This is a genomic window from Pseudomonas sp. LAMO17WK12:I10 (assembly GCF_900215185.1).
Classification (GTDB): Bacteria; Pseudomonadota; Gammaproteobacteria; order Pseudomonadales; family Pseudomonadaceae; genus Aquipseudomonas; species Aquipseudomonas chlororaphis.
In genome coordinates this window covers 1-56,738 of sequence record NZ_OBDX01000035.1, presented here as the reverse complement: position 1 = coordinate 56,738, position 56,738 = coordinate 1, and the positions used below count along the sequence as shown (strand labels likewise).

Annotated in this window: 51 protein-coding genes and 3 pseudogenes (1 of these 54 running past the window's edge); 36 read left to right on the top strand and 18 right to left on the bottom strand. The window is 62.9% G+C overall.

The annotated features are described in order from the left end of the window. From CRO75_RS28165 to CRO75_RS28100, 14 genes are all read left to right on the top strand, one after another. On the top strand, positions 1–671 hold the 3' portion of the coding sequence (locus CRO75_RS28165) for an NADP(H)-dependent aldo-keto reductase (RefSeq protein WP_097139610.1). The gene continues 382 nt to the left of window position 1, outside the view; only the last 671 of its 1,053 coding nucleotides appear in the window; its start codon lies beyond the left edge, outside the window; its stop codon occupies positions 669–671. Positions 672–700: 29 nt separating this feature from the next. Next, positions 701–1,597 (top strand): ABC transporter permease, encoded by an 897-nt coding sequence (locus tag CRO75_RS28160; protein ID WP_097139607.1) that lies wholly within the window; start codon positions 701–703, stop codon positions 1,595–1,597. Then, the gene (locus CRO75_RS28155) at positions 1,594–3,264 is read left to right on the top strand and encodes an ABC transporter ATP-binding protein (RefSeq protein WP_097139605.1); all 1,671 of its coding nucleotides are present in this window, start codon (positions 1,594–1,596) and stop codon (positions 3,262–3,264) included. The genes CRO75_RS28160 and CRO75_RS28155 overlap by 4 nt, the downstream gene beginning before the upstream one ends. Positions 3,265–3,359: 95 nt before the next feature. Continuing rightward, positions 3,360–3,848, top strand: coding sequence for an AAA family ATPase (locus CRO75_RS28150; protein WP_097139603.1), 489 nt, complete (start codon positions 3,360–3,362; stop codon positions 3,846–3,848). Positions 3,849–4,144: 296 nt separating this feature from the next. Beyond that, positions 4,145–5,353, top strand: a complete 1,209-nt coding sequence (locus tag CRO75_RS28145; RefSeq protein ID WP_097139601.1) for an acyl-CoA dehydrogenase family protein — start codon at positions 4,145–4,147, stop codon at positions 5,351–5,353. Between the two features lie 252 nt (positions 5,354–5,605). Then, positions 5,606–6,970 (top strand): MFS transporter, encoded by a 1,365-nt coding sequence (locus CRO75_RS28140; RefSeq protein ID WP_097139639.1) that lies wholly within the window; start codon positions 5,606–5,608, stop codon positions 6,968–6,970. Next, entirely contained in the window at positions 6,967–7,497 is a 531-nt protein-coding gene (locus CRO75_RS33380; protein WP_239990652.1) for a hypothetical protein, read from the top strand. Before CRO75_RS28140 ends, CRO75_RS33380 begins: the two co-directional genes overlap by 4 nt. A 224-nt stretch (positions 7,498–7,721) precedes the next feature. After that, on the top strand, positions 7,722–8,390 hold the full coding sequence (locus CRO75_RS28130; RefSeq protein ID WP_085530874.1) for a GntR family transcriptional regulator: 669 nt from the start codon (positions 7,722–7,724) through the stop codon (positions 8,388–8,390). Between the two features lie 80 nt (positions 8,391–8,470). After that, the gene (locus CRO75_RS28125) at positions 8,471–9,280 is read left to right on the top strand and encodes an ABC transporter substrate-binding protein (protein WP_097139599.1); all 810 of its coding nucleotides are present in this window, start codon (positions 8,471–8,473) and stop codon (positions 9,278–9,280) included. Between the two features lie 11 nt (positions 9,281–9,291). After that, entirely contained in the window at positions 9,292–10,059 is a 768-nt protein-coding gene (locus CRO75_RS28120) for an amino acid ABC transporter permease (protein WP_085530872.1), read from the top strand. A 2-nt stretch (positions 10,060–10,061) separates the two neighbouring features. Continuing rightward, positions 10,062–10,841 carry an amino acid ABC transporter ATP-binding protein gene (locus CRO75_RS28115; protein WP_062825873.1) on the top strand — a complete coding sequence of 260 codons (780 nt, stop codon included), beginning with the start codon at positions 10,062–10,064 and terminating at the stop codon, positions 10,839–10,841. Positions 10,842–10,874: 33 nt separating this feature from the next. Continuing rightward, the gene (locus CRO75_RS28110) at positions 10,875–12,485 is read left to right on the top strand and encodes a gamma-glutamyltransferase family protein (protein ID WP_092418783.1); all 1,611 of its coding nucleotides are present in this window, start codon (positions 10,875–10,877) and stop codon (positions 12,483–12,485) included. Positions 12,486–12,609: 124 nt separating this feature from the next. Then, positions 12,610–13,431, top strand: coding sequence for a polyphosphate kinase 2 (gene ppk2 / locus CRO75_RS28105; RefSeq protein ID WP_097139597.1), 822 nt, complete (start codon positions 12,610–12,612; stop codon positions 13,429–13,431). 43 nt (positions 13,432–13,474) lie between these two features. Further along, positions 13,475–15,259, top strand: a complete 1,785-nt coding sequence (locus tag CRO75_RS28100; protein WP_097139595.1) for a SulP family inorganic anion transporter — start codon at positions 13,475–13,477, stop codon at positions 15,257–15,259. Between the two features lie 81 nt (positions 15,260–15,340). Here CRO75_RS28100 and CRO75_RS28095 read toward each other — a convergent pair whose 3' ends face one another. Continuing rightward, a complete protein-coding gene (locus tag CRO75_RS28095; protein ID WP_097139593.1) occupies positions 15,341–16,000 on the bottom strand; it encodes a class I SAM-dependent methyltransferase in 660 nt (219 codons plus the stop codon). 129 nt (positions 16,001–16,129) lie between these two features. Here CRO75_RS28095 and CRO75_RS28090 point away from each other — a divergent pair, with 129 nt between their 5' ends. Then, entirely contained in the window at positions 16,130–16,768 is a 639-nt protein-coding gene (locus tag CRO75_RS28090) for a TetR family transcriptional regulator (RefSeq protein WP_097139590.1), read from the top strand. 59 nt (positions 16,769–16,827) lie between these two features. Here CRO75_RS28090 and CRO75_RS28085 read toward each other — a convergent pair whose 3' ends face one another. From CRO75_RS28085 to CRO75_RS28070, 4 genes are all read right to left on the bottom strand, one after another. After that, positions 16,828–17,760 (bottom strand): universal stress protein, encoded by a 933-nt coding sequence (locus CRO75_RS28085; protein WP_097139588.1) that lies wholly within the window; start codon positions 17,758–17,760, stop codon positions 16,828–16,830. A gap of 76 nt (positions 17,761–17,836) precedes the next feature. Further along, the gene (locus CRO75_RS28080; RefSeq protein WP_097139586.1) at positions 17,837–18,400 is read right to left on the bottom strand and encodes a GNAT family N-acetyltransferase; all 564 of its coding nucleotides are present in this window, start codon (positions 18,398–18,400) and stop codon (positions 17,837–17,839) included. Positions 18,401–18,642: 242 nt separating this feature from the next. Continuing rightward, entirely contained in the window at positions 18,643–19,626 is a 984-nt protein-coding gene (locus CRO75_RS28075; protein WP_097139584.1) for a zinc-dependent alcohol dehydrogenase family protein, read from the bottom strand. Positions 19,627–19,651: 25 nt separating this feature from the next. Then, positions 19,652–20,398, bottom strand: a complete 747-nt coding sequence (locus CRO75_RS28070; protein WP_097139583.1) for a helix-turn-helix domain-containing protein — start codon at positions 20,396–20,398, stop codon at positions 19,652–19,654. A 321-nt stretch (positions 20,399–20,719) separates the two neighbouring features. Between CRO75_RS28070 and CRO75_RS28065 the strand changes: the two genes are divergently transcribed. Next, on the top strand, positions 20,720–21,610 hold the full coding sequence (locus tag CRO75_RS28065) for a universal stress protein (RefSeq protein WP_097139581.1): 891 nt from the start codon (positions 20,720–20,722) through the stop codon (positions 21,608–21,610). Positions 21,611–21,686: 76 nt separating this feature from the next. Continuing rightward, positions 21,687–22,610 (top strand): universal stress protein, encoded by a 924-nt coding sequence (locus tag CRO75_RS28060; RefSeq protein ID WP_097139579.1) that lies wholly within the window; start codon positions 21,687–21,689, stop codon positions 22,608–22,610. A gap of 87 nt (positions 22,611–22,697) precedes the next feature. Here CRO75_RS28060 and CRO75_RS28055 read toward each other — a convergent pair whose 3' ends face one another. From CRO75_RS28055 to CRO75_RS28035, 6 genes are all read right to left on the bottom strand, one after another. Continuing rightward, on the bottom strand, positions 22,698–23,720 hold the full coding sequence (locus tag CRO75_RS28055; RefSeq protein ID WP_097139576.1) for an XdhC family protein: 1,023 nt from the start codon (positions 23,718–23,720) through the stop codon (positions 22,698–22,700). Positions 23,721–23,801: 81 nt separating this feature from the next. Then, positions 23,802–25,154 carry a cytochrome c gene (locus CRO75_RS28050; RefSeq protein WP_097139574.1) on the bottom strand — a complete coding sequence of 451 codons (1,353 nt, stop codon included), beginning with the start codon at positions 25,152–25,154 and terminating at the stop codon, positions 23,802–23,804. A 16-nt stretch (positions 25,155–25,170) separates the two neighbouring features. Further along, positions 25,171–27,420, bottom strand: coding sequence for a molybdopterin cofactor-binding domain-containing protein (locus CRO75_RS28045; RefSeq protein ID WP_097139573.1), 2,250 nt, complete (start codon positions 27,418–27,420; stop codon positions 25,171–25,173). Continuing rightward, on the bottom strand, positions 27,420–27,887 hold the full coding sequence (locus CRO75_RS28040; RefSeq protein ID WP_009043866.1) for a (2Fe-2S)-binding protein: 468 nt from the start codon (positions 27,885–27,887) through the stop codon (positions 27,420–27,422). Before CRO75_RS28040 ends, CRO75_RS28045 begins: the two co-directional genes overlap by 1 nt. A 72-nt stretch (positions 27,888–27,959) precedes the next feature. Then, on the bottom strand, positions 27,960–28,127 hold the full coding sequence (locus CRO75_RS32910; protein WP_160147542.1) for a hypothetical protein: 168 nt from the start codon (positions 28,125–28,127) through the stop codon (positions 27,960–27,962). A gap of 264 nt (positions 28,128–28,391) precedes the next feature. Further along, positions 28,392–28,661 carry a hypothetical protein gene (locus CRO75_RS28035; RefSeq protein ID WP_097139571.1) on the bottom strand — a complete coding sequence of 90 codons (270 nt, stop codon included), beginning with the start codon at positions 28,659–28,661 and terminating at the stop codon, positions 28,392–28,394. 643 nt (positions 28,662–29,304) lie between these two features. Here CRO75_RS28035 and CRO75_RS28030 point away from each other — a divergent pair. Next, positions 29,305–30,021, top strand: coding sequence for a helix-turn-helix transcriptional regulator (locus tag CRO75_RS28030; RefSeq protein WP_097139569.1), 717 nt, complete (start codon positions 29,305–29,307; stop codon positions 30,019–30,021). A gap of 132 nt (positions 30,022–30,153) precedes the next feature. Continuing rightward, the gene (locus tag CRO75_RS28025; protein WP_097139567.1) at positions 30,154–31,092 is read left to right on the top strand and encodes a DMT family transporter; all 939 of its coding nucleotides are present in this window, start codon (positions 30,154–30,156) and stop codon (positions 31,090–31,092) included. A 71-nt stretch (positions 31,093–31,163) separates the two neighbouring features. Here the strand turns inward: CRO75_RS28025 and CRO75_RS28020 are convergent, their stop codons facing one another. After that, positions 31,164–32,090, bottom strand: coding sequence for a LysR family transcriptional regulator (locus tag CRO75_RS28020; protein ID WP_097139565.1), 927 nt, complete (start codon positions 32,088–32,090; stop codon positions 31,164–31,166). Positions 32,091–32,200: 110 nt separating this feature from the next. On the opposite strand from CRO75_RS28020, the pseudogene CRO75_RS33560 reads away from it, so the two are divergent. The 4 genes and pseudogenes from CRO75_RS33560 to CRO75_RS28000 form a co-directional block, all read left to right on the top strand. Beyond that, positions 32,201–32,437 (top strand): annotated as a pseudogene (locus tag CRO75_RS33560) (SDR family NAD(P)-dependent oxidoreductase); the annotation flags it as partial. Positions 32,438–32,486: 49 nt separating this feature from the next. Further along, positions 32,487–33,080, top strand: coding sequence for an NADPH-dependent F420 reductase (locus CRO75_RS28010; RefSeq protein WP_097139637.1), 594 nt, complete (start codon positions 32,487–32,489; stop codon positions 33,078–33,080). A 168-nt stretch (positions 33,081–33,248) separates the two neighbouring features. Further along, positions 33,249–33,869 carry a TetR/AcrR family transcriptional regulator gene (locus tag CRO75_RS28005; RefSeq protein WP_097139563.1) on the top strand — a complete coding sequence of 207 codons (621 nt, stop codon included), beginning with the start codon at positions 33,249–33,251 and terminating at the stop codon, positions 33,867–33,869. Positions 33,870–34,064: 195 nt separating this feature from the next. Then, the gene (locus tag CRO75_RS28000; protein ID WP_097139561.1) at positions 34,065–35,336 is read left to right on the top strand and encodes an outer membrane protein transport protein; all 1,272 of its coding nucleotides are present in this window, start codon (positions 34,065–34,067) and stop codon (positions 35,334–35,336) included. 100 nt (positions 35,337–35,436) lie between these two features. Here CRO75_RS28000 and CRO75_RS27995 read toward each other — a convergent pair whose 3' ends face one another. Both CRO75_RS27995 and CRO75_RS27990 read right to left on the bottom strand, forming a co-directional pair. Beyond that, on the bottom strand, positions 35,437–36,222 hold the full coding sequence (locus CRO75_RS27995) for an SDR family oxidoreductase (RefSeq protein ID WP_097139559.1): 786 nt from the start codon (positions 36,220–36,222) through the stop codon (positions 35,437–35,439). Positions 36,223–36,377: 155 nt separating this feature from the next. Beyond that, the gene (locus CRO75_RS27990; protein WP_097139557.1) at positions 36,378–37,838 is read right to left on the bottom strand and encodes an efflux transporter outer membrane subunit; all 1,461 of its coding nucleotides are present in this window, start codon (positions 37,836–37,838) and stop codon (positions 36,378–36,380) included. Between the two features lie 219 nt (positions 37,839–38,057). Between CRO75_RS27990 and CRO75_RS27985 the strand changes: the two genes are divergently transcribed. The 10 genes from CRO75_RS27985 to CRO75_RS27940 all read left to right on the top strand — a co-directional run bounded on the left by CRO75_RS27985 (position 38,058) and on the right by CRO75_RS27940 (position 50,841). Continuing rightward, positions 38,058–39,167: an efflux RND transporter periplasmic adaptor subunit gene (locus CRO75_RS27985; RefSeq protein WP_062825888.1), complete on the top strand. Its 1,110-nt coding sequence runs from the start codon at positions 38,058–38,060 to the stop codon at positions 39,165–39,167. Then, a complete protein-coding gene (locus CRO75_RS27980) occupies positions 39,164–42,253 on the top strand; it encodes an efflux RND transporter permease subunit (RefSeq protein ID WP_097139555.1) in 3,090 nt (1,029 codons plus the stop codon). The genes CRO75_RS27985 and CRO75_RS27980 overlap by 4 nt, the downstream gene beginning before the upstream one ends. A gap of 353 nt (positions 42,254–42,606) precedes the next feature. After that, positions 42,607–43,197: a hypothetical protein gene (locus CRO75_RS27975; protein WP_097139553.1), complete on the top strand. Its 591-nt coding sequence runs from the start codon at positions 42,607–42,609 to the stop codon at positions 43,195–43,197. 481 nt (positions 43,198–43,678) lie between these two features. Continuing rightward, the gene (locus CRO75_RS27970; RefSeq protein WP_097139551.1) at positions 43,679–44,539 is read left to right on the top strand and encodes a MurR/RpiR family transcriptional regulator; all 861 of its coding nucleotides are present in this window, start codon (positions 43,679–43,681) and stop codon (positions 44,537–44,539) included. 37 nt (positions 44,540–44,576) lie between these two features. Next, positions 44,577–45,116, top strand: a complete 540-nt coding sequence (ddpX, locus tag CRO75_RS27965; protein ID WP_097139549.1) for a D-alanyl-D-alanine dipeptidase — start codon at positions 44,577–44,579, stop codon at positions 45,114–45,116. Positions 45,117–45,322: 206 nt separating this feature from the next. Beyond that, positions 45,323–46,903 carry an ABC transporter substrate-binding protein gene (locus tag CRO75_RS27960; protein WP_097139547.1) on the top strand — a complete coding sequence of 527 codons (1,581 nt, stop codon included), beginning with the start codon at positions 45,323–45,325 and terminating at the stop codon, positions 46,901–46,903. Between the two features lie 75 nt (positions 46,904–46,978). Next, positions 46,979–47,995 carry an ABC transporter permease gene (locus CRO75_RS27955; protein ID WP_097139546.1) on the top strand — a complete coding sequence of 339 codons (1,017 nt, stop codon included), beginning with the start codon at positions 46,979–46,981 and terminating at the stop codon, positions 47,993–47,995. 1 nt (position 47,996) lies between these two features. Continuing rightward, positions 47,997–48,878 carry a D,D-dipeptide ABC transporter permease gene (ddpC, locus tag CRO75_RS27950; protein ID WP_053261166.1) on the top strand — a complete coding sequence of 294 codons (882 nt, stop codon included), beginning with the start codon at positions 47,997–47,999 and terminating at the stop codon, positions 48,876–48,878. A 2-nt stretch (positions 48,879–48,880) separates the two neighbouring features. Further along, entirely contained in the window at positions 48,881–49,870 is a 990-nt protein-coding gene (locus tag CRO75_RS27945; protein WP_097139543.1) for an ABC transporter ATP-binding protein, read from the top strand. Further along, positions 49,870–50,841 (top strand): oligopeptide/dipeptide ABC transporter ATP-binding protein, encoded by a 972-nt coding sequence (locus tag CRO75_RS27940; RefSeq protein WP_097139541.1) that lies wholly within the window; start codon positions 49,870–49,872, stop codon positions 50,839–50,841. Before CRO75_RS27945 ends, CRO75_RS27940 begins: the two co-directional genes overlap by 1 nt. 102 nt (positions 50,842–50,943) lie before the next feature. Here CRO75_RS27940 and CRO75_RS27935 read toward each other — a convergent pair whose 3' ends face one another. Further along, positions 50,944–51,666, bottom strand: coding sequence for an SDR family oxidoreductase (locus tag CRO75_RS27935; RefSeq protein WP_097139539.1), 723 nt, complete (start codon positions 51,664–51,666; stop codon positions 50,944–50,946). Positions 51,667–52,268: 602 nt separating this feature from the next. Beyond that, positions 52,269–53,598, bottom strand: a pseudogene (locus CRO75_RS27930) (sigma 54-interacting transcriptional regulator); the annotation flags it as partial. A 4-nt stretch (positions 53,599–53,602) separates the two neighbouring features. Between CRO75_RS27930 and CRO75_RS27925 the strand changes: the two are divergent. After that, positions 53,603–54,169: pseudogene (locus tag CRO75_RS27925) on the top strand (glycosyl hydrolase); the annotation flags it as partial. Positions 54,170–54,400: 231 nt separating this feature from the next. Continuing rightward, a complete protein-coding gene (locus CRO75_RS27920; protein WP_239990649.1) occupies positions 54,401–55,288 on the top strand; it encodes a helix-turn-helix domain-containing protein in 888 nt (295 codons plus the stop codon). A 217-nt stretch (positions 55,289–55,505) separates the two neighbouring features. Here CRO75_RS27920 and CRO75_RS27910 read toward each other — a convergent pair whose 3' ends face one another. Next, positions 55,506–55,730: a hypothetical protein gene (locus CRO75_RS27910; RefSeq protein WP_097139535.1), complete on the bottom strand. Its 225-nt coding sequence runs from the start codon at positions 55,728–55,730 to the stop codon at positions 55,506–55,508. A gap of 199 nt (positions 55,731–55,929) precedes the next feature. Next, positions 55,930–56,367, bottom strand: coding sequence for a hypothetical protein (locus CRO75_RS32905; RefSeq protein WP_158539510.1), 438 nt, complete (start codon positions 56,365–56,367; stop codon positions 55,930–55,932). 158 nt (positions 56,368–56,525) lie between these two features. On the opposite strand from CRO75_RS32905, the gene CRO75_RS27900 reads away from it, so the two are divergent. Further along, on the top strand, positions 56,526–56,738 hold a 213-nt coding region (locus tag CRO75_RS27900; RefSeq protein ID WP_143504101.1), incomplete at its 3' end, for a transposase.

Here is a 56,738-nt window from a genome sequence, read left to right as displayed (position 1 = left end):
ACCTGGACCTGTACCAGCTGCACTGGCCGGACCGCACCACCAATATCTTCGGCCAGCGCGAATACCCCTATGTCGACGACCCCGAGGCGATTGCCATCGGCGAGACGTTGGGCGTGCTCGCCGAACAGGTGGCGGCGGGCAAGATCCGCCATATTGGCGTGTCCAACGAAACCCCGTGGGGCGTCGCGCAGTTCCTGCGCCAGGCCGAGATCCTCGGCTTGCCGCGGATCGTCAGCATCCAGAATCCCTACAGCCTGCTCAATCGCCTGTACGAGGGCGGGCTCTCGGAGTTCAGCCACCGCGAAGGCGTCGGCCTGCTGGCCTATTCGCCGCTGGCGTTCGGCGCGCTGACCGGCAAGTACCTGGGCGGGGCGCGGCCAGAGGGTTCGCGCCTGTCGTCGGTGTACCGCAGCTTCAACCGCTACGACAGCCCGAGCGCGCAACAGGCGATCGCAGCCTATGTCGAGCTGGCCAAGGAGCTGGCGGTGAGCCCGGCGCAACTGGCCCTGGCCTATGTGCTGGGCAAGCCCTTTGTCAGCAGCGCGCTGACCGGGCAGACCTCGCTGACCCAGTTGCGGGAAAACCTCGGGGCCCTGGCACTGCGCCTGGATGCCCAGGCGCTGGCGCGCATTGAGCAGATCCACGCGGCAATCCCCAACCCGGCGCCCTGAGCGCCCACTTTCAGCCTGTGGAGGTGCCTATGGCGCCCATCAATCAAAGCACGCCGGCGCCGGTCGGCCTGATCCAGGCCGTGCCCTTGTTCGCCGCCCGGCGCCCGCGGGTTCGCGCCTGGGTGGCGCGGCCGGGGCTGCTGCTGGCCGGGCTGTTCGTGGTCCTGCTGCTGATCGCCGCGTTGCAACCGGCCTGGCTGGTGGCCGGCGATCCGCTGGCGGCCAATGCCCGCGAGGCGTTTCGCGCCCCGGACAGCCTGTACTGGCTGGGCACCGACGAGAACGGCCGGGACATCCTCACCCGGCTGGTCTACGCCGTGCGTCCCTCCCTGGTGCTGGGGCTGGCGGCGACCGCCATCGGCCTGCTGGTCGGCACGCTGTTCGGCCTGCTCGCCGGCCTCGGCTCGCGCTGGCTGGACGGCGCGGTGATGCGCCTGGTGGATGTGCTGCTGGCGTTTCCCGACTTGTTGCTGGCCCTGGTGATCATCACCTTTTTCGGCCAGGGCCAGCTCAACACCATCATTGCCGTGGGCATCGCCAGCGTGCCGCGCTACGCCCGGCTGGTCCGCGCGCAAACCCTGGTGGTGCGCGGCGCGGCCTATGTCGAGGCGGCGACCACCCTGGGGCTCGGGCGCAGCGCGGTGATCGCCCGGCATGTGCTGCCGAATGCGATCAAGCCGATCCTGATCCTGGCCACCATCGGCATCGGCGGCAACATAGTCGCCGGCGCGGCCCTGAGCTTTCTCGGCTTTGGCGCGGCGCCACCGGCGCCGGAGTGGGGCGGCATGCTCGCCATCGGCCGCAATTACCTGGGCAACGCCGGCTGGCTGGTGGCCTGGCCGGCCCTGGCCATCACCTTGACCGTGGTGTCGATCAGCGCGATCGGCCGCGAACTGCTGCGGCGCAGCGAAGGAAAACACCTATGAACCTTATTCCAGAAGGCCCCGAGCCGCTGATCCGGGTCACCGACCTGCAGGTGCGCTTCGGCGCCCAGGCCGCGCCCACGCTCAAGGGCATCAGCTTCGAACTGCGGCGCGGCGAATGCCTGGCCCTGGTGGGCGAATCCGGCTCGGGCAAGAGCGTCACCTCGCGCACCCTGGCCGGGCTGACCGGGGCCAACGCGCTGATCCAGGCCAGCCGCCTGGAGTTCGCCGGGCAGGACCTGCGGCGCTTCGACGAGCGCGCCTGGCGCCGGATACGCGGGGCGCAGATCGGCTTTGTCATGCAGGACGCCCTCGGCTCCCTCGACCCGCTGCGCCCGGTGGGCAAGGAAATCGCCGAGCCCCTGGAACTGCACAGCGCGCTGGACCGGGCGCAGCGCCAGGCGCGGGTGCTCGAACTGCTGCGCGCGGTGGGGGTGCCCGAGCCCGAGCTGCGCGCCCGCCAATACCCGTTCCAGCTCTCCGGCGGCCTGCGCCAACGGGCGCTGATCGCCTCGGCGATTGCCTGCAATCCACGGCTGCTGATCGCCGACGAGCCGACCACCGCCCTGGATGCCACGGTGCAGGCCCAGGTCCTCGGCCTGCTGGAATCCCTGCGCGGCGACAGCACCGCGATGCTGATCGTCAGCCACGACCTGGCGGTGGTGTCGCGCCTGGCCAACCGGGTGGCGGTGATGCACAACGGAGTGATCGTCGAGCAGGGCAGCGTCGAGGAGGTCCTGCACGATCCGCGGCATCCCTACACCCAGTTCCTGTTGCGCGCGGGCAGGGCGGTGCACTTTCGCCGTCCCGCGCCAAGCCCGCGGCCGATCCTGAGCGCGGTGGCGCCGGCCGGGGCCGAGGCGCCGCCGCTGTTGCAGGTGGACAAATTGAGCAAGGCCTTCAAGGGCCCGGACGGGCGCCTGCGCACGGTGGTCGACGGGGTTTCCCTGCAACTGCGCCGGGGCCAGACCCTGGGCATAGTCGGCGAGTCCGGCTCGGGCAAGACCACCCTGACGCGGATGATCCTCGGCCTGGAGACCCCGGACAGCGGCGCCATCGAGCTGCTGGGCCAGCCCTGGCTGAGCCTGACGGATGCGCAGAAACGCCAGCTGCGGCGCAGCATCCAGGTGGTGTTCCAGGACCCGCTGAGTTCCTTCGACCCGCGCTACAGCGTGCAGCGGGTGCTGTTCGAAGCGTTGCAGGTGGCCGGGCATCCGCGCCGCGACTGGGCGCCCCAGGCCGCGGAGCTGCTGGGCCTGGTGCGCCTGGATGCGGCCTTGCTCGGCCGGCGCCCGCTCGAACTGTCCGGCGGCCAGCGCCAGCGGGTGGCCATTGCCCGCGCATTGGCGGCCGGGCCGCAGATCCTGGTCTGCGACGAGCCGGTGTCGGCCCTCGACGTTTCGGTGCAGGCGCAGATCCTCGAACTGCTCGACGACCTCAAGCAACGCCTGGGCCTGGCCTGCCTGTTCATCTCCCACGACCTGGGGGTGATCAACCATGTCAGCGACGCGGTGCTGGTGATGAAGGACGGCCGGGTGGTGGAGGCCGGGCCGGTGCGCGAGGTGTTCGATCATCCGCAGCATCCCTACACCCTGGCCTTGCTCGACGCGATTCCACACCTGGAAAGCGGCCGGCGCACGTCCTTCGAATTTCTCAAGCTGGCGATCTGAGCCATGGCCCCAGCGCCGGCGCTGCCGCTGTGTTTTGCCTCGGCCGGGGCCTGAGGCCCCCGGTCATCAGCCACCACCAGCAGGCAGGAGTCGAGATGGAGAATATTGCCCAGGTCATCAACCCCGACGATTACCTCGAGACCGAGTTCGGCCGCGAGTTCACGCCCGAGCGCAACAAGCAGGCCTGGGCCTTGGCGTATGCGCGGCTGGAAACGGAGCTGTCGAGGGCCGCCGCGGGGGCCCGCTTGTATGTGGTCATGGGCGTGCAGGGCGCGGGCAAGTCGCGCTGGGTCGCGGAGAATGCCGAGCGCCTCGGCGCCCGGGCGATCGTCTTCGACGCGGCCTTGCCCGCCCGGCGGCATCGCCAGCGCTTGCTGGCGCTGGCCCGGCAGTACGCGGTGCCGGCCATCGGCGTCTTCGTCCGCGCGTCCCTGGAACAGGCGCTGTCGCGCAATGCACGGCGCGCCTCGGACAAGCGCGTGCCCGAAGCCGCGCTGAAAAGTGTCTTCGCCATGCTCGAACCGCCCTGCGAGGCAGAGGGTTTCCTGCGGGTGGAAGCGGCGGGCGAGGGCGACCTCGCCTGAGGCGCCGACGGCGCTGTTGCTCAGCCAACAGCGGCCGAACAGATTGTTTGCCTGCCACCTGGGCAGCGCCGGCCACAGTGCCGGTTTACGGGTTGGAAAACCCGGCATGCCTTGTGCAATAGCCTGGTTCCCGGACCCAAGGCCTATCAGCACCCATGCGAGAACCCGCCCAGCCTCTGCAATTGCACAGCCCGCGACCCAGGTCGCCCAGGATCTATCCCCCCATCGCTCCCGCCACCCTTTGCAGCCTGTAACAAAATCGCCATCTAACCCCGAATTTCGCACAAGGAAATGCCATGAGCAGCTTATCCGCTGTACCCGAACGCCCGATTGTCTCGGTGGAACAACTCAATGCCCGGGCCGACCGGCTGTTGCCGGAGATCGCCCAGGGCGCCGCGCAACGCGAGCGCGAACGACAGTTGCCGTTCGACGCGGTGGCGCAGATTGCCAAGGCGGGATTTTTCACCTGCCGGATTCCCGGGCGCTACGGCGGCGCGGGCGGCTCGGTCAAGGAACTGATCGCGCTGCTGATCCGCATCGCCGCGGTGGACTCCAACGTGGCCCAGGCGCTGCGCCCGGGTTTCGGCTTCGTCGAGGGCTTGCTGGCCTCCCGGGCCGAGGGCGCGGAGGCCGAGCGCGAGCGCTGGTTCGAGCGTTACCTGCAGGGCGCGGTGCTGGGCAACGCCGGCTGGGAAGTCGGTGGCGCCAACGGCACGATCAGCGCGCGCATCGTTCGCGACGGCGCCCATTACCGGGCCAGCGGCAGCAAGTACTACAGCACCGGGTCGCTGTATGCCGACTGGGTCAGCGCGGTGGCCCTGGACGAGAACGACCAGCCGGTGTCCTTCGTCCTGCCCCGCGATCGCCAGGGCCTGGAGCTGCTGGACGACTTCGACGCCATGGGGCAGCGGCTGACCGCCAGCGGCACCACCCACCTGCACAACGTACGGGTCCAGGCCGAGGAGATTCGCACCCGCACCGTGGAGGAGGGCAAGCGCACCATCGTCACGCCGTTCCTGCAGCTGTTCCTGGGGGCGGTGCAGGCCGGCATCGCGCGCAACGCGCTGGACGACGCGGTGGCCTTCGCCAATGAGCACGCGCGGCCGATCAAGCACAGCAGCGCCGCGCGCTCGGTGGACGATCCTTATGTCGAACTCAGCGTCGGCGACATCTCGGCCCGGGCCTTCAGCGCCGAAGCGGTGGTGCTGCGCGCGGCCGAGTCCATCGACCGCGCCTGGGCCGCCGATCTCGATCCGCAGGCGGTGGACCAGGCCGCAGTGGACGTGGCCCAGGCGCAATACATCGCCGCCGAGTCGGCGCTCAAGGCGGCGGAGCTGGTGTTCGACGTCGGTGGCGCCTCGACCACCGGCCGTGCCCATAACCTCGACCGCCACTGGCGCAACGCGCGCACCGTGGCCAACCACAACCCACGGCACTGGAAGGCCGCGGCGGTCGGCGCCTGGCAGCTCAAGGGCACGCCACCTCCGACCTCGGGCTTGTTCTGACAGGCCAGCCGTTCAATGGTCGACGACCGTGGACACCGCGCGCCTGCGCCTGGTCAGGCCACGGCCTGTGGGGTTGACCACGTCGTTGGCCGACATTGCCAGCCAGAAGCTGGCGCAGGCCGTGGGGTTTCAATGTATACACACAATAACGGCGGCCCGCAGGTCGGCGACCTTCAGTATCTGCGCCACCCTGGTCGATCGACGCCCGGCGCCATGAGCCAGGGGGCGCAGGGCAGCCAGCGGCGGGTGCCGATGATCATCGGCTGCGCGCTGTTCATGGAACTGATCGATGCCACCGCCGTGCTGACAGCCTTGCCGCAGATGGCCCGCGACTTCAATGAACCCAGTGTGCGGATGAACCTGGTGGTGTCCCTGTACCTGCTGGCGGTGGCGCTGTTCGTGCCGGTCAGTGGCTGGGCGGCGGACCGCTTCGGCCCGCGCCGGGTATTCGTCAGCGCCATCTTGCTGTTCACCCTGGCCTCGGTGGCCTGTGCCAGTGCCGGTTCGTTGCTGCAACTGTCGCTGGCGCGCATGGCCCAAGGCGCCGCCGGGGCGATGATGGTGCCGGTGGGGCAGGTGATACTGCTGCGCTGGTCGGCCCGGGACAACCTGCTGCGGGCCATGTCCTACCTGACCATTCCGGCGCTGATCGGCCCGGTGCTGGGGCCGCCCCTGGGCGGTCTGCTGGTGACCTTGCTGTCGTGGCAGTGGATATTCCTGATCAATGTGCCCATCGGCGTCCTCGGGGTGTTGCTGGTGCTGCGCTACATCCCCGACTATCCCGGCGCCCGCGGGCGGCCCCTGGATGGCGTGGGGCTGCTGCTCAGTGGCGTTGGCCTGGGCGGCCTGGTGTTTGGTTTCGAGGCGTTCGGCCACGGCCTGCTGGAACGGCAGTGGGCGCTGATGTTGATCGTCGCCGGGGTGCTCTGCGCCGCTTTGTACGTCAGGCACGCCAGGCGCGTGGCGCAGCCGTTGATCGACCTTTCGTTGCTGGGCATCCCGACCTTCCGCCTGAGTTTCTGGGGCGGCAACCTGCTGCGCATCGGCAGCGCCTCGCAGCCGTTCCTGCTGGTGCTGCTGTTCCAGCTGTGTTTCGGCCTCAATCCTTTGCAGGCCGGGCTCTTGAGTTTTGCCAGTGGCGCGGGGGCGTTCCTGATGAAGCTGCTGGCGGTGCGGATCGTCAGCCGCTTCGGCTTTCGCCGCACCCTGACGGTCAACGCGCTGCTTACCGGGCTGACGATAGCCGCCTGCGCCACTTTCGATATTGCAACGCCGTACTGGCTGGTGATCCTGCTACTGTTTGGCAGCGGCATCATCCGCTCCCTGCAGTTCAGTACCCTGGGCGCCTTGACCTACGCCGACGTTCCCGCCGAGCTGTCCAGCCGCGCCAGCAGCCTGGCGGCCATGACCATCCAGCTGAGCATGAGCCTGTCGGTGGGGGTCGCGGCGGCGTTGCTCAGCCTGGTCATGGCGCTGCGCGGCCACGCCGGCATCGCGGAAAGCGACGTGGCCCTGGTGATGCTGGTCGGCGGCGGGTTTTGCGCGTTGTCGGCGCTGGTGTTCCGCAGACTTTCGCCGGCGGCGGGCGCCGCCGTGTATACAGGAGATAACCGATGATCCGCCTCGCCCGTCCCACGGATGCGCCGGACATTGCCCAGGTGCAGATTCGCAGCTGGCAGCAGGCTTACCCTGGATTGATGCCTGACGATTACCTGGCTTCCCTGGACAACACCCAGGAGCAACGCCAGGGCTGGTGGCGACAGTCGATCGAACAGGGTTCGCCCGAGGTGTTCGACAATACGCGGGCCACAGGCTTCTACCGCAACGCCGGGCTGCGGGCCGACAACCGCTCGCGGCGGAGCATTTCCAGGGGGGGGCCGGACGCTGGAGGAAATCCGCTACCGGGCCACGCTTTGACCACCGTATTGCAACGGGCGCCAGCGCGCCCATTCTTGCCTGGAAGCTGCGCGGCCACAGGTTTTTTCCAGGCAACCATCGCTCATGAGTTCGTCTTCCTCGCCTTCGGGCGATCGCCACTACCGCCATTGGCAAGTCCGGCACCTGCCCGCCAGGCCGGCGGTTTCTACGCCCAGCTCAATGCGCGCGCGGCGTCCAGCTACTACGGCGCAAGCCGCACCGGGTGACCCGCGCATCCGGTGTTACCACGAGCACATTTTCCGTGCCCGACAGGCCCCGTCCTGGGGCGTTTTCACTCGCCGTCCTGGCTGCCGATCTTCTTCGCCAGCCTTACCGGACAAGTAAAAGCCAAGCGAATCAAGTACCTGTAAATCGGGCAGGGTCCTTGGCACGCAATGTGCTGTTTTGGCTATATGGATAATTGGATACAAAAATACAAAAGGTGCCGCCGATGAAATTTGCCCCAGCCTATACCGAGCGCCAGCCCGTGACCGCGGAGGAGGAGGCCTACAACTTTCTGTTGGAAGCGATCTGCAAAGGGCGCTTTCGCACCGGCGAGCGGCTGATCGCCGAGGACATCGCCAGCGAAATCAACATGAGCCGCATGCCGGTACGCGAAGCCTTCCGGCGCCTGGATGCCGATGGCCTGGTGACCCTGCGACCGAATCGCGGGGCCATCGTGCGTGGCCTGAACATCGACGAAATGCGCGAGGTCTTCGAAATGCGCAGTGCCCTCGAAGGCCTGGCGATCCGGGTGGCGGCGGGCAAGATCACCGAGCGTCATTTCAGCCATCTGGAGCGCCTGCTCGACGAGATGGACGACTACCGCGAAGACGGCGCGGAGTGGGTCAGCCGCCATCGCGCCTTCCATGAATACCTGTGCAGCCTGAGCGAACGCCCGCGGCTGATGCGGCAGATCTCGGCGCTGTATTCGGTGATCGAGCCGCACATGCGCCTGTGGCTGCAGCACGCCGACAAGCCCCGCAGCGCCCGTGACGAACATGCCTCGATCATTGCCGCGCTGCGTTCCGGCGATCCGGACAAGGCGGCGCAGGTGGTGTGCGAGCACATCGAAGGCACCATCCCGCGGCTGATCCAGTTCCTGGAGGCCCATCAGTAACCACGCACTGTTCGCCGGGCGCTTCACGCTTGAGGTGAACGCCATCCCCCCTTGCTACCCGACATGACTGGAGTAATGCCATGCACAAGCCTTGCGCGTCAGCTGCCGTTTTTACCTTGAGTCTGTGTTGTTCCCTGTGGGCGCAGGCCGCCCCCGAGTTACCGGAACGCCTGAGCAAGAGCGAGAAAATCGTCTACTGCTCCGGCATGGACTCGCCGCCGCTGGTGTCGTTCGACACGCAGCAGAAACCGGTGGGGTTGCAGGTGGACATGGGCGAGGCGATTGCCCAGCGCCTGGGCGGCAAGCAAGTCGAATGGCGCATCTCGCCGTTCGCCGGGCTGATCCCGGCGCTGCTGGCCCAGCAATGCGACATGATCGTCGACCAGCTGTTCGACAAACCCGAGCGCCGGGAAGTGATCGACATCGTCAATTTCATGTACTCCAGCCAGTCGATCGTGGTGCCCAAGGGCAACCCCAAGGCGGTGAACAGCCTGGAGGACCTGTCCGGGCTCAAGGTAGCGGTGAGCAACGGTTCGACCATCCGCATCCTGCTCGGCGCCGAGAACGACAAGCTGCTGGCGGCCGGCAAGCCACCGATGAAACTGGTGGTGTACAACGTCGACGCCGATGCCTTCCAGGCGCTGCGCATCAACCAGGTGGACGCCTTCGGCACCACGGTGGAGTCCGCCGGGCACTATCAGCAACTGGCCCCGGACCTGTTCCAGTCGGCGGTGCCGGCGTTCAACCGGATCCTCACCGGCTTCGGCGTGCGCAAGCAGGACCCGCAACTGAGCGCGGCGCTGAGCCAGGTTTTGCAGGACATGCGCACCGACGGCAGCTACGCCGCGCTGCTGGATAAATGGCACGTCGGCAGCGACAAACTGGACTGAGGGCGAGCTCGATGAACTTCAATTGGGACGTGTTCTGGCAGTACCTGTTGCTGCCCAGCGATGTCTATCTGACGGGGCTCGGGCTGACCTGTCTGATCAGCGTGTCGGCCATGCTCCTGGGCTGTGTGCTGGGGTTGCTGGCGGCGCTGATGAAGCTGTCGCGCAACCCGCTGTTGCAGTACCCGGTGCGCTTCTATGTGTGGCTGATGCGCGGCACGCCGCTGCTGGTGCAGATCGTGTTCCTGTACACCGCGCTGGCGGCCGGGGGGATTTTCCGCTTCGAGGACCTGGACCTGGGCTGGTTGGTGGTGCCGGGCAATATCCAGGCGGCGATCATCGCCCTGGGCCTCAACGAAGGCGCGTACATGGCCGAGATCATCCGCGCCGGCATCGGTGCGGTCGATAAAGGACAGTACGAAGCCGGGCGCTCCCTGGGCATGACCTTCCCCAAACTGATGCGGCGCATCGTGCTGCCCCAGGCGTTCCGGGTGATCGTCCCGCCGCTGGGCAACGAGTTCAACGTGATGCTGAAGAACACCACGCTGGTCAGCGTCATCGGCGTGCAGGAGCTGCTGCTCAGTACGCAGATGGTCACTTCGGCGACCTTCCGGGTGTTCGAGCTGTACCTGGTGGTCGCCATCTACTTCCTGGCGTTGACCACGCTCTGGGGCTTTTTCCAGCGTTGGCTGGAGAACCGCTTCGGCCAGTCCGACCGCCCGGCGCCGGCGGCCAGTCGTCTGTTCGGGCGTCACACCCTGAAACTGCTGAGGGGGCGTTGAACATGCCGCACATGAATGAAGAACTGGTCATCGAAGCCCTGGATATTCACAAGTCCTTCGGCGACCTGGAGATCCTCAAGGGCATCTCCCTGCAGGTCCGGCGCGGCGAAGTGGTGGTGCTGATCGGCGCCTCCGGCTCGGGCAAGACCACCTTTATCCGCTGCATCAATCTGCTGGAGGACATCCAGGCCGGGCAGATCCGCGTTGCCGGCCAGCCCATGGGCTACCGCACGCGGGCCGACGGCAGCCTGGTGCGCGATTCGGAACGCAACATCGCCCGCCAGCGCCGGGACATCGGCATGGTGTTCCAGCGCTTCAACCTGTTCCCGCACATGACCGCCCTGGAAAACATCATCGAAGCGCCAATCCACGTCCTGGGCGTGTCGCGCGCCGCGGCCGAGGAACAGGCGCGGGCGCTGCTCAAGCGCGTGGGGCTGGCGGAGAAGGCGGGGCACTATCCTTCAATGTTGTCGGGCGGCCAGCAACAGCGGGTGGCCATCGCCCGGGCGCTGGCGATGAAGCCCCAGGCGATGCTGTTCGACGAACCGACCAGCGCCCTCGACCCGGAGACGGTGGGCGAAGTGCTGCAAGTGATGAAGGAGCTGGCGGAGGAGGGCATGACCATGGTGGTGGTCACCCACGAAATGGGCTTTGCCCGCGAGGTCGCCGACCGGGTGGTGGTGCTCGATCAAGGTGAACTGATCGAGCAGGGCCCGCCCGAGCAGATTTTCAGCCAGCCACGCCACGCCCGGACCCGGGCCTTTCTCAGCCGGGTGTTGTGAACCCGAACCCTCAATATGTGTGTGAGACCTGCCATGTTCGAATTTTCTGCCCATGAGTACCCCTACGCCTCCCAGCGGCAAAGCGTGTTCGCCAAGCGCGGCATGGTCGCCGCGTCCCAGCCCTTGGCCGCCGAGGCCGGCATTGAAATCATGCGTCGCGGTGGCAACGCCATCGACGCCGCGATCGCCACGGCGGCGGCCTTGACCGTGGTCGAGCCCACGGGATGCGGCATCGGTGGCGACGCCTTTGCCCTGGTCTGGACCCAGGACAAACTGCACGGCCTCAACGCCAACGGCGTGGCGCCCCAGGCCCTGAGCATCGAGGCGGTGAAAGCCGCTGGTCATGAACAGATGCCCTTGCACGGCTGGACGCCCGTGACGGTTCCCGGTTGCCCCTCGGCCTGGGCCGAGCTTTCCAGGCGTTTCGGCCGCCTGCCATTCGCCGACCTGTTGCAACCCGCCATCAGCCTGGCGCGCGACGGTTTCCCGGTGTCGCCGGTGGTTGCCCTGCAATGGCAAAGCGCGCTGGAGAACTTCACCCCGAGCCGCAACACCGTGCTCGACAGTTGGTTCGACACCTATCTGATCGACGGCCGGGCACCGCGGGCCGGGGAAATGTTTCGCAATCCGGCGCAAGCCCGGACCCTGGCGGAACTGGCCGCCACCGGCTGCGAGAGCTTCTATCGAGGGGCCCTGGCGCAACGCCTGGACCAGCATTCGCGGGCCACCGGCGGTTATCTGCGTGCCAGCGACCTCAAGGATTACCGCGCCCAGTGGGTCGAGCCGATCAAGGTCAACTATCGCGGCGTGGACGTCTGGGAGATTCCGCCGAGCGGCCAGGGGCTGGTGGTATTGATGACCCTGAAGATTCTCGAAGGCTTCGACTTCGATCATCGCGACAGCCAGCAGACCTGGCACCGCCAGCTCGAGGCGATGAAGCTGGCCTACAGCGACGGCCTGCACTACATCACCGACCCCGCGCATATGCGGGTCGCGGTGGAGGACCTGCTCAGCGACCGTTATGCGGCCCAGCGCCGGGCGCAGATCGGCGAACAGGCGCAGGCCCCGCAGCCGGGCGACCCGCACGCCAGCGGCACGGTCTACCTGGCCAGCGCCGATGCCGAGGGCAACATGGTGTCGTTCATCCAGAGCAACTACCACGGCTTTGGCTCGGGCGTGGTGCTGCCCGACAGCGGCATCGCCCTGCAGAACCGTGGCGAAGAATTCAGCCTCGACCCCGCCCATGCCAACTGCCTGGCGCCCGGCAAGAAGACCTTCCACACCATCATCCCGGGGTTCCTCAGCAAGGGCGGCGTGCCCATGGGACCGTTTGGCGTGATGGGCGGCTACATGCAGCCCCAGGGGCATGTGCAGATGGTCATGAACCTGGTGGATTTCGGCCTCAACCCGCAGGCGGCCCTGGATGCGCCGCGCTGGCAATGGCTGGGCGGGCTGCAAGTGGGGATCGAACAGAACGCCTCGCGGGACATGACCGCCGCCCTGGCGCGTCGCGGGCACGAGGTCCAGGTGGCCTGCGACCTGACCAGCTACGGGCGCGGGCAGATCATTCTGCGCGACCCGCAAACCGGCGTGCTGTGCGGCGGCACCGAACCGCGCACGGATGCGCATATCGCGGTGTTTTGAGCCACGGGGGGCGGGCGCGGGCGTTTGTCCTCGCCGCGTTCCCGGCCGGCCCGGGCCGTCCTGTGGAGGCCGGATCCTCGACTAGACTCACGCGATCGATGGAAGCGAGCATGAGGTTCCGGTCATGGCAAAAAACAAAAAGGGCGCCGCCAAGGGCGCTCCCGCTGAACCTGCGAAACTGAACAAAAAAGACTACGAGGACCAGTTGCGCCGCTTGCATGTGGAGCTGGTCAAGTTGCAGGAGTGGGTGCGCGAAAAAGGCATCAAGATCTGCATCGTCTTCGAGGGACGCGACGGCGCCGGCAAGGGCGGGACCATCAAGGCCCTGACCGAGCGCCTGAGCCCGCGAGTGTTCCGGGTGGTGGCGCTGCCGGCACCGACCGACCGCGAAAAAAGCCAGATGTACCTGCAGCGCTACCTGCCGCACCTGCCGGCGGCGGGCGAAGTGGTGATCTTCGACCGCAGTTGGTACAACCGCGCGGGCGTCGAGCGGGTGATGGGCTTTTGCAGCGAAGAGCAGGCGGACGGCTTCCTCAAGGCGGTGCCGCTGGTGGAGCGGGCGATCGTCGATTCGGGCGTGATCCTGCTCAAGTACTGGCTGGAAGTCAGCCAGGAAGAACAGACCCGCCGCCTCGAAGCACGGATCAAGGACGGGCGCAAAATCTGGAAGCTGACGCCGATGGACGTCAAGTCATACAGCCGCTGGTATGACTATTCCCGTGCCCGCGACGCGATGTTCAAGGCCACCGACACCGAACATGGGCCCTGGCTGGTGGCCGACTCCAACGACAAGCGCCGCGCGCGTCTCAACATCATCAGCGACCTGCTCAGCCGCATTCCTTACAAGGAAGTACCACGGGAGAAAGTGGTGTTGCCCAAACGCCAGAAGCCGGGCGGCTATCGGGAATCGGACCATCCGCTGCGACGGGTTCCGCAGCAGTTCTGAGCGCCAGGCATCAGCCCGTCTACCCGCCAAGGACCAGCGTCCGATGAACCATTCGGGGTCTTCACCGCCCGTCCCGGAACCTGGCCGGATCGCCCGCCGGGATGCCGGCGACGAACAGCATCGCTGGAGCCGCTGGCTGCCGGGGCTGCGCATGCTGCGCGAATACCGCGTGGCCTGGTTGCGTCATGACTTCGTGGCCGGGCTGGTACTGACCACGGTGCTGGTGCCTGTCGGCATCGCCTACGCGGTGGCGTCGGGACTGCCCGGCATCTACGGCCTCTACGCGACCATCGTGCCGTTGCTCGCCTATGCGCTGTTCGGCCCCAGCCGGATCCTGGTACTGGGACCGGATTCCTCGCTGGCCGCGGTGATCCTCGCCGTGGTCCTGCCACTGTCCGGCGGTGACCCGCAGCGCGCGGTCGCCCTGGCGGGGATGATGGCGATCGTGGCCGGGGCGGTGTGCATCCTGGCCGGCATCGCGCGCCTGGGGTTTGTCACCGAGCTGCTTTCCAAGCCGATCCGCTACGGCTACATGAACGGCATCGCGCTGACGGTCTTGATCAGCCAGTTGCCGAAGTTCTTTGGTTTTTCGGTCGAGGCCAACGGGCCGCTGAGCAACCTGTGGGCCATCGCCACAGCGGTGCTGGAGGGCAAGACCAACTGGACCGCCTTCATGGTCGGCGCGGCGACCCTGGCGGTGATCCTGCTGTTCAAGAACAGTAAGCGGGTGCCGGGCATCCTGATCGCCGTCACCGCGGCGACCGTCGCTGTCGCGGTGCTGGACCTTGCGGCAACAGCCGGCGTGTCGGTCCAGGGCTCTCTGCCACAAGGCCTGCCGGCGTTCGCCATCCCCTGGATCAGCCGCGCCGATATCGGCCCGGTGCTGATCGGCGGCTGCGCGGTGGCCCTGGTTTCGTTCGCCGATACCAGCGTGTTGTCCCGTGTCTACGCGGCGCGGACCCACAGCTATGTCGATCCGAACCAGGAGATGGTCGGGCTTGGCGTGGCTAACCTGGCCGCCGGATTTTTCCAGGGTTTTGCCATCAGCAGCAGCTCCTCGCGCACCCCCGTGGCCGAGGCCGCCGGCGCCAGGACCCAGGTGAGCGGAGTCATAGGCGCCCTGGCCGTGGCCTTGCTGCTGGTGCTGGCCCCGAACCTGCTGGAGAGCCTGCCCACCAGCGCCCTGGCCGCGGTGGTGATCGCATCGGCCATCGGCCTGATCGAAGTCAGCGACCTGCGGCGGATTTATCGCATCCAGCAATGGGAGTGCTGGCTGTCCATCGTCTGCACCGTCGGCGTGGCCGCGCTGGGCGCGATCGAGGGCATCGGCCTGGCCATCGTGATTGCCGTCATCGAGTTCCTGTGGGATGGCTGGCGCCCTTACTCGGCGGTCCTGGGGCGGGCGGAAGGGGTCAAGGGTTATCACGACATCACGCGTTATCCCGACGCGCGCCTGATCCCCGGCGTGGTGCTGTTTCGCTGGGACGCCCCGTTGTTCTTCGCCAATGCCGAGCTGTTCCATGACCGGGTGCTGGACGCCGTGGCGGCCTCGCCAACGCCGGTGCGCTGGCTGGTGGTGGCGGCGGAACCGGTGACCAGCGTCGACGTGACGTCCGCCGACATGCTGGCGGAACTGGACGACACCCTGCACCAGGCCGGCATCAAGCTGTGCGTGGCCCAGATGAAAGACCCGGTCAAGGACAAGCTGAAGCGGTTCGGGCTGTTCGCACGCTTCGGCGAAGCGGCGTTCTTCCCAACCATCGGCGATGCCGTCGACAGCTACCTCGCGCAGCATCCGCTGGAGGGGGAAGGGCGCGAGGATCGCTGAGCGGCGGTGGCGCGACTCGGTGACAAAGTCGCGGGTGATCAGGTCCCGATCTTGACCAGGGCCTCGCCTTCCAGGGGCGACTCAGGCGAACCGCATCGACAGTTCCACGTCGCCACCGAAGGGCACGGACAGGTAGCCGCTGGCGGGCGAACGGACCCGGGCCAGGTAGTCCGGGCAGTAGTCCGTGTTGTCGGCGACGATCAGCGCGCCCGGCCGCAGGCGGCTTTCGACCAGGGCCAGGATATCGGCATACAGCGCCTTGGCGCCGTCGAGCAGGAGCAGGTCGATGGACTCGGGGAGATCGACCGCCAGGGTCTTGAGGGCGTCGCCCTCGCGGATTTCCACCAGGTCGGCCAGGCCGCCTTCGAGCAGGTGCTGGCGCGCCCGTTGCACCTTGGACGCCTCGAACTCGCTGCCGATCAGGCGGCCGCCGCCGTTGTCGCGGATGGCCGCCGCCAGGTGCAGGGTCGAGATGCCGAACGAGGTGCCGAACTCGACGATGTGCCGGGCCCGGGTGCTGCGCGCCAGCATGTACAGCAGCCCGCCGGTCTCGCGGGAAACGGGCAGCCAGAGGTCTTTCAGGTGGCCATAGAAATCCAGGTATTCGGTCTTGCTGTGCATCAGGCGCTCGCGTTCCTCGCGAGAGATGCCGGCGACGGCCGGGCTGATCGCCGTATTGGCCTGCTCGAACAGGCGATCGAGCCGGGGCGCGAGTGGGGAGGTGGTCAATGTGCTGGTCATGGGGGCATCCCGTCCGAAGTTGACGCCTTGCGGCGCGTGGCTAAAATGCGATCAATTCGTCGCATTCAGAGGATATGAGCAAGTGACCCCCTCCGCTATTCGCATTGGCTGCGGCCCTGTCGGGCCATCATGAGCAACCGCCGGACCCCGCAGGTTTCCTCGCGCAAAGCGCCTAAACAGGCACGCTCGACGGAGCTGGTGGCGGCGATCCTGGAAGCCGCTACTCAGGTTTTGGCCAAGGAAGGCGCGCAGCGCTTCACCACTGCGCGGGTGGCCGAGAAGGCCGGCGTCAGCATCGGTTCGCTGTATCAATATTTCCCGAACAAGGCGGCGATCCTGTTCCGCCTGCAAAGCGATGAGTGGCAACAGACCACAGAGATGCTGCGCAGCATCCTCGAAGAGGGTGGCAAAGCCCCGATGGAGCGGCTGCGGGTGCTGGTCCAGGTGTTTATCCAGTCCGAGTGCGAGGAAGCCAGGATGCGTGTGGCGCTCAACGACGCCGCGCCGCTGTACCGCGACGCCCCCGAAGCGCAGGCCGTGAAGGCGCAAGGAGAGAGGATCTTCCAGGCTTTCATGGAGGAGGCGCTGCCCGAGGCGCCGCAGGCAACCCGCGCCCTGGCCAGCGACTTGATCACCGCCACGCTCAGCAGCGTGGGCAAGGACTTTTCAGAAAGCCCGCGCACCGCCGCAGAGATCAAGACCTACGCCGACGCGATGGCAGACATGTTCTGCGCCTACCTCACGCAACTGGCGCGCCGCGCTGGCTGACCGGCAAAGCCGCGAGGTTGCCGGCCTGGCGCGCGCGGGCAAGCATCCTGACAAAGGCTTTATTCAGCCATCGGCAGCTGGGGTGAAACCACCCATGCGCTGCAAGGCAGCTGGTACAGCAACTGCTCTGCCGTGCTGCCGATCAGGCCCCCCAAGCCACCGCGATGGCCAACCCTGCCCATGACAATCACGTCGATGTCATAGGCTGCGACGTAACTGGCAAGGACCTTGGCCGGGCTGCCCATGATCATGTGCTGGCGTTCCGGCGCAATGCCGTTGCGTTCGGCCAGTTCGTCGAAGGCCGCGGCCTGCGCGTCGAACAGGGTCTTGGCCTTGCTTGTCGAGAAAAACGTCGAACTCTGGTCGAAGTTGAATTCGTCCGCGCCGATGGAGGACAGGTCATGGGCATAGACCACGTCGAGCTCGGCGTTGCAGGCGCTGGCCAGTTTGCTCGCCTCATGCAGTATCCGGTCGTTGAAGTCCTGGTACTGGTCATCGCGATGGAACGGGTCGACCGCCGCGACGATCTTGCGTGGCAATGCATGCTGTAGGTGGCTGACAAAATGCAGGGGCACCGGGCACTCGCGCAGCAAGTGGATATCCAGGGGCGTGAAGAACACCCTCGACAGCCGCGATTGATGCTCCAGGGCCTTGATCAGCAGGGCCATGGGCTGTTCTTTGAGGTGCGTCAGGATTTCCTGCAGCGGGCTTTCGACCCATATCACTTCAGTGGTGACGGTGACACCCAGTTTGCGCAGCGGCCGGGCCTGCTCTTCGAGCCACTGGCGATGGCGTTCGACATAACCCAGGCGCATCTGCTCCAGGGCCTGTTCGTTGACCAGGCTGGCCGTGGCCAGGCCTTCCAGGTAGTCGAAGGCGACGATGTGCAGGGCTGCGTCTTCGGCCCTGGCCAGGGCGGCGGCCCGATCGAAGGCGGGGCTGTTCTCCATCAGCGGCGAGGCGACCAGCATGAAACGTGATTGCTCGGACATGACGACTCTCCCAGGAGTAATTGACGGCAACGCGTCCGCGGCGGCCCGCTGCCCGGTACGCCACGGGGCGCGGGTTTTACAGGTGGAGGCGATGGATGACCTGGTGGCTGTCGTCGGGATCGTGGCTCCGTTCGAACCCCAGGGCCCTGGCCAGGTCGCGCATGGAGACGTTGCTGGCGGCGTCGACCGAATACATCTGGCGAAAGCCGTTCTTGCGGGCAGCCTTGATCAGATGCTCCATCAATAGAGTTCCCAGGCCCAGGTGCGTCCATTCGTCGGCGACGGTTACTGCGCATTCGCATTCGTGCTCCCCCGTGGCGGCGTAGCGGCTGATGCCGATCTCGACCAGTTGTCCATTCTCGTGAGCCAGCGCGACGTAGGCCATGTGCTGCTTGCCGTCGGTGTGCATCAACTGATCGAGCAGGGCGCCACTGGGGTCGCTGATCTGGGCGAGGAAACGCAGGTGCCTGGATTCGGGAGACAGGCGCCGGATAAAGGCGTACTCCCGCGCGCGGTCCTTTTCCGCCAGTGGCCGGATCAGCACATGGTGGCCGTCCTTCAGCGTTTCGATCCAGTGTTCTCCGGGGACCGCGGCGTAGACGGCGGCGGCCCGTTCGTTGTGGTTTTTGACAGTGAGCATGATGGGGTTCTCCATATGGCCGACAGGGGCCGCGCGGCAGGGCACACGCGGTTCGCTTCGTTTTACCCTGCTGATGACAGGCGGATCTGATCTGGATCAGACACCGGCGACAGGTGTCGCTCATCGAGTGGGATCTGATGTACCTCAAGGTGCGGATCGACCGCTTGATCGGCAGCACGACCGAACGGGCGCTGTACTCGGTGCCGGGCAGTATTCTGGCGGTCAGGTGAGCGGCCCGGGCGTCACGGCGTGAGCACGATCGCCCCGTTGAACTGACCGGCCCGCAGGCGCGCCAGGGCCTGATTGGCATTCTCCAGGGCGAAGCAGGTGACGTCGCAGTGGACGGGGGTGTGCTGCAATTCTGCGAAAAATGCGCTGCCGTCTTCTCGGGTCAGGTTGGCCACCGAGCGCACGCTGCGTTCGCCCCAGAGCAGTCGATAAGGGAATGCCGGGATATCGCTCATGTGGATGCCGGCGCAAATCACGCAGCCGCCCTTGACCGTGACCGCCAGCGCCGCCGGCACCAGCGAGCCGACGGGGGCGAAGATCAGGCTGGCATCGAGCGGGTGCGGCGGTGCTTGATCCGAGGGACCGGCCCAACGGGCCCCCAGCGACCGGGCATAGTCCTGGCCCGTGCGGTCACCGGGCCGGGTGAAGGCATACACCTGCTGCCCCCGGCCCAACGCCACCTGAGTCGCCAGGTGCGCCGCCGCTCCGAAACCGTAGAGGCCCAGGTGGCGCGCGTTCCCGGCCATCCGCAGCGCCCGAAAACCGATCAGTCCGGCACACAGCAACGGCGCGGCCTGGGTGGCCGAGAGCGCTTCGGGAATCGGCAGGCAGAAACGGGCGTCGGCGACCGTGTAGTCGGCGTAGCCGCCGTCCAGGTGACAGCCGGTAAATTGCGCCTGGTCGCACAGGTTTTCCCGGCCCGTGCGGCAGAATTCGCATTCGCCGCATGTCCAGCCGAGCCACGGGACGCCCACTCGCTGGCCGATCCAGCCGGGCGCGACGCCGGCGCCCACCGCGGTCACCTGGCCAACGATTTCGTGCCCCGGCACCCGTGGCAGCAACGCCTGGGGCAACTCGCCATCGACCAGGTGCAGGTCGGTGCGACAGACGCCGCAGGCCAGGACCTTGATCAGCAGTTGCCGGGGGGCGGGTGTCGGGACCGGGCGTTGTTCCTGTCGCAGCGGTTCGCCGGGGGTATGCAGGACCATGGCGCGCATGACGATTCTCCGGGTTTGCCAGGGGTCAGCGCGGGGCCGAGCGGTGGCAACCTGCGACCAATTGCTTGAGCCCCTCCAGGTTCAGGACCTTGACTTCCCGCCTGGAAATTTCCGCCAGCCCCTGGTCCCGCAGATGCGCGATGCCCCGGCAAATGGTTTCCAGCCTCAGCCCCAGGTAGGAGCCGATCTCCTCGCGGCGCATCTTCAGGATGAAGTCCCGGGGCGAGTAGCCACGCAGGCTCAGGCGTTGCGACAGGTTCAGCAGGAAGGCCGCCAGGCGTTCGTCGGAGTTCATATTGCCCAGCATCATCAGCATGTCGTGATCGCGCACGATCTCGCGGCTGAGGATCCGGTTCAGGTTGTGCTGCAGCGATGGCAGTTCCAGGGCGAGTTTTTCCAGGTGAGCGAAATGGATCGGGCAGACTTCGCTGTCCTCGAGGGCCAGCGCGTTACAGATGTGCGTGTCGGTGCTGATGGCGTCCAGGCCAAGCATTTCGCCCGGCATCTGGAATCCGGTGACCTGCTCGCGCCCATCGAGTGAAAGCACACTGGTCTTGAACGAGCCGATACGCACGGCATACAGCGAGCGCAATGGATCGCCGGCGCGATAGAGGGCGACGCCTTTCCTGACCTTGAAGCGTTGCACGATCAGGGTGTCCAGGCGCTCGATTTCCTGCCCGCTCAGGCCCAGCGGCAGGCACAGCTCCAGGACGCTGCAGTTGGCACAGGCAGCCTTGAGGTGAGGGTTGGGAGGCGTTCGGGTGTCTGGCATGCCATGAGACCCCTTTCCAGATGGGTGAAGCATAGTTCCTGTGCCTTGCCAGAGCGGGCCGCTCGGCTGCTGGCGAAAAGCAGGCGACGAATGGGGAAAGACCTCATCGGGCGCAGGCAGGACGCGCCAGGGGCGGATGCTCAGGTTTATCTGCACAGGGGCGCTTTTCGCCGTCTTGCGCGGGGATCTGACATAGATCAGAACCCTGGAGGCGCGCAGGGAGGAGTCTGGGTCGACACTGATGCCGATCCCGCGAGGGCGCAACGGCTGCCTTCATCAACGGGCACCTGGCATCGAAGCCCACCTGTCTGGAGGTCGATCATGAGCCAGTACCAACGGTTGCTGCTGATCATCAACCCGGCTCAACGCCATTCCCATGCCATAGAGCACGCCGCGGCCCTGGCCCGGGTCAGCGGTGCCAGCCTGCATATCGCGGCCTTGATGAGGTCGCTGGATATGCTGTGGTTGCTCGAAGAGGGCGATCGCAAACAGGCCCGGGAAAGCTACTTGCAGGACCATCGCGACTGGCTCAAGGCCCAGGTAGAAGACCTGCATGGCCAGGGGCTGGCCGTGACGATGGAGGTGGCATGGGTCGATGACATGCAGCAAGGCATCCTCGACCATGTCGTGGAAATGCAGCCCGACCTGTTGATCAAGCAGATAGAGCATGAGCCGCGGCTCAGGCGCGCGCTCTTCACCCCCCTGGACTGGCACTTGCTGCGCCATTGCCCGATACCGGTGTATCTGACTGGCGGGAATGGTTGCGTCTTGCCGCGCAAAGTCGTGGCCGCGGTCGAAGTGTCGGACACCAAGCCTGCGGACAACGAACTCAATGAACGGATCATCCATGAGGCTTCCAGTCTCGCCTTGCAGTGCGGTGCCGAGCTGCACCTGCTGTCCGCCTGTGATATCTCCGCGGCCTTTCTGGAAAATATGAGCGGCGTCGGCCTGACCCTGGCGGACCTTACCCGCAAGCTGCGCGAGGATCTGGAACAATCCTTCCTCGGACTGGCCGAGCGCTTCGGCGTGCCTGCCGACTGTCGACACTTCATCAAGGGCCCACCCGTCTCGGTGCTGAGCGAGTTTGCCCACGCGCAGGAGGTGGATGTGATCGTGATGGGCAGGCACCAGTCCCGCGGGCGGGCCAAGCTGGTGGGCAGCACGATCGAACATATTCTGTATCAGGTGCCTTGCAGCGTTCTGGCGGTCTAGGGGAGGGCGTCGGAGCAGGCTTCGGGCAGAGCAGGAGTAGTAAGGCCGGTGAAGCGTTACCAGGACGAGGTGTGCGATGTTGAGAATCCAGCGTTTATTGCTCATTGCCCCCATCGAGATGACCCGCACCCCGGCGTTCGACCGGGCGCAGGCGCTGGCCAGCGCAACCGGGGCGATGTTGCACATTGTCGCTTTCGATCATGTCAACGCGTTGGCGGTGGCCGGCCTGTTCGACCACGACGCCATGAGCCAGGCCCGGGAAGGTTACCTGCAGGTGCACCGCCACTGGCTTGAACAGCAGGCGCGCTTTCAACGCAGCGAGGGCTTGCGGGTGACCACTGAAGTGGTCTGGGCCAGGTTGAGCCCGGCCCACGTGCTTGAGTACGTGAACGACTTCCACCCGGACCTGGTGATCAAGGATGTGCAACGGGTGCCGGCACTCGACCGGGTCTTCCACCGGCCTCTGGACTGGCTGCTGCTGCGTGATTGTCCCGCTTCCTTGCACCTGGTCAGCCGCGCGGAAAACCCCAAGCCGCTGAAGATCCTCGCCGCCATCGACCTGTCCCACCTGGAAGCCCTGACCCATGGGCTCAACGAACGGATTCTCGACCTGGCCTCGACGCTGGCAACGTCCTGCGGCGCGACCTTGCACCTGCTCAATGTCAGCAACTGGTCGGTGGTGGGCGACGCGCTGACGAGTGTGCCGACCTCGAGCCTGGACGCCAGCTTGCGCGATGCGGTCAACGATGCCCAGCAAGAGGCCTTCGATCTGCTTGCCGAGCGTCATGGCATCGAGGAGAGCCGCCGACATTCGCTGGCTGGCATTCCCCATCAGGCGATCGAGCAATTCGCCCGCCGGAACACCTTCGACATGGTTGTGCTGGGCACGGCCTGCCGCCACGGCGCCGAGATGTTCGTCGGCACTACCGCCGAGAACTTGCTGCACCATGCCACCTGCAGCCTGATGCTGGTCAAGCCAGCCTCCGGGGCCGGGAAATGACCACCTGGATACCTCCGGCAGAATACCTGGCCCCCAGGCAGCGCGGGGGCCGCTGTCCGCCTGGGATTTCGAGAGCGATGGTCTCGATCAGGCCACGGGCGCCTCTTGCTCGCGGGCTTGCTTGGCGTTCGAAACGTCAAGGGTGCGGGGCAGGGCGACAGCATTCTTGGCGGCGAGGATCTCGGCCATGACGCTCACGGCGATCTCGGCGGGGGTCTTGCTGCCGATGTAGATGCCGATGGGGCCGTGCAGGCGCTGGAGCGAGGCTTCGGTTTCGCCGAAGTGTTCGATCAGGCGTTCGCGGCGCAGCTGGCTGTTGCGCCGCGAACCGATGGCGCCGATGTAGAAGGCCGGGCTGTGCAGGGCCTCGAGCAGGGCCAGGTCGTCGAGCTTGGGGTCGTGGCTGACGGCGACGATGCAGGTGCGCAGGTCCGGGGCGAACTCGCGGACGATGTCGTCCGGCATGCCGACCAACTGTTCCACGCCCGCCACATTCCAGCCGCCGATGTATTCGGGGCGGGGGTCGCAGACCGCGACCCGGAAACCGTTGAACAGCGCCATGGTCGCCAGGTATTCGGCCAGCGCGCCGGCCCCGATCAGCAGCAGGCGGTAGCCGGGGCCCAGGGTGTTGAGCATCTGCCGGCCATCGAAGATGAACTGCTCCGGGGTGGCGCTGATGGTCAGGGACACCTGGCCGCTGCCCAGGTCCAGGCTGCGGCGCACCAGCTTGCCGGCGTTGAGTCGGGCCAGCAGCCGTTCGAGGGCATCCCTCGATGGGGTGAATTCGAGGATCAGTTCCAGCGTGCCGCCACAGGGCAGGCCAAAGCGGTGCGCTTCGTCGGCGCTGATGCCGTAGCGCACCACCTGCGGCGGCCCGTCCGGCAGGCCGCTGCCATCGTAGGCGTTGGTGTAGCGGTGGATCAGGTCGTCCTCGATGCAGCCTCCCGACACGCTGCCGACCACCCGACCATCGCCGCGCAGGGCCATCATCGAGCCCACGGGGCGGGGCGAGGAGCCCCAGGTGCGGGCCACGGTGGCGAGCAGCACGCGGTGGCCGGCCTGGAGCCAGTCATGGGCGGTGCTCAGGACCAGTAGATCGATGCTTTCCATGGGGGCCTCGGTTGTTCAGGGGAGGGGCTGCTGGCGGATCCGCTCCTGGCCAGGGGGATCGCCAGCACGTCACTCCTTCTTTCAGCGCATATGCAGGATGATCGGGCTGCTGCTGGCCGGGTCGGTATGCCCGCGCAGCCGGCCGACCGCTTGCGCGTCGACCGCGCCACCCTGGTTACCCCAGGTGCCGCGCACGAAGCTCAGGACCTCGGCGATTTCCCGGTCCGACAACTGCTCGCGAAAGGCCGGCATGCGGTAGGCATCCGGGACGCCGGCGGCGACCACGCGCTGCGAGCCGTTGAGGGTGATATTGATCGCCGACGCGTTTTCCTTGGCCAGTGCCGAAGTGGCGCCCGCCAAAGGCGGCATCCACTCGGCCTGGCCCTGGCCGTCCAGGCCATGGCAGGAGGCGCAGCGGGTCACGTAGGTATGGGCTCCGGGGCTGTCCAGGCGGGTGGCGGCGGACACGGCCTGGTACTGCCAGGGCGTACCGTCGCGCTGCGGATCGCCGGGCAGCGACTTGAGGTAGCGGGCGATCGCGGCCAGGTCCTCGTCGGCCATGAACTGGGTGGAGTTGTTGAACGCCTCGGTCATCGAGCCGTAGACCACCGCGTGCTGGTTACGCCCGGTCTTGAGGAACTGCACGATCTGCGGCTCGCTCCAGCGGCCCAGGCCGGTGTTGGCGTCCTGGCGCAGGCTCGGCGCATACCAGCCGTCGAGCAGGGCGCCGGCGAGGAACGGCGCGCCGGACTCGTCCAGGGCCTGCTCGTTGAACGCCAGGCCGCGCGGAGTGTGGCAGCTGCCGCAGTGGCCCGGCCCCTGGACGATGTAGGCGCCGCGGTTCCACAACGCATCCTGCGCCGGTTTGGCCGCGTAGGGCGTGCTCGGGGCGAACAGGCCGTTCCACAGCGCGATGGGCCAGCGCATGTTCAGCGGCCAGGGGATAGCGCTGGGGACGTTGGGCTGGCTGGCCGGTTGCACGCCTTTCATGAAGAACGCGTACAGCGCGCGCATGTCATCGTCGCTGAGCTTGACGTAGGACGGGTAGGGCATGGCCGGGTAGAGGCGCCGACCGCCCGGGGCGACGCCATGGCGCACGGCGCGGTCGAAGTCGGCCAGGCTGTAGGCGCCGATGCCGGTGTCCCGGTCGGGGGTGACGTTGGTGGCGTGGATGGCGCCCAGCGGCGTGGCCATTTCCAGGCCGCCGGCAAAGGGCGCCTTGCCCGGCAGGCTGTGGCAGGCCACGCAATCGCTGACCCGGGCGACGTACTCGCCGCGGCTCACCAAGGCGGGGTCGAAGCGGGTCGCCGCGGCCTGTTCCTGCTCGAAGGGCGAGGCGGGCTCGCGGGTGACATACCAGGCCAGCAGGCCTGCCGCGACCAGGCACGGCAAGGCCAGCCAGCCTGCGGTTCTTGCGAATCGGCGGTTATTCATGGGCAGTCCTTGTCGGTCAGCTGAAAGTGTATCGGCTCAATGGCAGGCTACGGATGCGCTGGCCGGTCAGCCGCGCCACCGCGTTGGCCACCGCCGGCGCCACCGCGGGCAGTGGGGGTTCGCCGACGCCGCCCATCTTTTCGCCACTCTCGACAATCCGTACATGCACCCGCGCCATGCGTGAAGGCGGCAGGATCGGGTACAGGTCGTAGTTGCGCGCCCGGGGCTTGCCGTCCACGTACACCGCTTCTTCCACCAATGTCTGGGACAACCCCAGGGCCACGGCGCCATTGACCTGGGCCTCGACGATCGCCGGGTTGACGATGCTGCCCGGGTCGATGGCCTGCCAGATGTCGTGGACCTTGACCTGGCCATTTTCGATCGACACTTCGGCGATCGCCGCCGTGTGCGAGCCGAACGGCGAGGCCATGGCCACGCCGCGGGCGCGGCGAGTGCCGTCCTCGGCGGTGAACGGGCCGCGCTTCCAGCCGCCGGACAGTTCGCCCACCGCCTGCAGCAACGTGGTCAGGCGCGGGTTGTCGCGCAGCAGGTGCTGGCGTAGCTCGTACGGGTCGCGACCGCCTTTGTCCGCCAGTTCGTCGAGGAAGGCTTCGTAGAAGAAGTCGTTGAGCGAATTGCCCACCGAGCGCCAGTAGCCGAGCATGGCCGGCCCCTTGACGTAGATCTGCGCGATGCGTTTGTTGGCAATGGCGTAGGACTTGCCCGACAAACCTTCGAGGGCGGAGGGGTCGAGTTTCTCGCCCTGTTTGCCGGCGATGGCCTCGGTGGGGCCTTCGGTGGCGCTCACCGCTTCGATGGCCAGCGGCAGCCCTTGGGCATCCAGCGCGGCCTGGAACTTGACCACGGCGACCGGGCGCAGCACGTCACGCAGGAACTCTTCCTCGCGGCTCCAGATCAGCTTGACCGGGCGGCCGACGGCCTTGGCCAGGGCGATGGCCTGCGGGTAGGGACTGGCCGAGTCATAGAGAAAGTGCCGGCCGAAAAAGCCGCCCAGCAGCGGCGAGTGCAGGGTGATCCGCGAGGGATCGAGACCGGTGCGCTTGGCGATGTCGGCACGGAACATGTCCGGCGCCTGGTTGGGCAGCCAGACCTCCAGCGAACCGTCGGGATTGAAGCGCGCCAGGGCCGAAGGCGGCTCCAGCTGGGCGTGGTTGAGGTACTGGTTGTGGTAGGTGGCCTCGACCCGGGTCTTGGCACTGGCCAGGGCGGCGGCCACGTCGCCTTCGTTTTCGTCGTCGCGGGCCGGGCCTTGCTGGGCGGCGAGAAAGTCGCGGAACCCATCGCTGGAAAAATCAGCGGGCATTGGCCGTACCTTCGAATCGGCGGACGCTTCCTGCCAGTCGACCTGGATGGCTTCCACCGCGCGCTTGGCGTGCCACCAGCGTTCGGCGACCACCGCCACCGCGCCGGGCAGCTGGTGAACGGAGTGCACGCCTTTCATGGCCTTGACCTGGGCCTCGTTGCGCAGGCTGCCCACGGTCATGCCCAGGCGCGGCGCGTGCTGCACGGCGGCGTGGAGCATGCCGTCGACCTTCAGGTCGATGCTGTACAGCGCCTTGCCGGTGGATTTCTCGTAGGCATCGACGCGCCGTACCGGCTTGCCGATCCAGCGGAACTGGCTCGGGTCGCGCAGGGTGATGCTGGCCGGGTCGGGCACCGGCATGTCCAGGGCGCGACCGGCCAATTCACCGTAACCCAGGGAGCGGCCGGAAGTGGCATGCAGCACCCGGCCAGGCTCGGTGGACAGCTCGGCCAGCGGTACGCCCAGTTGCTCGGCACCGGCCTGCAGCAGCATGGCCCGGGCCAGGGCCCCCAGGCGGCGCATGGTCGGGTAGCTCATGCGCACCGACATGCTGCCGCCGGTGATGCGCATGCCGTTCTCCATGACCACGTAGGCCTCGCCAGGCGGCGCGGCCTCGACCACGAAGGTGGCGGGGTCGGCGTCCAGCTCTTCACCGACGATCTGCGCCATGGCGGTGTGGGTGCCTTGTCCGCCTTCCATGAAGGGGCTGAGCAGGCGCACGCTGCCGTCCGGGCGAATCTCCAGGAACGCCGGCACCTGGGTCCCGCGTTCCGCGGTGCTCGCCGTGGCGGCCAGGACCCTGGCCGAACCCAGCGGCAGGCCGAAACCGAGCACCAGCGCGCCCACGGCGGCACCGCTCAGAAAGCGCCGGCGGGACAGGTTGACCGGTTCGTCCAGCGGCAGGTCCAGGAGGTCTTCAGCGAAATCGATGGGCTTGTTCATCAGGCGCTTTCCTTCTTGGCAGGCTGGGCGGCCAGGTCATGCACGGCGGCATGGATGGCGTTGTAGGTGCCGCAGCGGCACAGGTTGACCATCGCCGCTTCGATCTGCGCATCGCTGGGCGCGGGGCTGTGCTTGAGCAGCGCGGTGGCCGCCATGACCTGCCCGGACTGGCAGTAGCCGCACTGGGCCACCTGGTGCTCGACCCAGGCGGCGACCACGCGCTTGCCGACTGCGTCCGCCTCGATCGCCTCGATGGTGGTGACCTCGCGGCCGACCACACCCGCCACCGGGGTGACGCAGGCGCGTACCACATTGCCGTCCACCAGCACCGAACAAGCGCCGCACTGGGCCAGGCCGCAGCCGTACTTGGTGCCGGTCAGGCCCAGGTCATCGCGGATCACCCACAGCAACGGCGTGTCGGCGTCGGCATCGACCTGATAGGTCTTCTGGTTGATTCGTAGTTCCATGGCTCACCTGCTGATCATCGGTTGGTGTGTCTTTGTTTTTTCTTCAGGAGGCGCCACCAGGCGCGTCCTTGCTCAAGAAACGCGGGTAAAGGGGCGGATACGCCAATCCGCTGCCCCGTGCGCCGGGCTGGCCGCGAGCACGTCGGAGTGGGCCGGCGCACGGGGCAGCGAGAGAAAATGCGAGGAGGTGTCGAGGGTGTGTGCCAGGGGCGATGCCTGGCCGGCGCGGGCTTGGGTCATGGCGGCTGGCTCCTAGTGATCGGACTCTAGCCCAGGGGCCAAGGGTTTCCTATCCGATACCCGGCAAGCTCAGAGGATCAGGCAAGTATTCCAGAGGAATGCGCAATAACGCGGGCTGGGAGGCGTCGAGCAACTGCAACGAGTGACAGACAAGGCGGGGTTTATGGGCTGGCTACGGCTTAGGGGGAGGGCTTGGAAGGAGAGCGTCGCGATGAACCATCGGGCCGCGCAACCTGTGCGCGACCCGACGGGTTTGATCCCTGCTTAGATCCGGTGGATCTGGGTGATGTGCGGCTTGCCTTTAATAGGCGCGTAGATTTCCACTACGGCTTGCCAGCTGTCCGACGAGCCAGGCACCGTTGCTTTCGACAGATAACGATAGTTCGTGCCGTTGACGACTTGGGTCGAAACTTTTTCAGGGGTGTATTGCACACCCACGAACCCGGCCAGGGCCTCTTTGAATACTTCCCGATCCTTTGGAGTCAGTTCGTGGTAAGGAGTCCATCCGCCAACAAAGTTCTCTTGAGCCGACATACGATATATCTCCATATATAAGTTCCTACTCGTCTGGCTTTTCGGAGTCCGCCCCGTTTATTGAATGGTTTCCGGAATCCATTGTGCCGAGTGGGTTTCCCAAGCGCCTGCTCATCGTGAAACAGGGTATTGGGGAGAACACCGGCACGTACTGCACAAGTCGCGCACTGCAGGCCATCAAGTGATGGGCGCGAACCGCTGGTCATGGAGGATGAGGTGGTCGCCGGCTTCAGATCCTTGTCCCTGATGGAAACAGCCTTCGATGAATGATGACTGCCAGACCTCCGTGTCTTGTCTGCAGCAGCTGTGCTTATAGGGCATGCCGCTGGATGGCCTTAAGCTATCAGGCAGCAGTGAAAAGTATGTCCGCATTTGGCTGTGTGAGATGTAAGGCGTTGGCTATTGGCTACGAGCGGCCAGAGCCCTTGAACCTGCTATCGATATTGAGGTTTATCGAAGGGCACAGCGCCGTCATTGAGATATCGGTTCACCGAATGTGAATGTTTGGGTGAGAAGCAAGCCGAATGAAGACGCTTTAAGGGGTCAGCCTGTAGCCTTGAACGATTGCAACGTGCGAGTTTCTGTTTTGGCTAGAAGTGTAGATAGGCGCGACTATGAAAATGTAGACCGCCCCATCGTGGTCATGTCGAAGGACTATCCGGCCGCGTATGCCGTGGCGCCGCATGCCCATTCCTGCGGGCAGCTCATCTACGCGGTTTCTGGCGTCATGGAAATTCGGACGGACACGGGCCTGTGGCTGGTGCCGCCGCAACGCGCCTTGTGGATGCCCGCGGGCATCTCCCATGCCATGCAGACCCGAGGCAGCCCGGTGGCACTGCGCACGGCGTATGTTCGCCTGGATCGGTGCCCAACGGGCGCACCCGGGCAACCCGGTGCGGTACAGGTTTCGAACCTGCTGCGCGAACTCATCCTGCGTGCGGCGACGATTGCCCTTGATTATTCCGAGGACAGCCGGGATGGCCGCATCCTGAGCATGATCCTCGAAGAGATTGCCTGGTCGCCGGAACAAGGGCTGCATTTGCCCACGGGCCGCGACAAGCGCTTGGTGGCCACCTGCGAAGCGATCCTGGCCAACCCACAGGATAATCGCACGCTGGACGACTGGGCCGGCCAGCATGGCGCGACAGCGCGCACGCTGTCGCGGTTGTTCACTGCCGAACTCGGGGTGCCGTTTCAAGTGTGGCGACAGCAGGCCCGCGTGATGGCGGCGTTGCCGCGCTTGGCCGCGGGCGAACCGGTGACGACTGTGGCGCTGGAAATGGGCTACGACACGCCGGGCGCGTTCTCGGCCATGTTCAAGCGGCTGCTTGGAGCATCGCCCAGCCGCTACTTTGCGTAGTTGACCGGGCGTGCGCTTGTCCTGTTTGACGTAGAGGTTGTCTTTCTGCGCGAAGCGTGACGAGAGACGGGGCAACACACTATCAAGTGATTCGGCGGCCGACTGTCCGCCGCCACGATTGATAGGGCCTCCATGGACTCGCATGCAGCACAACGGCGCTTTCTCCTGCTGATCCTCAGCTCCACCTTTCTGCAAGGCTCGTCCTTCGTCGCCAGCAAGATTGTCCTGAGTGAATTGCCGCCGCTGTGGCTGGCGGCGCTGCGGTTTTTCGTGGCGGCTCTCTCGCTGCTGCCCTGGTTGTGGCTGCGCCACCGTGCCCGGGTCGCTGCCGGCACAGCGGTTCCGGTCAAGGCCATGCCCTGGCTGCGACTGACCACCATCGGCCTGTTGCAGACGACCGGTGTCATGGCGTTCCTGACCATGGGCCTGACGCAGACCAGTGCATCCAAGGCGGCAATCCTGATGGCCAGCAATCCGCTGCTGGTGGCGCTGCTGGCCGGCATCCTGCTCAAGGAGCGGGTACGCCCTCTGGCCTGGCTGGGCCTGCTGCTGGCCTTCGCCGGAGTGGTGGTCTGCATCGGTGTGCAGTCGGTGATGAGCGGCGCGATCGGCACCGCGGAAGCGCTGGTCATGGCGGGCTCGACCTGCTGGGCTCTCGCCACGCTGGCCAGCAAGCGCTTTCGCTTGGCCGTCGATACCTGGACGCTGGCGTTCTGGCAGATGCTCATTGGGGCGGTCGCGCTCGCGTTGCTGGCCGCCTGGCGTGGCGAGTCATTCAGCCTGCCGGCCCAAACGATGCTTGCGTTCCTGTGGCTGGCCATTCCCGCTTCGACGGGGGCCATGGGGTTGTGGTTCGCGGCCCTGCATATGGGCGGCGCCGTGCGCACCAGCGGCTTCCTGTTTCTGTGTCCTTTCTTTGCCGCGCTGATCACCTTCGCCATCAGTGGCGACATGCTTTCCACCCACGAAATGCTGGGTGGCGTGATGATCGCCGTAGGCATTGTCTTGCTGTCCCGGACACCGGCCGCGCGGTCGGCCAGCCATTCCGCGCCCCGGGAAACCTCTTCGTGACCTCCACAAATCCGCGTTGCTGGTGAAGGGGAGGAGGGCATGGCTGCTTTTGGCCAACCTGTGGGGCAACTTTAGCCTCGCGCATCAAAGCGTTTCGCCCATTGCTGCTCGCGGGCATGACTCACCAGCATGTCCACGAAGACCCGCGTCTTGGCTGGCAGCAGTTTCTGCCCAGCGAAGTACAGCGAGATGGGGCCCGCATCGACATACCAGTCCGGCAGTACCCGTTCAAGGGCGCCACTTTGCAGATGGTCAAGCACGTCGGGAATCGCCAATAGCGCGACGCCCAGTCCCATGAGCGCGCTCTGGCAAAGTGCTTGTGGGTCGTTGACCAGCAACCGTGGGCGCAACTCCAGTGCCGCACGCTGTTCCTTGGGGCCTTGCAGTGTCCAGCCGCGGACCTTGCCGCTTTGTAGCGAGCGCATGGCCAGATGCTCAAGGTCATTCAACTGCTCGGGACGACGTACAAGAGGGTGCCTGGACAGACAGTCCGGCGATGCCACGAGCACCAAATGCGCCGGTGACAGATCCCGGGCGATCACCCCGGGCGAAAGCTCGATGCCGCCGCCGATGGCGACGTCAAATCCATCGGCGATCAGCTCCACCTGGCGATTGTCGAAGTGCCACTCGGGAACCACCGCCGGATATCGCTTCATGAACTGTGGCATCAACGGCAGCAGGTAGTCGCGGCCAAAAGCGGGCGCCGCGGAAATACGCAGCACTCCAGCCGGTTCTCCGGCATTGCTGGTTACGTCGGCAATCGCCGCCTGGACTGTCTCCAGCCCACCCTCGACGTTAGCCAGAAAACGCTCCCCAGCCTCGGTCAAGGCCAGTCGGCGAGTACTGCGTTGAAACAGGCGTACCCCCAGGTTGGCTTCCAGTTGGGCGACATTCCTGCTCACCGCGGCCGGCGTGATACCCAGGCGCCGCGCGGCGGCAGAGAAACTGCCTGCCTCTGCGCTGCGAACGAAAGATTGCAGATTGGCCAGGGTTTCCATGATCGATACCTTCAAGTAAACGTTGAAAGTGATTCTAATCACTCCCTACTACTTGATGGAAAAAGAAAAGCGTTTCATAGCCTCACCAACCACCACTCGAGGCTCACACCATGAACGCTGTCACGCTTCCTCTCTCTGGCAAGATCGCCATCGTCACCGGCGGCTCGCGCAGCATCGGAGCGGCCATTGCCCAACGCCTGGCCGCGGACGGCGCTGCTGTCGCCATTACCTACAACGCCTTCGCCTACACCCTGACCAAGGGCGCCGTGGCGGGCTTCAGCCGAGGCCTGGTGCGAGACCTGGGACCCCGCGGCATCACCGTGAATACCGTCCACCCCGGACCGACCGAATTGATGATCGACGGCGGCTTCACCGCCTGAGGAGCCAGACATGAGCATGAATATCAGCATCATTGGAGCAGGCGCCCTAGGCAGCGCGATCGCCAGGTTACTGACGAAGGCCGGCCTGGACGTGAGCATCGCCAACAGCCGTGGCCCTGAAAGCCTCACATCGCTGATCGCCGAACTGGGGCCCAAGGCTCAAGCCGTTACCGCCGAGCAAGCGGCTACCGCAGACCTGGTGTTCCTGGCGGTGAACTGGTCGAAGATTCCATCGGCACTGGCCGGGCTGGGACCCTGGGAAGGAAGGATTGTGGTGGATACCAACAACCCGATTGAAGCGCCGCTGTTCAAGCCCTTTGACCTGGGAGGCCAACCTTCCACCCGGATCGTGGCGCAAATGCTACCCGGCGCCCACGTGGTCAAGGCCTTCAACCATCTATCGCCGAATCTGCTGGCCAACCCGAACGCCGAAGGGGGCAAGCGCGTGTTGTTTGTCTCCGGAGAGCATGCGCACGCCAAGCAGCAGGTCAGCGAGCTGATCCAGCAACTGGGGTTCCATGGCATCGACTTGGGCGACTTGCAACAAGGGCAACTCGCGCAATTTCCCGGAGGGCCTTTGCCGGCGCTCAATCTGGTCAAACATGACTGACGAGGAGGCTGGTGAATACCGGCTTCGCTTTATGAGGACTGTATTGAGAGCAGGTTCGGCCGGAGTTTTTCCAGTTGCCCAGGAAGGCGTTCGGAACGATCGTTTTGTGACTGGATATCTTATCGGTCACAAGTTGTCAGTCCGCAATAGGGTGAGTAAGCTGTTCCCATGAATCAGCCATCGATATCTCCGCCCAGCGCCCGTGGCCCAGCCGATCACGACATTCGAAACCAGATTGTCGCGGCGGCCAACGAGCACTTCAGTCAGTACGGCTATGGCAAAACCACGGTCTCCGACCTGGCTAAAGCCATCGGTTTTTCCAAAGCCTATATTTACAAGTTTTTTGATTCCAAGCAGGCGATCGGTGAAGCCATCTGCACAAATTGCCTGGCAGAAATCGTTGCGGCTGTTGAACAGGCCATCAGTGGAGAGACCCTTTCGGCAACGGAGCGCTTTCGGCGCCTGGTCAAAACGGTGATCGCCACAGGTGTGAACCTGTTCTTCAACGATCGGAAACTCTATGACATCGCAGCGTTTTCTGTGTCGGAGCGCTGGTCCAGTTCGCAAATTTATGACGCACAGATCAAGCAATTCATTTTGCAGATTGTGCGTGAAGGGCGAGAGGTCGGTGAGTTTGAACGCAAGACGCCCCTGGACGAGACAGTAGACGCGATACATCTTGCTCTGCGGCCATTCGTCAATCCTCTACTGCTGCAGTACAACCTCGATTTTGTCGAAGAGGCGCCCACGCTCACCTCCAATCTCATCTTGCGCAGCCTCATGCCTTGATCTTCGGCTAACGCTCGAACGCCTGCTGCTCTGGGCGAGGTATTGCTCAATAGGCTTTTCACTTTGCCCTTCCTCCAACCGTCGAAGGGCATTTATTTATCTGTTATGTGACTGTTGACTGAAATAGTCACATAGATAAGTATGCGTCCGTTGCTTCTGCTGTTTTATCCCGGTGATAACCCTAGAGTTCTAATAATGAAAAAAATATTGCTCATGAGCCCACTTGGGCTCGCTGTTGCGCTCGCGTCTTCTTATGTGTCTGCGAGCGGCTTCGCTCTCAATGAACAGAGCATCAGCGGGATGGGCTCTGGATTTGCCGGTCGTTCCTCCTCCGCTGAAGATGCGAGCACGGTCTTCGGTAATCCGGCGGGCATGTCACGCTTGAAAAGAGAACAGGTCAGCGTAGGGGCGGCGGCGCTTTTCGCGAAGTCCGACATCAGCCAGACCCGCAGTACATTCGCAGGCCAGGAAGACGGCGACATGGTGCCCACGACTACGGTACCTATGGGCTACTACGTCAAACCCATTGATGAGCACTGGGCATTCGGTGTCGGGTTTTATGTGCCTTTCGGCCTGATGACCGATTATGGCAGCGGCTTTGCAGGGCGTTACTACGCTAACAAAAGCGAGGTCACGACATTCACCTTCCAGCCCACCATCAGCTATGCCTTTAACGACACCGTTTCGATCGGGTTCGGTCCCACCATCAACCGTATCAGCGGCGAGTTGTCCGGGATGGTGCCCAATCCGCTCAGTCCTGGGCGCAACGACGGAAAACTCAAAAGCAATGGCGACGATACGGCCCTGGGTTTCAACGCCGGCATTCTGGTACAGGCTACCGATCGAACTCGCCTCGGATTGACCTACCATTCCAAGGTCAGTTACCACCTGGATGCCAAGACCAAGGTCACCGACGGCATCTTTAGCGTGTTGGGGGTGAGCGGCCGCAGCTATGACGCTTCGCTGGATGTGGATACGCCGGAGTCGGTGGACTTCTCGGTAACTCATCAGCTCAGTAATGACTGGACGCTCTATCTGGGGAGCACCTGGACCCGCTGGAGTCGCTTCAAGGAATTAACCATCGAGAACACGGGCTTGCCTCCTTTATTGAGCGGCTCGCTGGGCACGGTTACCGAAGAACAGGACTGGCACGATACGTGGGCCCACGCTATCGGTACGGCGTACAAACTGAACGATCACTGGGTACTTCGTGCCGGCTTGTCAGTCGACCAGTCGCCCGCCAATAACACCCATCGTGGGCCCCGTATTCCAACGGGCGATCGGACGGTTATCAGCTTCGGGGCTGGCTGGACTCCGGCGGACAATGTCACGATCGATGTCGCTTATTCCTATCTGTGGGAGGAGAGCGTGCAGGTCAACGACACCTCCGCGACCCGGGGCGCATACAGTGCCAAGTACAGGAACAGCGCGAGTGGGCTCGGCACTTCCGTCAGCTATCGTTTCTAGGATAGGGCGTCGTTCTACGATAAGGGGCCGGCCGGGAGTGCAGGTTACCTCCCGGCCTTTTAATGCATATTTCTCTCGGGGGAAGCCGCGTCGTCGCTACTCACACGCCCATGACGCGCGACATGAGCTCCTGATGAAATCGGCGTGGCGTGGCCCAGGTCAAGACGGTGATAGCCTTGTTGCCAAAACCTGGCACGACACTCATACGTCCGGCTTGCAGCGCACGGATTCCTGCACGTACAACGGGCTCGGGCTGCATCATGACGCTTTTCAAGGCCGGCGTGATTTTCTGCCTGGCGCTTTGTGCAAAGCCGGTGTCCGACATCCCAGGACAAAGGGCGGTCACGACGACGCCAGTGCTTTTGAGTTCACGATGAAGCGCGTCGGAGAAGCGAAGCACATAAGCCTTCGCCGCGGAGTAAACAGCGAAATTCTTCACGCCCTGAAAAGACAGCAGGCTGGCGACCATCAGGATGTGGCCACGTTGCCGGGTTCGCATGTCTGCCGCGAAGAGGTGTGTCAGGGCCGTCAAGCTGGCGATATCCAGATCGATCATGGCCAGGGAGTTGTCCAGGGGCTGTTCCAGGAAGGGGCCCTGCAACCCATGACCCGCGTTGTTGATCAGCACATCGATCACGATGTTGCGTTCGCTTAGCCGCTTGTGCAGATCGATAACCGCCGGGATCGAGGACAGGTCTACTTGCTCGACGATGACCTCAACGCCGAAACGTTCGCGCAACTCTATCGATAGCGCTTCGAGCCTGCTCAGCCTGCGCGCCACCAGGACCAGTGATTTCCCTTGTGCTGCGTATTGCCGGGCAAACTCCTCGCCAAATCCGCTTGAGGCGCCGGTGATGAGCACCCAGGAATTCTCGCTCGCTTTCATATCGCTGTTCTCTGGTTGGTTTATGGAATCGTTTGGGCAGCTAACCGCCGCGCAAGCAGAACGACGCAGATCAATGCTCGCCAGCCGGTCAAGCGAAGCCCGCTCTCGAACGGGTAGTCGCGTGTGCGCATAAAGCGCCGCGTCGCCAGGTCAGGTCATCGAGTCGCCACGGACCGGGTGTCAGGAGGTTGCCAGCCACCACCGAGGGCCTTGAACGCCGCGACCGCCGCCCGTGCCGATTCCGTTCGCGCCTGCGCTCGGGCATCGGAAGCCTGCAGCATCGTTTCGTCGGCGTGCAGGACATCGATCAGGCTGGCGGTGCCTTTCTGGTAGGCGATGAACGACGATTGGCGAGCCTGCGTCAGGGAGGCTTCGCCTTCGCTCAGGGTGGTTGCCTGGACTTCCCGATTCACCAGGGCGGAAAAGGCATTCTCGACATCTTCGGTGGCGCGCAGTACGGACTGGCGGTAAGTGGCCAGTGCTTCGGCTTCCTGGCCCTTGGCTTGATCGATTTGAGCGTTTATGCGGCCAAAGTCGAACAGTCTCCAGCGCAGGCCCAACACGCCCGCCGACTGATTGGCGCCGCCGGTGAAAAGATTGCCGCCGGATACCGCTGTGGCGCTACCCAGCAATGCGCTGAGGGAGAATTTCGGGTAGTACTCGGCAATCGCCACCCCGATGCGCGCGTTGGAAGCCGCAAGCTGGCGCTCGGCGACGATGAGATCGGGCCTGCGGCGTAGCAGATCGGCCGGCGTTCCCATGGCCTTTATCTGCGGCGCAAGAGGAATGCTCCCTGTATTGGCCAGTTGCGCGCGATGAGTGCCTGGCGGTGTACCGAGCATGACATCCAGTGCATTCATGGCAGCATCCAGGCCGGTCTGCAAGACCGGCACGGTCGCCTGGACCTGCGATAGCGCGCCCTCGGTCTGCTGAACCTGATAGTTGGCAGCGAGGCCCTTGCCGTAAAGCAAGCGGACTTTCTCCAGCAGCCCCTGCTGCGTTTTGACTTGGCGGTTGGCAATGTCCAGCCGGGCCTGCAATCCGCGGAGGGTGATGTAGATATCGGCGGTCTGCGCAGCGACGGCCAGTCGTGTGGCGGCGGCGCCCGCCTCGGAAGCCTGGTACTCGGCGAGTGCGGCTTCGCGTCCGCGTCGCAGGCCGCCAAAGACATCGACCTCCCAGCCCGCACCGAGGTTAACCTCGTAGGAGTTTCCATACCGATCATAGCCAGGCGTTGAGTTCAACACCTGGCCGAGCGGGGTCTCGATCGATTGGTAGGAACGCGCGGCCTGGCCACTGATGTTCCCCGAGGGCAGCAAGGCGGCATTTGCGGCACCCAATCCTGCCCGAGCCTGCGTGACTCGCGCCGACGCCTGTGCCAGATCCAGGTTCTGTTCAAGCGCCTTGGAGACGAAGTCGGTCAGCACGGGATCACCAAAACCTTCCCACCAGGCCACAAGACTGGCCGGCGTCGCCACAGGCCTCTGCTCGACGGCAGATTGACCCAGGTAACGATCCAGCAGCGGGGCATGCGGACGTTGGTAGTCCGGACCGACCGCGCAGCCTGCCATCAAGCTGGCGCTCACCCAAAGGGCAATGGGGCGGAGGGGAGGCATTGAGGCTCCTTAAATCGAAGATATTTGTGACCATATTACGTTATGGTCACATCCTGTCAATCAGCACAATTTGATCGGCTTCTAAAGTTTGCTCAATGAATACGGCGGTTATGGCGTGAGCCTAGAGAATCCTGACACGTCACAGGGTGTGACCATTGACAGATATGGTCACTACGCTGAGAATGTGCTGCATGTCCTATTGTTCAAGTAAGGGAACCTATGCGCCGGCTCCGACCTGTCCCCATTGCCGCTTGCCTGTTGCCTCTATTCCTGACGGCGTGTGGCGACTCATCCACCGTTGAAGATCCACGCACGCAGGCCCCTCTGGTGAGGTCCTCGGCGGTGCAGGGGGCGTCCGGTGTTTCACGCTCTTTCACTGGCGTCGTGGCGGCCCGCGTCCAGGGCGACCTGGGTTTTCGGGTATCGGGCAAGATACTTGAGCGCTTGGTCGACACGGGCCAGACCGTCAAGCGGGGTCAACCGCTCATGCGTCTCGACCCAATCGACCTGGGATTGCAGGCGCGAGCGCAGCAAGAGTCGGTCATCGCCGCTCGGGCCCGAGCCAAGCAGACAGCCGATGACGAGGCGCGCTATCGCGACCTGGTCGCCGCGGGGGCTATTTCTGCATCGGCCTATGACCAGGTCAAAGCCGCAGCCGATACCGCAAAGGCGCAGCTCAGCGCCGCCGAAGCGCAGGCTGACGTAGCCCGCAATGCTTCTGGTTATGCGGTGCTGTTTGCCGATTCCGATGGCGTGGTGGTGGAGACGCTGGCCGAGCCCGGGCAAGTCGTCAGCCCGGGGCAGCCCGTGGTGCGACTGGCGCGGGCAGGGCAGCGCGAAGCCATCGTGCACCTGCCCGAGACGCTACGCCCGGCAGCGGGATCTACCGCGCAGGCGACGCTGTATGGCAACACCACGGAAGCTGTTACAGCGAAGCTGAGGTTGCTTTCAGACTCGGCCGACCGGATGACACGCACCTTCGAGGCGCGGTATGTGCTTGAGGGCGCGCTGGCCAATGCGCCGCTGGGTTCGACCGTCACCCTGCGGATCGCCGAGGGCAGCGCCAATGGACAGGTGCTGCAAGTGCCGATCGCCGCCATTCATGACCCGGGCCAGGGCACTGGCGTGTGGGTCATTGCTGGCACACCGGCGAAGGTGGCGTGGCGACCTGTCCGGGTCCTGGGCTTGAGCGACGACGCAGCGCAAGTTGCCGGCGATCTCAAGGCCGGCGAGCGGATTGTGGCCTTGGGCGCGCATCTACTGCGCGAGGGTGAGGAAGTGAGGCTGGCTCAGCAGGGTGACGTTAACGTTGCCGGGAGCCATCCATGAGCCAGGGGCGCTTCAATCTGTCGGCGATCGCCGTTCGTGAACGTTCGATCACGGTATTCCTGATCTTCCTGATCGCTGTTGCTGGCACCCTGGCGTTCTTCAAGCTGGGGCGGGCGGAGGATCCGCCGTTTACGGTCAAGCAGCTGACGGTCATTACCGCATGGCCGGGCGCCACGGCGCAGGAGATGCAGGACCAGGTTGCGGAGCCCCTGGAAAAACGCCTGCAGGAACTGAAATGGTACGACCGCACGGAAACCTACACGCGTCCAGGTCTCGCGTTCACGATGGTGTCGTTGCTTGACAGCACGCCGCCCTCGCAAGTGCAGGAAGAGTTCTATCAGGCGCGTAAAAAGCTCGACGACGAGGCCATCAAGCTGCCGGCGGGTGTCATTGGCCCAATGGTCAACGACGAGTTCTCAGACGTGACATTTGCGCTTTTCGCCTTGAAAGCCAAAGGCGAGCCGCAGCGGCTGTTGGTGCGTGATGCGGAGTCGTTGCGCCAGCGCCTGCTGCACGTGCCAGGCGTGAAGAAGGTCAACATCATCGGCGAGCAGGCCGAACGCATCTTTGTCTCCTTCTCCCATGATCGACTGGCCACGCTGGGCGTTTCTGCCCAGGATATTTTTGCCGCGCTGAACAATCAGAACGCGCTCACGCCTGCCGGCTCGATTGAAACCGACGGGCCGCAGGTCTTCCTTCGTCTCGACGGTGCCTTCGATAAGGTGCAGAAGATTCGTGACACTCCGATTGTGGTCCAGGGGCGCACGCTCAAGCTCTCTGACGTGGCAACTGTCGAACGGGGCTATGAAGATCCAGCAACCTTCCTTGTGCGTAATAACGGGGAAGAGGCTCTGTTGTTGGGCGTCGTGATGCGAGACGGCTGGAACGGCCTGGACCTGGGCAGGGCGCTGGACGCCGAGACGAGCAAAATCAATGAAGGCATGCCGCTGGGCATGACGCTGGCCAAGGTCACCGATCAGTCTGTGAACATCAGTTCGGCCGTCGACGAGTTCATGCTCAAGTTCTTCGTCGCCCTGTTGGTTGTGATGCTTGTCTGCTTTCTCAGCATGGGCTGGCATGTAGGTATTGTGGTGGCCGCCGCTGTGCCGTTGACGCTGGCCGTGGTGTTTGTGGTGATGGCGGCCACGGGCAAGAACTTTGACCGTATTACCCTCGGGTCGCTGATTCTGGCGCTTGGCCTGCTGGTGGACGACGCCATCATAGCCATCGAGATGATGGTGGTGAAAATGGAGGAGGGCTACGACCGCATCAAAGCCTCCGCGTACGCCTGGAGTCATACGGCCGCGCCGATGCTCTCCGGTACGCTGGTGACCGCCATCGGCTTTTTGCCCAACGGCTTCGCCCAGTCCACCGCCGGCGAGTACACCAGCAACATGTTCTGGATCGTGGGCATTGCCCTGATCGCCTCCTGGGTGGTCGCGGTGGCCTTTACCCCCTATCTGGGGGTGAAAATGTTGCCGGACATCAAGCCGGTCGAAGGTGGCCATGCGGCCATCTACGACACCCCTAATTACAATCGCTTTCGCCGGATTCTGACGCGGGTCATCGCCCGTAAATGGCTGGTGGCCGGCACGGTTATCGCGGCGTTTGTCGTGGCGATTCTCGGCATGAGCCTGGTCAAGAAGCAGTTCTTCCCCACCTCGGACCGTCCCGAGGTGCTGGTCGAAGTGCAAATGCCCTATGGAACCTCCATCGAGCAGACCAGTGCCACTGCCGCAAAGGTCGAGGCCTGGCTGCACAAACAGGATGAAGCAAAAATTGTCACGGCCTATATCGGGCAAGGCGCGCCGCGCTTCTACCTGGCGATGGCGCCGGAGCTCCCCGATCCCTCGTTCGCCAAGATCGTGGTGTTGACGGACAGCCAGGAGGCGCGCGAGGCCCTCAAGTTCCGTCTGCGCGAGGCCATTGCTGAAGGGCTTGCCCCGCAAGCGCGGGTCAGGGTTACGCAGTTGGTGTTTGGTCCGTATTCGCCATTCCCCGTCGCCTACAGGGTAATGGGGCCTGACCCGATGAAGCTGCGCGAGATTGCCGGCCGGGTACAAGAAGTCATGCAAGCAAGCCCGATGATGAGGACGGTCAATCGCGACTGGGGACCACTGACGCCGACGCTGCATTTCAGCCTGGATCAGGATCGTTTGCAGGCGGTTGGCCTGACATCCAGTGCAGTCGCCCAGCAGTTGCAGTTCCTGCTGGCCGGGGTGCCGATCACGGCGGTTCGTGAAGATATTCGTTCAGTGCAGGTGGTGGGGCGCGCCGCGGGCGACATCCGGCTCGACCCCGCCCGGATTGAAGGCTTCACATTGGTGGGAGCGGCGGGTCAGCGTATCCCCCTGTCCCAGGTTGGAGAGGTGGATGTGCGCATGGAGGATCCGATCCTTCGGCGTCGTGACCGCACCCCGACCATTACCGTGCGCGGCGACATTGCCGAAGGCTTGCAGCCACCGGACGTCTCGAGCGTGATCATGAAGGAGCTGCAGCCGGTCATCGACACCTTGCCTGCCGGGTATCGTATCGAGCAGGCGGGGGCCATCGAGGAGTCGGGCAAGGCTGGCCAGGCGATCTTGCCGCTGCTCCCGATCATGATTGCCGTCACGCTGCTGATCATCATCCTGCAGGTACGCTCGGTCTCGGCGATGATCATGGTGTTCCTCACCGCGCCGCTGGGATTGATTGGCGTGGTGCCGACATTGCTGATCTTCCAGCAACCGTTCGGAATCAACGCCCTGGTCGGCCTGATCGCACTTTCGGGCATCCTGATGCGTAATACGCTGATTCTGATCGGGCAAATCCATCACAACGCACAAGAAGGACTGGACCCGCTCCATGCAGTGATCGAAGCCACGGTACAGCGCGCCCGCCCGGTATTGCTGACAGCGTTGGCAGCCATCCTGGCGTTCATCCCCCTGACGCACTCGGTCTTCTGGGGGACCCTGGCCTATACACTGATCGGCGGTACATTTGTCGGCACCATCATGACGCTGGTGTTCCTGCCGGCGATGTACTCCATCTGGTTCAAGATCACTCCTGTCAAGCAGAGGCAAGCCGAAACAGCGGAACTGATATAGCAGGCGAACCCGCTAGAAGAGAGGACGCCATCGCCGTCCTCTCGCGGTTTCAAGCGTGGCCCGACCGCAGGGCCACGCCAGCATCGATAAGGGGAGGGTGGTGCAGCAGCACCGCCTTGGGTTGCCTGTCTCCGCCTGCCAAGGTGCGCATCAGCCGCAGACCGACACCGTTTTTATTGTGGTTCTTAGAACGTTTTGTTTTAGAAAAATGGCACGGCACTGATCACCATTGACATCTTTCTTCACCCACTGGATGAATTTGATAAAGGGCGGATCAAAGCTATATTCACCAAGGACAGTGATCTTAATTATTTCCAAATATATGTTAAATATCCGGGCAGGAGCCAAGAGACATGACAGGGGAAGATCTGATCAGGGCTATAAACAACAACACAACACTCATGGACTTGAAGAATTGTCCTGGTGTGCCAGCTCAAATGAGCTGCGCTGCTTACGGGAAGGTGCAAGATGATGTTGGAAATGATGTCATCGAAAACAATGCGAGCATGAAGTACCAAATCGAACAGGCACTTTTATTTCGTGGCGTTCACTCGCAGACAGCTGTTTGGCACTTTCTTATTACGGGATCAGCGGTTCATCACTTTGTCGTTATCCCTTGGTACAAGCAGTCAGTCGGGACAGTGTATACGGTCTTTATGGCCTACGAGCATAAAAAGGGCGACGAGTATGGGTACTCGGTGGATAAGTATGTCAAACATATCCATCCAGCCCCTGGCGAGATTAAAGGCTACAAGACAGTTTGGACGGCAAACGACCTAAGCACCATGCTCTCTGACTTGCTAACTAAGAGTAACGCTTGGGAAGAATATTTCGGTAATGTTGGACCCGCTCAGGCAGATATAATTCGCTACTATCAATACAAAACAACAGCACTAAGCTCTGCAGTTTCCAACGTGAATCAATACAAAGAGCTCTGTCGGTAGACTACTTGACCATCCTGGCGACCGCCTCACGCTTGGCCTGCGGTTACCCAAAGCCCACCTTCAGTGCCTTGATGTGCAGGTGGGCCTCGGCCAGCAGCCTAAAAAGGCCGCCGCGTACTTTTGCCAAGAGGTGAGGGCGAAGTCCGCCCTGCCTCGAAGACCTTGAAGACCTCGAAGTCACGAACGCCGATACGGGCGTCTCACTCGTGCTTCCAGAGGAGCACCAGCGTTTCTGGACTCATGCAAAGCAGCTGTCCGGCTGAACGCCCACTAATCGCAAGAAGCCCCCGCCCGATCTGGCTCCGGGTCGCCGAGTCACCCTTTGACGTGAGCCGAAACGGCGCAGATCCACTTGCCTGATAGCGCCCTAGGGTGCCTGCTGAAAAAAGGCATTGTGTTGTCTCGAAAACGAATGTTATGTTTATAACATTGTTGAAATTAATGACATATTAATAACAATCTGTGCTCAGGGGGCTCTGACATACCTACGGAAAAGAACAGCTTCCTACAGTTGCTGGAGCAAGAGTTCTCCAGCCTGACCCCTACCGGCAAGCGCATCGCCAGCTATCTGTTGGGTAACCCGGAACAGCTTCCGTTCGAGTCGGCCGATAGCATCGCGCAGCGGACCTCCACCACAGGGATTTCTGTCGGGCGCTTTTTTCGCTCCCTTGGCTACCAGAACATTGATGAAGTCAAACAGAGCCTGCGCGGTGAAACGCCCACCTCGTGGCTGATTACCGACCGCATCGGTGCCTTTCGTGCCGAAAGCAATCAGGAAGACGCTCTCGATCGTTCCATGAGTCGCGAAATCGAGGCCATCCGGCACGTGTACGGTCTAGCGCGCAGCAGTGCCTTTGCCGATATCGTGCAGCGCATCTACGAAGCTGATGCCGTATTCATCCTCGGAATCCAGTCCACTCGCGGGATTCTCACAGCGTTTCATAGCCACCTTGAATACATTCGGCCCAAGGTCTACTACGTCGATGGCCTGTCAGGAATCTACGCAGAAACCCTGAACTCTGGCTTCGCCAATCCCTACGCAATCATTTCGGACTTCCGTGCTTATTCCAGCGTGACCCAGACCTTCTGCGACGCGGCGGTAGACAACGACCTGCCACTGGCCCTGATCACAGACCTGCAGTGCCCCTGGGCCAGGGATTACCCGCTTGATCTCTTGCAACTGAAAAACGATGTCGGGCAGTTCTGGGACTCCCTTGCACCCTTGGCCTGCCTGTTAAATCTCATCGTGTCGGCCGTCGCGGAGAAATACGGCGATCGCCTCGATGAGCGCTTGGCCAAGAACCGTCAATTGCAAAAAGCTTTCGGTCAGTTCGAAAGCTGATCCCATCGCCCCACCGAATCCCAACTGGAGTGTTTGCGTGAACAACAGCCCACTTGTAGAGATTGATGCCCAGCGCTATCAGGTGCAAATCGACCTGATCTACGCCGGTGCAGAAAATCTGGCTGGAAAAGTAATCTATTCGAATGCTCGTTGCAGGTTGCACCGTCAGGCTGCGACTTGCCTGGAAAAAGCTAGCCAGCTCGCGCGCCAGGCCGGGTTTGCCCTGCGCATTTACGACGCCTACCGGCCACCCTACGCCCAGTACCTGTTGTGGGAAGCGCTACCAGACAACGACTACGTGCGTGACCCGCACTTGGGCTCCCACCATAGCCGTGGGGTGGCGGTGGATCTGACCTTGGTGGGCGCCGATGGTGAGCCACTGGACATGGGTACCGCATTCGACGCGATGGAAGAAAAGTCCCATCAGTTCTATCCCGACTTGCCAGCAGACGTGCAACGCAATCGTCTGCTGTTGCTGGGGATCATGCTGGATGCTGGTTTCCAGGCAATTCCCACCGAGTGGTGGCATTACGAACTACCGAACGCCGACGATTACCCATTGCTGGAGGACGAGTAAGCCACGGGTTTTACAAGCCAATCGAACCGCAACACCGCCCCCGAAAAAACCAGAGAGTTTTCGAAAAGCACACTGCACAGCCCACTTTCAATGCGGCTGATAACAACAACAAACCAGCGTTACTTACGTTTCACCTGCAACTGCCCGGTTATAGCTTTTATAAAAAACCTGACCTACTTCCCTATCGAATGATCAAGGAAACCGGCATGAACCCAATGAACACCGTGACCAGCAAAACCTTTCCCGGCGTCGGCAAACTGCTGCTGAGCGTTTTGTGCAGTGCATTGAGCCTCGGTGGCTGGCAGGCTGCTGCGGCGGCTGTACCCCAAGACACGCTGGTCATCGGCAAACCCGCCGATCCGCAGACCCTCGACCCGGCCGTGACCTTTGACAACAACGACTGGACCATCACCTATCCGTCGTATCAACGCTTGGTCGGCTACAAGGTCGAGGGCGACAAAAGCAGCACTGAAGTGCAGGGTGACCTGGCCGAGAGCTGGACCGTTTCCCCAGACAGCCTGGTCTGGGAGTTCAAAATCAAACCGGGCAATAAATTCGATGACGGTGCCCCGGTAGATGCCACAGCGGTAAAGTTTTCCTTTGATCGCTTGATGACCCTCAAGCAAGGGCCTTCCGGCGCATTTCCGGAGGACATGGTGGTGGCGGTCGTCGATCCGCAGACCATCCGCTTCACCCTGAAAACGCCTTTCGCGCCGTTCCTGTTTACCCTGGCCCACAACGGTGCTTCGATCATCAACCCCGATGTGGTCAACAAGAGTCCGGACGTAAACGCCTGGTTGTCGAGCCACACCGCGGGCTCCGGTCCTTTCCGCCTGAGCAACTGGCAAAAAGGCCAGTCGTTGACCATGGAGCCAAACACCTATTTCGCCGGCCCCAAACCAGCGCTGAAAACCGTGGTCATCAAGATCATCGGTGAGCCATCCGTGCGCCGCCTGCAGTTGGAACGCGGTGACCTGGACATCATCGAAGACATGCCCGAAGACCAGCTTGGCGCTCTCGCCAGTAAGCCGGGCGTCGTGGTTAAGGATTTCCCGTCGCTGCGGGTGACCTACCTGTACCTGAACAACAAAAAGGGTCCGCTGACCAGCGTCGATGCCCGTCGTGCGATAACCGAAGCCGTGGATTACAACGGCATAGTCAAAGGCATCCTCAAGGACAAAGCCAAGCTGATGAACGGGCCGATCCCGGACGGCATGTGGGCTTATGACAGCTCGCTGTCGCCGATGAGGCAGGATATGGCAGCCGCCAAGGACAGCCTCGCCAAGGCACCGCAGAAAATCACCAACCTCAGCTACATGTATTCGGATAAGGATCCCAACTGGGAACCGATCGGCCTGACTCTGCAAGCCGCATTGGCGCCACTGGGCATCAACCTCAAGCTGGAAAAACTCGCCAACGCGACATTGCGTGAGCGCGTCGGCCAGGCGGACTACGACATCGCTGTCGGGGCCTGGAGCCCGGACTTCGCGGACCCGTACATGTTCATGAACTTTTGGTTCGACTCCAAGATGCAAGGCCTGCAAGGCAACCGCTCGTTCTACAGCAACCCGGAAGTCGACAAACTGATCCGCGAAGCAGCCGCTACCAGCGATACCGCCAAGCGCGTCGAGCTGTACCAGAGCGCGCAGAAGGTGGTGCTCAAGGACAGCGTTTACGCCTACCTCTATCAGAAGAGCTACACGCTGCCGATGCGTGACTCGGTCAAGGGCTACCTGTTCAACCCCATGCTCGAACAGGTGTTCAACCTGGGCGGTATGAGCAAGTAAACCCGCTTCCTCGCGCCAGCTGTTCACGGCTGGCGCGGCTTCTGACTCTCGTCGCTCGTGTTACTGAGGTGCCAAATGGCCTTCCTGACTTTGTTGCGCAAGCGTCTGCTCGGCCTGTTGTTGGTCGTGTTCGGTGTTTCGCTGATTACCTTTGCAATTTCGCACTTGATTCCGGGCGATCCTGCCCGACTGATCGCTGGCGACCGTGCCAGCGATGCCTTGGTGGCCGGTATCCGTCATCAGCTGGGATTGGATCTGCCGCTGTATCAACAATACGGTCGTTATCTGATGGACCTGCTGCACGGAGACCTGGGCACCTCGATACGCACCAGCCGTCCCGTTCTGGAAGACTTGCAAGCGTTCTTCCCGGCAACCCTGGAACTGGCGCTGGTAGCGCTGGTGCTGGCGGTTCTGGTCGGCATCCCGCTTGGCGTGCTGTCAGCGGTTTATCACAACCGGGTCATTGACCAGATCGCCCGTACCCTTGCGGTCACTGGAATTTCCACGCCGGCCTTTTGGCTCGGTCTTGGTGCAATCGTTCTGTTCTACGGTCACCTTGGCTGGCTACCGGGTGGTGGCCGGTTGTCCGAAGGGCTGGCGCCGCCACCGACAATCACCGGTTTTTATCTGATCGACTCGCTGCTCGCCGGTGATGGCCGACTGTTTCTCGATGCTGTGGAGCACCTGATTCTTCCCGCTGCAACGCTGGGGTTCGTGACCTTGGGTGTCGTCGCACGACAGATTCGTTCAGCCATGCTTGATCAACTGGGTGAGGACTATATCCGCACCGCACGCGCCTATGGCCTGTCCCGATGGACCGTGATCCTGCGCCACGCACTGCCCAACGCCCTGATTCCTTCGGTGACCGTCCTCGGGTTAACCCTGGGTGATTTGCTGTATGGCGCAGTGCTGACCGAAACAGTATTTGCCTGGCCTGGCATGGGCGCCTATGTCGTCAAGTCGATCCAATCGCTGGACTTCCCCGCGGTGATGGGCTTCGCCATTCTGGTTTCGTTCATCTACGTGCTGTTGAACATGGCCATCGATCTTTTGTACCGCGTGATCGATCCACGCATCGGCGAGGTGAACTGAAATGTCCGTAACCCTGACAGCAGCGCGCCGCCCGCGCTGGAGCGAAAAAACCGCCTACCTGGCCTACCAGATCCGCCGAAGCCCGCTGACCATGGCGGGCCTGACGATCACTTCTATCGTGTTGCTGTGCATGATCTTCGCCCCTTGGCTCGCCAGCCACGATCCCAACGCACTGAACCTCGCCGAACGCCTGGCGCCACCGTCCAGCGACCACTGGTTCGGCACCGACGAAGTCGGCCGCGACCTGTTCAGCCGCGTGCTGTTCGGTAGCCAACAGTCGGTGGGCGTCGGCCTGTTCGTGGCTTTTGCCTCCTGTTTCATTGGCGGGTTGCTGGGATGTTTTTCGGGAGTGGTCGGTGGTCGTTTCGACGCGTTAATCATGCGCCTGATGGACATCATGCTGTCGGTGCCGTCGCTGGTACTGATCATGGCCCTGGCGGCGGCGTTGGGCGCGAGCCTGTTCAACGCCATGCTGGCGATTACCCTCGTGCGAATTCCGTCCTATGTGCGGCTGGCCCGTGGCCAAGCCTTGAGCATCCGGCAGATGGGGTATGTCAAGGCCGCCCAGACCTTCGGGGCTGGACGCTGGCACGTGGTGCACTGGCACGTGGCACGCAACGCGATGCCTCCACTACTGGTGCAACTGAGCCTGGATATCGGCAGTGCGATCCTCATGGCCTCGGCCCTGGGCTTTATCGGCCTGGGGGCACAACAGCCCACGGCCGAGTGGGGCGCAATGGTCGCTACCGGGCGTAACTACATCCTGGATAACTGGTGGTACTCGACCTTTCCGGGCCTGGCGATTCTGATCACAGCCACCGGCTTCAACCTGCTGGGCGATGGCGTGCGCGATCTGCTCGATCCACGGCAACAGGGGAAATGACCATGCACACTTCGAGTCCAGTACTGGCCATCGATAACCTGAGCCTGGAATTCCCGGCTTACAAAAATAACGTCAAGGCCCTGAACGGCGTGTCGTTGCACGTCAATCCCGGCGAAATCGTCGGCGTGGTAGGCGAGTCGGGGTCGGGCAAGTCGGTCACGGCGATGCTCAGTATGCGATTGCTGCCAGAGCGCAGTTATCGGATCACCGCCGGCAGTTTGAGCATGCTCGGTCGCGACATGCTGGCGGCTCCTGAAAAGGAGCTGCTACAGATGCGTGGGCGCGATGCCGCGATGATTTTCCAGGAGCCGATGACGGCCCTGAACCCGACCCGGCGCATCGGTCGGCAAATGCTCGACGTGATCATCCATCACCAAAAGATCAGCGCGGCCCAAGCCCGTCTCAAGGCAATTGCATTGTTGCGTGACATGCACATCGCCAGCCCGGAGCAAGTACTGGAGAGTTACCCTTTCGAGCTGTCCGGAGGCATGCGGCAACGGGTGATGATCGCGCTGGCGTTCTCCTGTGAGCCGCAACTGCTGATCGCCGACGAGCCGACCACCGCCCTCGACGTTACCGTGCAACGCCAGGTGCTGTTGCTGCTGAGAGAAAAAGCCCGGCAACGGGGCACCGCCATTCTGCTCATTACCCATGACATGGCCTTGGTTTCGCAGTTCTGCGACCGGGTGTATGTGATGTATACCGGCGCGGTGGTTGAAGAGGGCGGCACCGTCGAAGTGATGGGCAACCCACAACATCCCTATACGCAAGGGTTGCTCAGCGGCCTTCCGGAAATGGTCGAGCCGGGCCAGCCGCTGCTGACCATCCCCGGTCAAGTGCCAAACCTGGCGTCTTTGCCTGTGGGCTGCACCTTTCAGGAGCGTTGCCCCTACGTCATGCCGGTTTGTAGCAAACGCCCGAACCTCAACAGCATGAATGGTAATGACCAACGTAAAAGTGCGTGCTGGTTACCGGTCAAGGAGCTTTCGTGATGAACAATGCTGTCATTCATACCACCACCCAAATGGCACCCACGATTCTCCAACTTGACGATGTTCGCGTCCGTTTCCCCATCAGTCATGATTGGCTCGGTCGACCGCGGGGATATGCCCACGCTCTGAACGGCATTGACCTTCAGGTACGGGCGGGAGAAACCCTCGGAATAGTGGGCGAGTCAGGCTGTGGCAAAAGTACATTGGCGCAGCTATTGATGGGCTTGGTACCGCCCAGCAGCGGCAAGCTGAACTGGGCCAGTCGCAGCGGCGGGGAGGGCAGCAGCAACGTTCAAATTGTTTTCCAGGACCCACAGTCTTCGCTTGATCCACGCTTGCCTGTCTGGAAAATCATCACCGAGCCGTTATATGCCCGAGGTCACGCTTCCCGTGCGCAGATGCGCGATGTGGCGGCCCGGGTCGCGGCCCAAGTCGGTATCCGCCCGGAATACCTGGACCGCTTTCCCCACCAGTTTTCCGGTGGTCAGCGACAGAGGATTGCCATTGCCCGAGCCCTCTCATCAGACCCGGATATTATTGTCCTGGACGAGCCGACATCGGCGCTGGATATTTCGGTTCAGGCACAGATCCTTAACCTTCTGGTGGAGTTACAAAGCGCTCGCAACCTGACTTATATCCTTATTTCCCACAACGTCTCAGTAGTCCGCCATATGGCAAACCGGGTAGCGGTGATGTACCTGGGGCAAATCGTTGAACTTGGCAACGCAGCCCAGGTTCTCGATCAGCCACGCCATCCCTATACCCGCTTGTTGCTCGAGGCGGTACCACGACTAGGCGTGCCGCTGCATGCCGAACAGGTTGCGGCGCCTACCGAATTGCCAGGGAACCGTCGGCTACCGAGTGGCTGCTTCTTCCGCGAACGTTGCGGCCTGTGCACCGCTGGCTGCGAAAAGCCCCAGGCCTTGCTGGAGAATGAGCAGCAGCGCGTGCGATGTCATTTACAGAGCTGATCACTGCCCGCAGACAGCAACACGGGACCTCGATCGTGCGGACGACTTCAGGTAATCGCTGAGCAGACCAGCAAGGGCGACGCAGGGCGCGGCGCTGTTGTATTAGCACATCGATTTGCCAACGGACGCTCCGCCATCGACAAACAATGTCTGGCCAGTGATAAAGCCGCTCTGTTCCGATAACAGGAAGGCGATGGCCGCCGCGACTTCATCCGGCTGACCGAGCCTGCCCATGGGAACGCTCGCCAGGTAACGGGCTTCACCGTCGCTGCCCAGCGGATTGCCGGCGCGGAACAACTCGGTTTCCGTGGGGCCTGGAGCAACGGCGTTGACGGTGATCCCGGTGGTTGCCAACTCCAATGCCCAGGACCGCGTGAAGCTGACCAGCGCGGCTTTTGCCGCGGCATAGGCGGTGCGGTGTGGGATTCCCAGAATGGTCAGGCTGGAGATGTTGACGATCCTTCCCCAACCGCGATTGCGCATACCCGGTAGCAGTGCTTGCGTTGCCTGCAAGGCGCTATGCAGGTTGACCCGCATGACCTCATCAAAGTCATCGAGCTGTATATCGCCCAATGCCTGCGGGCGTACCAGGCCAACGTTATTGATCAAACCATCGAAGTCATAACGAGAAACGAGCCCCGCCAACGTTCTTTCGGTCTGCGCCCGGTCGCCCAGATCGAGGGAAATGAGGGTGCCGGGAAAGTGCGGATCGTTGCTGTTGCGAGCGATGCCGACTACATGGTGGCCCGCTTGGGACAATTGGTTCGCGAGCGCACGTCCGATGCCTTTGCTGGCACCGGTGACAAGGAAAGTACGAGTTTTCATTGCAGAGCTCCAAACACCCGGCAACATCCGGGATCGGGGAGGGGGGGCAGCGCCAGGATGTGGCGCGCCATCAACCAGGACGGAGTCGGAAGCATGCCCTGTCTGGATACTCTATTGATGTGTGTTGTGGCGATAAACCACCGCCAGAGGAATTCAATTGGACTTGGAAGGCAATGATCGCTGGGACGGCAAGGTTGAAAATGCAGACTTTCGCATCTTTTGTTGAGGCCCGTCGATGGAAGGGGGTGCACAAGGTTTGGGGGGTTAGTGTTTTCAGGCGATAAACGTTTAGACGTGATGGCGGTAGTTTCGTCCTCCAGGATAAAGGTGCGAGATCTCAGCTCCAATGAAGTCTTAATTATATCTCGGGTGATATTGACTTCGAATTCGAGATCAAACGATCGCACCCCGAAATCAAAGTCGATAAAACTCCTAAAGCAAACCGTGGAAGATAAATCGTAGAGGTCTATCTGAGAGCGGTTTAACTATGGTTAAACGACAACCCTTGCATTGCGACAATCTGCAACCTACATGGAATTTGGCGTCGCGACGGCGTTAAAACGCAGAGGAGTGAAGGCATTGGGTCAGGTTCGGCTAGCCGCTCAGCCAGCGCTTCGCAGCCGCCGCCACAAGGTGGTGCGGCTGATGCCGAGACGACGCGCCGCCTCGTCCATATTGCCCTGGCAGCTTTCCAGCGTTTCCTGTACGTGGCGTAGCTGTGCCGCCTTACCGATCGTGTGCAGGTCCGTTTCGCATGGCTTTTTTTTCCCAGCGGGTGACAAAGGGGACTCTTCGCACAGTTCAGGGAGCACGCGCGCCAGGTACTGTTCGTCCACCTCGTTGTTGTGGAGGAGTTCGTGCGCCGAGAGCATGGCACGTTCGATCACGTTCTCGAGTTCGCGGACATTGCCTGGCCAGGTGTAGCGCACTAGGTAAGGCAGCAAGGCTGCGGGCAAGGCCGCAGCGCCTGGGGGCTGGCCTTGGACCAGCAGGCGCTGGCTGATGCTGTGGCTAATCTGGGCGATATCTTCAAGTCGTTCTCGCAATGGCGTAGTTTGCAAACGAAGGATGTTCAGCCGGTAGTACAAGTCGGTGCGAAACTCACTCGCTTGCATGGCCGCGTGCAAATCCTGGTGGGTGGCCGCGATGATTCGTACGTCGATGGAAATCGGTTCGGTGCCGCCCAGGCGCAGGACCTCACGCTCCTGTAGCACACGCAGCAGGCGTGTCTGCAGCGACACAGGCATGTCGCCGATCTCGTCGAGAAACAGCGTGCCGCGGTGCGCCGCTTCGAACAGGCCCGGCTTGCCGCCTTTGCGCGAGCCGCTGAAGGCGCCTTCCTCGTAGCCGAACAATTCGCTCTCCAGCAGCGACTCGGGAAAGGCCGCGCAGTTAATTGCGACGAAGGGGCCCTGTTTGCGTGGGCTCTCGTTATGGATACCTTGGGCCAGCAATTCCTTGCCGGTGCCGCTTTCACCAGTGATCAGGATGGTCGAATGGCTGGCGGCGAAACGCTTGGCCAGCTGTAGCATTTCGCGGTTCGCCTTGCTGTTGTCGTTGAGTTGTTTCGAGCCGGTAGCGAGCCGTGAACGCGTCCGGGCGGCAGGCGGAGCGGATGCGTTGGTCCGCGCGCTGCACGGCGGCGATGTTCTGGCAGGTGAGCACCAGGCCTGTGCGCTCGCCGTTCTCGAGAATTGGCAGCAGATTACTGACCACCGCGTGCGAGCCCAGCCGGATCACTCGGTTTCCCTCGCCTGCGCCATCCTGCAATGCTTGCTGCAAGTCCAGTTCCGGGCACAGCTGCTGTAATGGCCGGCCCAGTGCAGCACTGATCGGCAACTCAAGCAGTTGGGCAAGGGCCGGGTTGAGCGATTGCACCATGCCCTGGTTGTCGACCGCCGCCACGCCGCTTGGGATGTGTTGCAGCACAGCATGCAATGCCCAGCAGGGTGTTGCGGTAGGGCTCTGGTCTTTGGTACTGACTACCGAGGATGGTGGGAAGACGTGGACGGAGCAGCCGTTGCAGGCACCACCAGGCGCCAAGAGGGCCGACCTTAACCTGATGGGGCTTTTTGCCGACAGCCGCGGCACGCTTTACGCCACAGCCGAGCATGGGCAAGTGTTGCACTCCGAAGACCATGGAAAAAGCTGGCGTTATCTGGATACCGGCTACGAAGGCACCCTTTGGTCTGGCGCAGTACTGGACGATGGAAGTCTGCTGCTTGGTGGCCAGCGTGGGACACTGTTGCACGGCTCTGCGAGTGAAAAGGGCTTTCGCAGATTGCCAACGCAAAGCAAAGGCTCTGTCACCTCTGTAGCGGTAGCTGGTCCTAAAGTGCTGGCGGTCGGGCTGGAAGGGCTGATGCTGCAGAGCAGCGATGGTGGACACAGTTTCCAGGAAAAGCAGTCCGCTGATGGTGTCTCGCTGACGGCGGCGCTGTTCAATGCCGACGGAGCACCTGTGCTGTTTTCACGTCGCGGGGTAATACCCTACCAGGAGTGAAGGGTCGCTCATTGCCGTGCGCGCCAACGGGCGAACTGCTCGTGGCGCACAAGCCATAAGGGTGCTATCAGTCATCCTGCGCCTGCACTATTCCTCCTGCGTTTTTTGAGTGGTTGTCCATGCGTGTCTGCAGACATGGTGGACACGGCCAGGGAACTCGCCCGCAGGGGGGCATCCGAACTGCTGATGAATGTCGCAAGGTCGACACAAAACGTAGCCTGGGAACTGTGGATGAAGATGGCGTTCAGCCTGACGCAGGATCCGGTGGTGCTTGAGGAGTTCCTGGAAGTCTCGTTGCGGTCGATCTCGGGGTTCATCGACAACAACATGCGTGTGGTGACCCAAATCATCCTGGAAGAAAAGAGCGTCCAGGCCCATGACGACCACATTGACAAACGCAGTCTGGTCAGTCGGTTGCTCGACGGCAGAGATGTGGATACCGAGCAGTTCGGCAAGCGACTGGGCTACAGCCTTTCTCAGAAGCACCATGCCTGCCTCGTTTGGAGCGAAATCCCGGACGCAGAACTCCGCCCGCTGGAGGAGATGGCGCGCGCTCTGGCGCATCTCGGTGGCACAGTCGCGCCCCTGATCGTGTTCGCGGGCCCTGCCACCCTTTGGGTCTGGAGCAACGCGGCAAAGCCGCTGGACCTGAACATGCTGCAAGGCGTTGCTCGGCAATTTCCAAAGATACGCGCGGCAATCGGCTCCCCGGGAGCGGGGGTGAATGGCTTCCGTCGATCACACTTGGAAGCCTTGACCACCCAGAGATTGATGGGCCGTTTGGCTGGCGCCCCCGCCGTTGCCACGATCGATCAGGTGAGGATGGTGTCTCTGATGACCCAGGACGCGCGTGCGGCCAGGCAGTTTGTCTTGAGCACGCTGGGGCGGTTGGCGACGGAGCCCATGGTTCTTCAACGCTCGTTGCACGCCTTCCTGGCCAATGGCTGCAATATCACCCAGACCGCTGAAGCACTGGGTACGCACCGCAATACATTGCTGCGTCGGCTGGAGCGTGCTCAGGACCTGCTGCCCGTCCAACTTGCCGACCATTGCATTCGGATCGCCGCAGCACTTGAGCTGGTGATCTGGAACATCCCGCTGGACAACGGTGAGCAATAGCCTCCGTTTCCCTTCCTTTCGTTGTCACAGCGGCCCTATTGTTCGCGGGTGCTCAATTGGGCTCCTGCGTTGCAATGCCCTGTAGAAATCTGCACTCTCTTGGCGTGCGGCCTCGCTGGCGAGCATCCACTGCGCCATGCAACAGCGATACGAACATCTCGGTCAGCAACGTAAAGGAGAAGGCGAAAATTGTGCACGGATGATGCAGGCCTCTCGATCAGCCTGGCCATCCGACTTCCACCAACAACCCCAACGCTCGCATGCGTAGGCGGATCGCTGTCTTTGAAACATTGAAATACCTACTCAGCGAGTCGCACACCATCTGATACTGGGTCACGTTATCCGGCTGATTGTCTATAGGCTGGCTCAGCACCAAGGGGAGGGTGGCCAGTTCGAGCAGCGCATCACCGACGGTTCGGGTGTTGTGGATCAGGTAGAACATATTGCCTTCGCCAGGCACGTGAGCTGATCGCTCAGCCATGCTGAAGCGACTTTGAAATATGTGAAAAAAATGTGCAGAAGAATCCAGTAAATACTTCTGTAGCAGGCATTCTAGAGCCGCTAAGCAGTTTACAGAAATGTGCATTTTCTGAAGCTGTTGCACCCTCGGTTTTACTCATTGGGCGCCTAGCAAGCGCATGTCAGGCTCCACTATCGGGTGCTTGCCTGAAAAGCACCACCTTATTGGAGTTGGACAGATACGAGCGTGCTTGGCTATTTTCGAAGTAAACCACGCCTGAATGGAGCAGGTAGAGGAGACTCGAGTTACCATTGCTTTTGATCTTTGCAATTTCCTTCAACCGTTCCATCTTCCAATCCTCTGTGCCGTTCAGGTGCCCAGGACTAACCAAATGCATCCGCGTGATTTCCCAGGCATCATTGTCAACGCCTTCGAGCTCCAGTAAGTCCTTGAGATCTTTGATCAGCAGTGTCGTTGGACGAGCCATGCCTTCAACATGCTCCAGCGCCATCACATAGAACCACGGCTGTGAGGTCAGGTACTCGACGTAACGCCATGAATGCGCGCCTTTCACTAAGGCTCCGAGCGGTACCTCCGCGTGTTCAAGTGTCAGAAACATACGACCTCCAGCAGAAATGAACACTATAGATTGTAGTCCTATAGTGATCATTATTGCTTCATCGTTCCTTTTGCAGGTACAGCAAATGGAACTTAATGAATCGCCCCGGGTTTCGTAGACACCTCCATGCCTTAAAATGAGGCCAATCAGGAGGTGCCATGAGCAACCCGCGTTATCCCGAAGAATTCAAAATCCAAGCGGTCAATCAAGTGACCGAAAAGAAGCTTCCCGTCGCTGACGTAGCGGCCCGTCTTGGTGTGTCGACGCATAGCCTCTATGCGTGGATAAAGCGCTACAGCAAACCTCAAGAAGAACGGCAGCAAGACGATGACCAGCACGCTGAACTGCGTCGACTGCGAGCGGAACTCAAG

Excerpts from the sequence above, each read along its gene's own strand:
- CRO75_RS28160 (WP_097139607.1), top strand. The coding sequence starts at position 701 with ATGGCGCCCATCAATCAAAGCACGCCGGCGCCGGTCGGCCTGATCCAG.
- CRO75_RS28155 (WP_097139605.1), top strand. The coding sequence starts at position 1,594 with ATGAACCTTATTCCAGAAGGCCCCGAGCCGCTGATCCGGGTCACCGAC.
- CRO75_RS28150 (WP_097139603.1), top strand. The coding sequence starts at position 3,360 with ATGGAGAATATTGCCCAGGTCATCAACCCCGACGATTACCTCGAGACC.
- CRO75_RS28145 (WP_097139601.1), top strand. The coding sequence starts at position 4,145 with ATGAGCAGCTTATCCGCTGTACCCGAACGCCCGATTGTCTCGGTGGAA.
- CRO75_RS28140 (WP_097139639.1), top strand. The coding sequence starts at position 5,606 with ATGATCATCGGCTGCGCGCTGTTCATGGAACTGATCGATGCCACCGCC.
- CRO75_RS33380 (WP_239990652.1), top strand. The coding sequence starts at position 6,967 with ATGATCCGCCTCGCCCGTCCCACGGATGCGCCGGACATTGCCCAGGTG.
- CRO75_RS28130 (WP_085530874.1), top strand. The coding sequence starts at position 7,722 with ATGAAATTTGCCCCAGCCTATACCGAGCGCCAGCCCGTGACCGCGGAG.
- CRO75_RS28125 (WP_097139599.1), top strand. The coding sequence starts at position 8,471 with ATGCACAAGCCTTGCGCGTCAGCTGCCGTTTTTACCTTGAGTCTGTGT.
- CRO75_RS28120 (WP_085530872.1), top strand. The coding sequence starts at position 9,292 with ATGAACTTCAATTGGGACGTGTTCTGGCAGTACCTGTTGCTGCCCAGC.
- CRO75_RS28115 (WP_062825873.1), top strand. The coding sequence starts at position 10,062 with ATGCCGCACATGAATGAAGAACTGGTCATCGAAGCCCTGGATATTCAC.
- CRO75_RS28110 (WP_092418783.1), top strand. The coding sequence starts at position 10,875 with ATGTTCGAATTTTCTGCCCATGAGTACCCCTACGCCTCCCAGCGGCAA.
- ppk2 (WP_097139597.1), top strand. The coding sequence starts at position 12,610 with ATGGCAAAAAACAAAAAGGGCGCCGCCAAGGGCGCTCCCGCTGAACCT.
- CRO75_RS28100 (WP_097139595.1), top strand. The coding sequence starts at position 13,475 with ATGAACCATTCGGGGTCTTCACCGCCCGTCCCGGAACCTGGCCGGATC.
- CRO75_RS28095 (WP_097139593.1), bottom strand. The coding sequence starts at position 16,000 with ATGACCAGCACATTGACCACCTCCCCACTCGCGCCCCGGCTCGATCGC.
- CRO75_RS28090 (WP_097139590.1), top strand. The coding sequence starts at position 16,130 with ATGAGCAACCGCCGGACCCCGCAGGTTTCCTCGCGCAAAGCGCCTAAA.
- CRO75_RS28085 (WP_097139588.1), bottom strand. The coding sequence starts at position 17,760 with ATGTCCGAGCAATCACGTTTCATGCTGGTCGCCTCGCCGCTGATGGAG.
- CRO75_RS28080 (WP_097139586.1), bottom strand. The coding sequence starts at position 18,400 with ATGCTCACTGTCAAAAACCACAACGAACGGGCCGCCGCCGTCTACGCC.
- CRO75_RS28075 (WP_097139584.1), bottom strand. The coding sequence starts at position 19,626 with ATGCGCGCCATGGTCCTGCATACCCCCGGCGAACCGCTGCGACAGGAA.
- CRO75_RS28070 (WP_097139583.1), bottom strand. The coding sequence starts at position 20,398 with ATGCCAGACACCCGAACGCCTCCCAACCCTCACCTCAAGGCTGCCTGT.
- CRO75_RS28065 (WP_097139581.1), top strand. The coding sequence starts at position 20,720 with ATGAGCCAGTACCAACGGTTGCTGCTGATCATCAACCCGGCTCAACGC.
- CRO75_RS28060 (WP_097139579.1), top strand. The coding sequence starts at position 21,687 with ATGTTGAGAATCCAGCGTTTATTGCTCATTGCCCCCATCGAGATGACC.
- CRO75_RS28055 (WP_097139576.1), bottom strand. The coding sequence starts at position 23,720 with ATGGAAAGCATCGATCTACTGGTCCTGAGCACCGCCCATGACTGGCTC.
- CRO75_RS28050 (WP_097139574.1), bottom strand. The coding sequence starts at position 25,154 with ATGAATAACCGCCGATTCGCAAGAACCGCAGGCTGGCTGGCCTTGCCG.
- CRO75_RS28045 (WP_097139573.1), bottom strand. The coding sequence starts at position 27,420 with ATGAACAAGCCCATCGATTTCGCTGAAGACCTCCTGGACCTGCCGCTG.
- CRO75_RS28040 (WP_009043866.1), bottom strand. The coding sequence starts at position 27,887 with ATGGAACTACGAATCAACCAGAAGACCTATCAGGTCGATGCCGACGCC.
- CRO75_RS32910 (WP_160147542.1), bottom strand. The coding sequence starts at position 28,127 with ATGACCCAAGCCCGCGCCGGCCAGGCATCGCCCCTGGCACACACCCTC.
- CRO75_RS28035 (WP_097139571.1), bottom strand. The coding sequence starts at position 28,661 with ATGTCGGCTCAAGAGAACTTTGTTGGCGGATGGACTCCTTACCACGAA.
- CRO75_RS28030 (WP_097139569.1), top strand. The coding sequence starts at position 29,305 with ATGTCGAAGGACTATCCGGCCGCGTATGCCGTGGCGCCGCATGCCCAT.
- CRO75_RS28025 (WP_097139567.1), top strand. The coding sequence starts at position 30,154 with ATGGACTCGCATGCAGCACAACGGCGCTTTCTCCTGCTGATCCTCAGC.
- CRO75_RS28020 (WP_097139565.1), bottom strand. The coding sequence starts at position 32,090 with ATGGAAACCCTGGCCAATCTGCAATCTTTCGTTCGCAGCGCAGAGGCA.
- CRO75_RS28010 (WP_097139637.1), top strand. The coding sequence starts at position 32,487 with ATGAATATCAGCATCATTGGAGCAGGCGCCCTAGGCAGCGCGATCGCC.
- CRO75_RS28005 (WP_097139563.1), top strand. The coding sequence starts at position 33,249 with ATGAATCAGCCATCGATATCTCCGCCCAGCGCCCGTGGCCCAGCCGAT.
- CRO75_RS28000 (WP_097139561.1), top strand. The coding sequence starts at position 34,065 with ATGAAAAAAATATTGCTCATGAGCCCACTTGGGCTCGCTGTTGCGCTC.
- CRO75_RS27995 (WP_097139559.1), bottom strand. The coding sequence starts at position 36,222 with ATGAAAGCGAGCGAGAATTCCTGGGTGCTCATCACCGGCGCCTCAAGC.
- CRO75_RS27990 (WP_097139557.1), bottom strand. The coding sequence starts at position 37,838 with ATGCCTCCCCTCCGCCCCATTGCCCTTTGGGTGAGCGCCAGCTTGATG.
- CRO75_RS27985 (WP_062825888.1), top strand. The coding sequence starts at position 38,058 with ATGCGCCGGCTCCGACCTGTCCCCATTGCCGCTTGCCTGTTGCCTCTA.
- CRO75_RS27980 (WP_097139555.1), top strand. The coding sequence starts at position 39,164 with ATGAGCCAGGGGCGCTTCAATCTGTCGGCGATCGCCGTTCGTGAACGT.
- CRO75_RS27975 (WP_097139553.1), top strand. The coding sequence starts at position 42,607 with ATGACAGGGGAAGATCTGATCAGGGCTATAAACAACAACACAACACTC.
- CRO75_RS27960 (WP_097139547.1), top strand. The coding sequence starts at position 45,323 with ATGAACCCAATGAACACCGTGACCAGCAAAACCTTTCCCGGCGTCGGC.
- CRO75_RS27955 (WP_097139546.1), top strand. The coding sequence starts at position 46,979 with ATGGCCTTCCTGACTTTGTTGCGCAAGCGTCTGCTCGGCCTGTTGTTG.
- ddpC (WP_053261166.1), top strand. The coding sequence starts at position 47,997 with ATGTCCGTAACCCTGACAGCAGCGCGCCGCCCGCGCTGGAGCGAAAAA.
- CRO75_RS27945 (WP_097139543.1), top strand. The coding sequence starts at position 48,881 with ATGCACACTTCGAGTCCAGTACTGGCCATCGATAACCTGAGCCTGGAA.
- CRO75_RS27940 (WP_097139541.1), top strand. The coding sequence starts at position 49,870 with ATGAACAATGCTGTCATTCATACCACCACCCAAATGGCACCCACGATT.
- CRO75_RS27935 (WP_097139539.1), bottom strand. The coding sequence starts at position 51,666 with ATGAAAACTCGTACTTTCCTTGTCACCGGTGCCAGCAAAGGCATCGGA.
- CRO75_RS27920 (WP_239990649.1), top strand. The coding sequence starts at position 54,401 with ATGAAGATGGCGTTCAGCCTGACGCAGGATCCGGTGGTGCTTGAGGAG.
- CRO75_RS27910 (WP_097139535.1), bottom strand. The coding sequence starts at position 55,730 with ATGTTCTACCTGATCCACAACACCCGAACCGTCGGTGATGCGCTGCTC.
- CRO75_RS32905 (WP_158539510.1), bottom strand. The coding sequence starts at position 56,367 with ATGTTTCTGACACTTGAACACGCGGAGGTACCGCTCGGAGCCTTAGTG.